The sequence below is a fragment of the Mammaliicoccus sp. P-M58 genome (genome assembly GCF_022386165.1).
GTDB classification, from domain to species: Bacteria; Bacillota; Bacilli; order Staphylococcales; family Staphylococcaceae; genus Mammaliicoccus; species Mammaliicoccus sciuri.
This window is the reverse complement of the sequence record NZ_JAJNJI010000016.1, coordinates 1-56,051: the sequence shown is the minus strand read 5'-3', so window position 1 is coordinate 56,051 and position 56,051 is coordinate 1. Positions and strand designations below refer to the sequence as shown.

General features: G+C 33.1%; 49 protein-coding genes. 19 read left to right on the top strand and 30 right to left on the bottom strand.

The genetic code is table 11. The features are described 5' to 3' along the window. The 3 genes from pls to LQ694_RS14365 all read right to left on the bottom strand — a co-directional run. A partial coding sequence (pls, locus tag LQ694_RS14375; protein ID WP_239772155.1) for a plasmin-sensitive LPXTG-anchored glycoprotein Pls occupies nucleotides 1-3,097 on the bottom strand: 3,097 nt, incomplete at its 3' end. Nucleotides 3,098-3,378: 281 nt separating this feature from the next. Next, on the bottom strand, nucleotides 3,379-4,821 hold the full coding sequence (locus LQ694_RS14370; RefSeq protein ID WP_058612616.1) for a 6-phospho-beta-glucosidase: 1,443 nt from the start codon (nucleotides 4,819-4,821) through the stop codon (nucleotides 3,379-3,381). Between the two features lie 13 nt (nucleotides 4,822-4,834). Next, complete coding sequence (locus tag LQ694_RS14365) at nucleotides 4,835-6,724, bottom strand: beta-glucoside-specific PTS transporter subunit IIABC (RefSeq protein ID WP_096791698.1); 1,890 nt, start codon at nucleotides 6,722-6,724, stop codon at nucleotides 4,835-4,837. A 154-nt stretch (nucleotides 6,725-6,878) separates the two neighbouring features. Between LQ694_RS14365 and LQ694_RS14360 the strand changes: the two genes are divergently transcribed. Continuing rightward, nucleotides 6,879-7,580: a GntR family transcriptional regulator gene (locus LQ694_RS14360; protein ID WP_096791697.1), complete on the top strand. Its 702-nt coding sequence runs from the start codon at nucleotides 6,879-6,881 to the stop codon at nucleotides 7,578-7,580. Nucleotides 7,581-7,621: 41 nt separating this feature from the next. Here the strand turns inward: LQ694_RS14360 and LQ694_RS14355 are convergent, their stop codons facing one another. Next, on the bottom strand, nucleotides 7,622-8,212 hold the full coding sequence (locus LQ694_RS14355; RefSeq protein WP_218697148.1) for a histidine phosphatase family protein: 591 nt from the start codon (nucleotides 8,210-8,212) through the stop codon (nucleotides 7,622-7,624). Nucleotides 8,213-8,384: 172 nt separating this feature from the next. Here LQ694_RS14355 and LQ694_RS14350 point away from each other — a divergent pair, with 172 nt between their 5' ends. The 10 genes from LQ694_RS14350 (at nucleotide 8,385) to LQ694_RS14305 (ending at nucleotide 18,800) form a co-directional block, all read left to right on the top strand. Then, on the top strand, nucleotides 8,385-9,020 hold the full coding sequence (locus tag LQ694_RS14350) for an FMN-dependent NADH-azoreductase (protein ID WP_049320611.1): 636 nt from the start codon (nucleotides 8,385-8,387) through the stop codon (nucleotides 9,018-9,020). Between the two features lie 348 nt (nucleotides 9,021-9,368). Further along, nucleotides 9,369-10,907: a bifunctional metallophosphatase/5'-nucleotidase gene (locus tag LQ694_RS14345; protein ID WP_218697147.1), complete on the top strand. Its 1,539-nt coding sequence runs from the start codon at nucleotides 9,369-9,371 to the stop codon at nucleotides 10,905-10,907. Between the two features lie 265 nt (nucleotides 10,908-11,172). Next, the gene (locus tag LQ694_RS14340) at nucleotides 11,173-12,129 is read left to right on the top strand and encodes a phosphate/phosphite/phosphonate ABC transporter substrate-binding protein (RefSeq protein ID WP_369919422.1); all 957 of its coding nucleotides are present in this window, start codon (nucleotides 11,173-11,175) and stop codon (nucleotides 12,127-12,129) included. A 70-nt stretch (nucleotides 12,130-12,199) separates the two neighbouring features. After that, nucleotides 12,200-12,973 (top strand): phosphonate ABC transporter ATP-binding protein, encoded by a 774-nt coding sequence (gene phnC / locus LQ694_RS14335; protein WP_239772153.1) that lies wholly within the window; start codon nucleotides 12,200-12,202, stop codon nucleotides 12,971-12,973. After that, nucleotides 12,974-13,771 (top strand): phosphonate ABC transporter, permease protein PhnE, encoded by a 798-nt coding sequence (phnE, locus tag LQ694_RS14330; protein WP_058612611.1) that lies wholly within the window; start codon nucleotides 12,974-12,976, stop codon nucleotides 13,769-13,771. Continuing rightward, the gene (gene phnE / locus LQ694_RS14325) at nucleotides 13,768-14,577 is read left to right on the top strand and encodes a phosphonate ABC transporter, permease protein PhnE (protein ID WP_037590241.1); all 810 of its coding nucleotides are present in this window, start codon (nucleotides 13,768-13,770) and stop codon (nucleotides 14,575-14,577) included. The genes phnE (LQ694_RS14330) and phnE (LQ694_RS14325) overlap by 4 nt, the downstream gene beginning before the upstream one ends. A gap of 214 nt (nucleotides 14,578-14,791) precedes the next feature. Continuing rightward, entirely contained in the window at nucleotides 14,792-15,640 is an 849-nt protein-coding gene (gene ahlS, locus LQ694_RS14320) for an AhlS family quorum-quenching N-acyl homoserine lactonase (RefSeq protein ID WP_065381592.1), read from the top strand. A gap of 25 nt (nucleotides 15,641-15,665) precedes the next feature. Then, complete coding sequence (locus LQ694_RS14315) at nucleotides 15,666-16,799, top strand: zinc-dependent alcohol dehydrogenase family protein (protein ID WP_096791694.1); 1,134 nt, start codon at nucleotides 15,666-15,668, stop codon at nucleotides 16,797-16,799. Between the two features lie 312 nt (nucleotides 16,800-17,111). Then, a complete protein-coding gene (kynU, locus tag LQ694_RS14310; protein ID WP_218697146.1) occupies nucleotides 17,112-18,395 on the top strand; it encodes a kynureninase in 1,284 nt (427 codons plus the stop codon). Between the two features lie 27 nt (nucleotides 18,396-18,422). Continuing rightward, entirely contained in the window at nucleotides 18,423-18,800 is a 378-nt protein-coding gene (locus LQ694_RS14305; protein WP_218697145.1) for a GtrA family protein, read from the top strand. Between the two features lie 51 nt (nucleotides 18,801-18,851). Here the strand turns inward: LQ694_RS14305 and lrgB are convergent, their stop codons facing one another. From lrgB to LQ694_RS14285, 4 genes are all read right to left on the bottom strand, one after another. After that, on the bottom strand, nucleotides 18,852-19,553 hold the full coding sequence (gene lrgB / locus LQ694_RS14300; protein ID WP_135016525.1) for an antiholin-like protein LrgB: 702 nt from the start codon (nucleotides 19,551-19,553) through the stop codon (nucleotides 18,852-18,854). Continuing rightward, entirely contained in the window at nucleotides 19,550-19,966 is a 417-nt protein-coding gene (gene lrgA / locus LQ694_RS14295) for an antiholin-like murein hydrolase modulator LrgA (RefSeq protein WP_037590236.1), read from the bottom strand. The genes lrgB and lrgA overlap by 4 nt, the downstream gene beginning before the upstream one ends. A 120-nt stretch (nucleotides 19,967-20,086) precedes the next feature. Continuing rightward, a complete protein-coding gene (locus LQ694_RS14290) occupies nucleotides 20,087-20,809 on the bottom strand; it encodes a response regulator transcription factor LytR (RefSeq protein WP_218697144.1) in 723 nt (240 codons plus the stop codon). Continuing rightward, entirely contained in the window at nucleotides 20,809-22,563 is a 1,755-nt protein-coding gene (locus LQ694_RS14285) for a sensor histidine kinase (RefSeq protein WP_207594641.1), read from the bottom strand. The genes LQ694_RS14290 and LQ694_RS14285 overlap by 1 nt, the downstream gene beginning before the upstream one ends. A gap of 132 nt (nucleotides 22,564-22,695) precedes the next feature. On the opposite strand from LQ694_RS14285, the gene LQ694_RS14280 reads away from it, so the two are divergent. Further along, nucleotides 22,696-23,478 (top strand): putative hydro-lyase, encoded by a 783-nt coding sequence (locus tag LQ694_RS14280; RefSeq protein WP_070373347.1) that lies wholly within the window; start codon nucleotides 22,696-22,698, stop codon nucleotides 23,476-23,478. Nucleotides 23,479-23,638: 160 nt separating this feature from the next. Here LQ694_RS14280 and kynA read toward each other — a convergent pair whose 3' ends face one another. From kynA to LQ694_RS14255, 5 genes are all read right to left on the bottom strand, one after another. Then, nucleotides 23,639-24,481, bottom strand: a complete 843-nt coding sequence (kynA, locus tag LQ694_RS14275) for a tryptophan 2,3-dioxygenase (RefSeq protein WP_058612603.1) — start codon at nucleotides 24,479-24,481, stop codon at nucleotides 23,639-23,641. 2 nt (nucleotides 24,482-24,483) lie between these two features. After that, nucleotides 24,484-25,104, bottom strand: coding sequence for a cyclase family protein (locus LQ694_RS14270; protein ID WP_096791687.1), 621 nt, complete (start codon nucleotides 25,102-25,104; stop codon nucleotides 24,484-24,486). A 126-nt stretch (nucleotides 25,105-25,230) separates the two neighbouring features. Further along, a complete protein-coding gene (locus LQ694_RS14265; RefSeq protein ID WP_065381586.1) occupies nucleotides 25,231-26,592 on the bottom strand; it encodes a gluconate:H+ symporter in 1,362 nt (453 codons plus the stop codon). Nucleotides 26,593-26,616: 24 nt separating this feature from the next. After that, a complete protein-coding gene (locus LQ694_RS14260; protein WP_096791686.1) occupies nucleotides 26,617-27,984 on the bottom strand; it encodes a four-carbon acid sugar kinase family protein in 1,368 nt (455 codons plus the stop codon). A gap of 9 nt (nucleotides 27,985-27,993) precedes the next feature. Beyond that, on the bottom strand, nucleotides 27,994-28,869 hold the full coding sequence (locus LQ694_RS14255; protein WP_218697143.1) for an NAD(P)-binding domain-containing protein: 876 nt from the start codon (nucleotides 28,867-28,869) through the stop codon (nucleotides 27,994-27,996). A 114-nt stretch (nucleotides 28,870-28,983) separates the two neighbouring features. On the opposite strand from LQ694_RS14255, the gene LQ694_RS14250 reads away from it, so the two are divergent. After that, nucleotides 28,984-29,586 (top strand): GntR family transcriptional regulator, encoded by a 603-nt coding sequence (locus tag LQ694_RS14250; RefSeq protein WP_058612598.1) that lies wholly within the window; start codon nucleotides 28,984-28,986, stop codon nucleotides 29,584-29,586. A 151-nt stretch (nucleotides 29,587-29,737) separates the two neighbouring features. Here LQ694_RS14250 and abc-f read toward each other — a convergent pair whose 3' ends face one another. Further along, nucleotides 29,738-31,351 carry a ribosomal protection-like ABC-F family protein gene (gene abc-f / locus LQ694_RS14245; RefSeq protein ID WP_096791684.1) on the bottom strand — a complete coding sequence of 538 codons (1,614 nt, stop codon included), beginning with the start codon at nucleotides 31,349-31,351 and terminating at the stop codon, nucleotides 29,738-29,740. Nucleotides 31,352-31,584: 233 nt separating this feature from the next. Beyond that, a complete protein-coding gene (gene isaB, locus LQ694_RS14240; protein WP_058612596.1) occupies nucleotides 31,585-32,097 on the bottom strand; it encodes an immunodominant staphylococcal antigen IsaB family protein in 513 nt (170 codons plus the stop codon). A gap of 614 nt (nucleotides 32,098-32,711) precedes the next feature. Between isaB and LQ694_RS14235 the strand changes: the two genes are divergently transcribed. Then, nucleotides 32,712-33,440, top strand: a complete 729-nt coding sequence (locus LQ694_RS14235; RefSeq protein WP_058612595.1) for a transglycosylase family protein — start codon at nucleotides 32,712-32,714, stop codon at nucleotides 33,438-33,440. An 82-nt stretch (nucleotides 33,441-33,522) separates the two neighbouring features. Here LQ694_RS14235 and LQ694_RS14230 read toward each other — a convergent pair whose 3' ends face one another. Continuing rightward, complete coding sequence (locus LQ694_RS14230) at nucleotides 33,523-34,083, bottom strand: RBBP9/YdeN family alpha/beta hydrolase (protein WP_196968477.1); 561 nt, start codon at nucleotides 34,081-34,083, stop codon at nucleotides 33,523-33,525. Nucleotides 34,084-34,101: 18 nt separating this feature from the next. Continuing rightward, nucleotides 34,102-34,464: a helix-turn-helix domain-containing protein gene (locus LQ694_RS14225; protein WP_049320630.1), complete on the bottom strand. Its 363-nt coding sequence runs from the start codon at nucleotides 34,462-34,464 to the stop codon at nucleotides 34,102-34,104. A gap of 266 nt (nucleotides 34,465-34,730) precedes the next feature. Here LQ694_RS14225 and LQ694_RS14220 point away from each other — a divergent pair, with 266 nt between their 5' ends. Continuing rightward, nucleotides 34,731-35,648 (top strand): nucleoside hydrolase, encoded by a 918-nt coding sequence (locus LQ694_RS14220; protein WP_058612593.1) that lies wholly within the window; start codon nucleotides 34,731-34,733, stop codon nucleotides 35,646-35,648. A gap of 825 nt (nucleotides 35,649-36,473) precedes the next feature. On the opposite strand, the gene LQ694_RS14215 is transcribed toward LQ694_RS14220, so the two are convergent. Further along, entirely contained in the window at nucleotides 36,474-37,856 is a 1,383-nt protein-coding gene (locus LQ694_RS14215) for an amino acid permease (protein WP_049320632.1), read from the bottom strand. 214 nt (nucleotides 37,857-38,070) lie between these two features. Next, on the bottom strand, nucleotides 38,071-39,261 hold the full coding sequence (locus LQ694_RS14210) for a CynX/NimT family MFS transporter (RefSeq protein WP_196968476.1): 1,191 nt from the start codon (nucleotides 39,259-39,261) through the stop codon (nucleotides 38,071-38,073). A 116-nt stretch (nucleotides 39,262-39,377) separates the two neighbouring features. Between LQ694_RS14210 and LQ694_RS14205 the strand changes: the two genes are divergently transcribed. Then, nucleotides 39,378-39,929: a helix-turn-helix domain-containing protein gene (locus LQ694_RS14205; protein ID WP_058612591.1), complete on the top strand. Its 552-nt coding sequence runs from the start codon at nucleotides 39,378-39,380 to the stop codon at nucleotides 39,927-39,929. A gap of 32 nt (nucleotides 39,930-39,961) precedes the next feature. Here the strand turns inward: LQ694_RS14205 and LQ694_RS14200 are convergent, their stop codons facing one another. From LQ694_RS14200 to LQ694_RS14190, 3 genes are all read right to left on the bottom strand, one after another. After that, the gene (locus LQ694_RS14200; RefSeq protein ID WP_218697142.1) at nucleotides 39,962-40,822 is read right to left on the bottom strand and encodes a fructosamine kinase family protein; all 861 of its coding nucleotides are present in this window, start codon (nucleotides 40,820-40,822) and stop codon (nucleotides 39,962-39,964) included. A 76-nt stretch (nucleotides 40,823-40,898) separates the two neighbouring features. Next, a complete protein-coding gene (locus LQ694_RS14195; RefSeq protein WP_058612589.1) occupies nucleotides 40,899-41,198 on the bottom strand; it encodes a winged helix-turn-helix transcriptional regulator in 300 nt (99 codons plus the stop codon). Nucleotides 41,199-41,243: 45 nt separating this feature from the next. Continuing rightward, nucleotides 41,244-42,158 carry an LCP family protein gene (locus tag LQ694_RS14190; protein WP_096791679.1) on the bottom strand — a complete coding sequence of 305 codons (915 nt, stop codon included), beginning with the start codon at nucleotides 42,156-42,158 and terminating at the stop codon, nucleotides 41,244-41,246. Nucleotides 42,159-42,321: 163 nt separating this feature from the next. Between LQ694_RS14190 and LQ694_RS14185 the strand changes: the two genes are divergently transcribed. The 3 genes from LQ694_RS14185 to LQ694_RS14175 are packed head-to-tail and all read left to right on the top strand — an operon-like array spanning nucleotide 42,322 to nucleotide 44,594. Next, nucleotides 42,322-42,897 (top strand): phosphatase PAP2 family protein, encoded by a 576-nt coding sequence (locus LQ694_RS14185; RefSeq protein ID WP_058612587.1) that lies wholly within the window; start codon nucleotides 42,322-42,324, stop codon nucleotides 42,895-42,897. Between the two features lie 50 nt (nucleotides 42,898-42,947). Next, entirely contained in the window at nucleotides 42,948-43,640 is a 693-nt protein-coding gene (locus tag LQ694_RS14180; RefSeq protein WP_196968474.1) for a GNAT family N-acetyltransferase, read from the top strand. 57 nt (nucleotides 43,641-43,697) lie between these two features. Continuing rightward, nucleotides 43,698-44,594: a VOC family protein gene (locus LQ694_RS14175; RefSeq protein WP_196968473.1), complete on the top strand. Its 897-nt coding sequence runs from the start codon at nucleotides 43,698-43,700 to the stop codon at nucleotides 44,592-44,594. Nucleotides 44,595-44,638: 44 nt separating this feature from the next. On the opposite strand, the gene tenA is transcribed toward LQ694_RS14175, so the two are convergent. From tenA to LQ694_RS14135, 8 genes are all read right to left on the bottom strand, one after another. Beyond that, on the bottom strand, nucleotides 44,639-45,316 hold the full coding sequence (gene tenA, locus LQ694_RS14170) for a thiaminase II (RefSeq protein WP_196968472.1): 678 nt from the start codon (nucleotides 45,314-45,316) through the stop codon (nucleotides 44,639-44,641). 257 nt (nucleotides 45,317-45,573) lie between these two features. Then, a complete protein-coding gene (locus LQ694_RS14165; RefSeq protein ID WP_196968493.1) occupies nucleotides 45,574-46,305 on the bottom strand; it encodes an epoxyqueuosine reductase QueH in 732 nt (243 codons plus the stop codon). A gap of 103 nt (nucleotides 46,306-46,408) precedes the next feature. After that, complete coding sequence (locus LQ694_RS14160) at nucleotides 46,409-48,325, bottom strand: PTS sucrose transporter subunit IIABC (protein WP_218697141.1); 1,917 nt, start codon at nucleotides 48,323-48,325, stop codon at nucleotides 46,409-46,411. Nucleotides 48,326-48,353: 28 nt separating this feature from the next. Continuing rightward, the gene (locus LQ694_RS14155) at nucleotides 48,354-50,030 is read right to left on the bottom strand and encodes an alpha-glucosidase (RefSeq protein WP_218697140.1); all 1,677 of its coding nucleotides are present in this window, start codon (nucleotides 50,028-50,030) and stop codon (nucleotides 48,354-48,356) included. Nucleotides 50,031-50,105: 75 nt separating this feature from the next. After that, complete coding sequence (locus tag LQ694_RS14150) at nucleotides 50,106-51,107, bottom strand: LacI family DNA-binding transcriptional regulator (protein WP_058612581.1); 1,002 nt, start codon at nucleotides 51,105-51,107, stop codon at nucleotides 50,106-50,108. A 121-nt stretch (nucleotides 51,108-51,228) separates the two neighbouring features. Next, complete coding sequence (locus tag LQ694_RS14145) at nucleotides 51,229-52,842, bottom strand: poly(glycerol-phosphate) alpha-glucosyltransferase (protein WP_218697138.1); 1,614 nt, start codon at nucleotides 52,840-52,842, stop codon at nucleotides 51,229-51,231. Nucleotides 52,843-52,915: 73 nt separating this feature from the next. After that, a complete protein-coding gene (locus tag LQ694_RS14140) occupies nucleotides 52,916-54,946 on the bottom strand; it encodes a Mur ligase family protein (RefSeq protein WP_231492984.1) in 2,031 nt (676 codons plus the stop codon). Nucleotides 54,947-55,083: 137 nt separating this feature from the next. Further along, nucleotides 55,084-56,051, bottom strand: a 968-nt coding sequence (locus tag LQ694_RS14135; RefSeq protein ID WP_239772151.1) for a fibronectin-binding protein FnbA, incomplete at its 5' end; no start/stop codon positions are given.

The following is a 56,051-nucleotide window of genomic DNA, read 5'->3' as shown; positions in this document are numbered from 1 at the left end:
CTGGATTGAATTCACGTTTCTTCTCAAATGGAATTTCTTCCTTAGTAACCTCTGGTTCGCCTGCTTTTGGACCATGTTTTGTGACATCGTCAACCGGTGGTGTTACCACTTCTCCTGTATCTGGGTTCTTAATTCCTGGTTTACCTGGTACTTCTTCTGTTTCACCTACTGGTAAATTTGGATCGAACTCATCACGATGTCCTGGTGGTACTGCTTCTCCACCATATTCTACAATTTCATTTGTTGGTGGTGTTGTAATTTCAGTTACTGGTTCTCCTTCACCAACTTTTTCTCCTGTTAATGGATTTTTCGTTGTTGGTGTCGTTGTTGTTTTCTCACCATTTTTACCTGGTTGTTTCACTTGTTCTGTACCTGGTGGTAAGTCCGGATTAAACTCTCGTTTTGTTTCAAACGGAATTGGATCTTTCGTCACAATTGGTTCACCTGGGACTGGACCATGTTTTGTCACACTGTCCACCGGCGGTGTCACGATTTCTCCTGTATTTGGATTTTTAACACCTGGTGTACCCGGAACTTCTTCTGTTTCACCTACTGGTAAGTTTGGATCAAATTCGTCTTGATGTCCTGGTGGTACTGCTTCTCCACCATATTCGATGATTTCATCTGTTGGTGGCGTCGTGATTTCTGTTGTTGGTTCACCTTCACCAACTTTTTCTCCTGTTAATGGATTTTTCGTTGTTGGTGTCGTTGTTGTTTTCTCACCATTCTTACCTGGTTGTTTCACTTGTTCTGTACCTGGTGGTAAGTCCGGATTAAACTCTCGTTTTGTTTCAAACGGAATTGGATCTTTCGTCACAATTGGTTCACCTGGTACTGGACCATGTTTTGTGACATCGTCTACTGGCGGTGTTACCACTTCTCCTGTATCTGGGTTCTTAATTCCTGGTTTACCTGGTACTTCTTCTGTACCGTCTACTGGTAAGCTTGGATCGAACTCATCTTTGTGACCTTGCGGTACTGCTTCAGGTGCAAAGTGTACAATCTCGTCTACTGGATTTTTTGTTACTTCTGTTGTTGGTTCACCACGTTCAACTACATCTCCTGTATCAGGGTCAACTTTAGTTGGTGTAGTTGTTGTTGTTTCTCCATCTTCACCTTTTTGTACGATAACATCAGGTGTTCCTGGTTTTAATGTTGGATCAAATTCACGAATAGTTTTATGAGGAATTGGTTCTTTCGTTACTTCCACATCATCAATTAAATCAGCTTGTGGCGTTGTAATTGTAACACCTTCAAGATTTGTTCTCATTATTCCATAAGAATATCTATTTTGCATATGACTTGAAGTGATTAAGAAATTATATTTTTGAGATTTATCGATTCCTAAATCAGCTGTAGTAGCTGTCCAAGTCTTACCAGCATATGTAGCTGTTACAGTACTTGTTGCTGCATCGTAATTTAACACTACATCATTTAATCTTTGGCCATGGTATTTTCCATCATTATGATTCGTTGTATTATCTGCATATTGAATTTTGTTCACTGGCTTGTCTTTAGAATTGAGCGCATTTGATCCTACTTGCTTTGTTAATCCACTTGCATCATTTTTTACAAATGTACCGTAACCAATTTTGACTCCACCGATTTGACTTAAATTATTTTTCTTATCTGCATCGATTTCATCAGCTTTACCATTAACATTATTGTATGACGTATCAATCTTAAACCCAGATGCATTTGCCATACCTTTATCTCTTAAAATACCACCTTGGTTTAAAAAGTCTTGGCCATTTCCTTGAGTAAAGATGAAGCCCCAACCATCTGCTCCTGTTGTATTACCTTGGTTATTGTTCGCTACTGGAACAGTAATTGTAAAGTCTTTATTGAAATCTATTTTATCTTTATATTCTAATGCACCTTTAGTTCCTGTATTCGGTTTATTAACAGGATTTATCGCTGTTAAAACTCCCTCTCCTGGAAACTCTTCTGGATATTCTCTATGGACGATATCCCCGTATTCATTAAAATTACCAGTTCCTTTTTTAGTAACTGAGTTTTGTGCAGCTGCTCTTAATGCTGTTGCTGAATTGTTAACATTTGTTGTTCTGGCATTGCTGCTTACTGAACGGAATGTTGCTCTTGGTTGTGCGTTTTCTTTGTTAGCTGTTTCTTTAAGTGCTTCGCTTAATGCTATATTTTTAATTTCTTTATTAGATAAATTTGAAATATCTTTTGGTAATACTTTTTCAATTTCAGCTTTTTCTTCTTCTGTAACATCAGATTTATTATATAAATCTTTAGCAACTGTATCTACAACTTGAGTTCTCTCAGTTTCTGCTGGTTGAGCATTTGAATTGCCCTTAGCATTAGTGTCTTCAAGTGCTGGTGCTTTTTCCGTTTCTACTTTGTTTGTTTCTTCAGATGTTGCTGCTTCTTTTGTTTCTGCTTTGTCTGTTTCTTCAGCTGTTGGCACTTCTTTTGTTTCTGCTTTGTCTGTTTCTTCAGCTGTTGGCGCTTCTTCTGTTTCTACTTTGTCTGTTTCTTCAGCTGTTGGCGCTTCTTCTGTTTCTACTTTGTTTGTTTCTTCAGCTTTCGGCGCTTCTTCTGTTGCTGCTTTGTCTGTTTCTTCAATTGATGGTGCTTCTTCTGTTGCTGCTTTGTCTGTTTCTTCAGCTGTTGGCGCTTCTTCTGTTTCTACTTTGTTTGTTTCTTCAGCTGTTGGCACTTCTTCTGTTTCTACTTTGTTTGCTTCTTCAGCAGTTGGTGCTTCTTCTGTTTCTACTTTGTTTGCTTCTTCAGTTGATGGTGCTTCTTCTGTTTGTTCTTCTTTAGTGACATCTTGTTCATTAGTTGCATTTTCTTCTGTGCTCTCTTGATCTACATTTTGTTTTTCTATTGATGTTTGTTTTTCTATAGTCTCTTCAGATTGTCCATCATCATTTAAATTATTTGACTGTGATTGTACAGAATTATTTTGTTGTTCATCCGCTTTTGCTTCTTCACCTATCCCGAAAAGTAAAGTAGCTCCCACTAAAATAGAAGCAGTTCCTACAGTAAATTTTCTAATAGAATACTTATTAAGCCTATTAGGGATAAAATCTAATTTTCCCTTACTTGCTTTCGGCTTTTTCTTCATTCTACATTCCTCCTATGCTATATCATTTTCTATTGATAAGTTTTTTAATTTATAGAGCACTTATCAAGTGTAATTATACTTTTCGAATTTAAATAAAACAATATTTAAATTCAAAAGAAAATATCAATAAATATATTTTGTGTTGTACAACGTTGTTTAATACAACATATATTTTTCTTATAAATTTAAGTAAGAACATATTTACAAAATTTCCTGTTTACAACATAAAAAAATCTCTTGTCATTTAATATGACAAGAGATTAATTCACTATAATATTTTATTATTTAAGTTCTTCACCGTTTGTATCGATGACATTTTTATACCAATAGAATGAGTTCTTCTTAGTACGTTTTAATGTTCCTTCACCAGCGTTATCACGATCTACGTGAATTAACCCATATCGTTTTTTCATTTCACCAGTTGTAAATGACACGATATCAATGACGCCCCATGGTGTATAACCCATTAGTTCAACGCCATCTTCATCAACCGCTTCTATTGACGCTTGAATATGTTCTCTCAAGTAATCGATTCTTTCTTGGTCATCTATCGTACCGTCTTCTTTAAATTCATCTGTTGTACCGAAGCCATTTTCAACGATAAATAATGGTAACTGATAGCGATTATACAAAGCATTTAAAGTATATCGTAAACCAATTGGATCTATTGCCCAACCCCATTGACTGACTTTAATATATGGATTCTCTACTGAATTTGGTAATCCACCATTCACAACATTGCCTTCAACACTTTGTTCTGCATCATGTTTAACGACTGTTGACATATAGTAACTGAAACCGATATAATCTACCGTACCATTTTTTAAGATTTCATCATCGCCTTCTTGCCACTTTATGTCGTAACCTTTTTTCTCGAACATTTTTAATGCATAACCTGGGTAATATCCTCTTACTTGAACATCTGGAAAGAAATATCTCAAACGACTTGCAACTTCCGCTTCTAAAATATCTTTAGGATTACATGAATATGGATATATAGGTACGTGAGAAATCATGTTTCCAATCACAAAGTTTGGATTAATTTCTTTACCTTTTGATACAGCAAGTGCACTTGCGATTAATTCGTTATGTGCAACTTGATATAGCACTTCTTCAGCATCATCTTCTTCTGTTAAAGTGACACCTGAATTCGTCCATAAGAAAATAGGATTACTTGTATCCATTTGGTTATTAATCTCGTTAAATGTCATCCAATATTTCACTTTATCTTTATAACGATTGAAGACAGTTTCAGCAAAATGCACGAAAAAGTCTACAACTTTACGATTTCTAAAACCACCATATTCTCTTGCTAAGTGTAATGGCATTTCAAAATGAGATAACGTTAATACAGGTTCAATGTTATATTTTAAAAGCTCATCTATCACATTATCATAGAACTTTAGACCTTCTTCATTCGGCTCTGTTTCATCACCATTTGGAAAAATACGTGTCCATGCGATTGATGTTCTTAAACATTTTAATCCCATTTCATTGAACAGACCAATATCTTCTTTATATCTATTATAAAAATCAATACCTTCATGGTTAGGATAGTATTTGTCAGCTTCAACCTTTTCAGTAATTTCACGTGCTTTACCATGCTCGCCAGCAGTCATCACATCGTGAACACTTAACCCTTTACCACCTTGATCATATCCACCTTCAAATTGATTAGCAGCTAAAGCGCCACCCCATAAAAAATCTTTGTTTAATTTAGCCATTTGAAACGCTCCTTTATTTTTTAATAATATTTAAAATAATATCGTCTTTATCTATTTTTGATTTTGTAGATGGTATTACTTCACTAAATTCTGCACTATTTGTCACTATAATTGGCGTTATTGTGTTATAACCTTGCTCTTCTAATGATGATTTATCAAATTCTATAAGTGGTGTTCCAGTTGAAATTGCGTCGCCTTCTGACACTAATACTTCGAATCCTTTACCATTAAGTTCTACTGTTTCTAAACCAATATGAATCAATATTTCTACTCCATCTAAAGTATTTATCCCAATTGCGTGTTTAGATGGTGCAATCATGCTAATCTTCCCATCAACAGGGCTACAGATCGTATTATGAGCTGGCTCAATTGCAATACCTTTTCCCATTAATCCTTCTGAGAATACAGGATCTGGAACATCTTCAAGTTGTACAAGATTTCCTACAACTGGTGCTTTAATATCTAGTTCTAGTTTTTCATTTTGAACGACTGTATTGGATTGATTTGCATCTGCATCTTCAACTTGTTCTGTCGTATCTTCACCATATCCAAAAATCTGAATTAATATGATAGGTAGAACAATCGCAATTGCAGTACCTATTAAAATTCCCCATATAGATGATGCATTATCAGCATTATAACCATTTACTATCGTTAATGGTCCCGGTAATCCAGCGTATGCATAATATTTCGGATTAAAGAAACTTGCAACAAACGCTCCTATTGCACCACTAATACATGCAATAATAAATGGTTTCTTAAATCTTAAGTTAACACCATAAATAGCTGGTTCTGTTATACCAAATATACCTGTTATACCAGCTGATGATGCTACTCTCTTTACTTCTTGAGTCTTCGCTTTAATGACCACCCCTACAACTGCTCCAACTTGCGCTATAACAGCAATTGTTTGATAAGCTTGGAATGAATCACTTCCATATTGTTCAAAGTTAGCAAGTACCACTGGTGTGATACCCCAATGTACGCCAAATATTACAAATACTTGCCATACACCACCTATAATTGCTCCGGCAAGCCAAGGCGCAATTTCTACCAACGAATTATAACCATTTGCAATACCATGTGCCGCTAGAGTTGAAATAGGACCAATTACTAACAATGTCACTGGTACCATAATAATTATTGAAAGAAATGGTACAAACAATGGTCTAACCACTTCATGTATCGTCTTATTAAGGAATTTTTCTAAGTAAGATAAAATCCAAACAAGAAGTAATGGCGGTAGTACAGATGATGTGTATGCTGTTTCAGTTAGTGGCATACCAAACAATCTCACCGTTTCTCCATCACCGATTCTATCAAGAATTGCTGAAAAATCAGGACTGACTAAAGCAGCCGAGCATGCAATAGCTATGTACATGTTTACGTTGAAATGTTTTGAAGCTGTTATTGCAATAAAAATAGGTAAAAATGTAAATGGTGCCCATGATATAAAGTTAAATACCTCATAAGTTCCCGTTTTAGCAAATGAAGGCACAATCAAATTTATTAAGATAAGTAAACCTTGTAATATACCTGCAGCAGCTAAAATATAAATAAATGGCGCAAATACTGCTGACATTGTGGCAATGATTCTATTTAGAACACTACCTTTTTCTTCAGGTGCTTCATTATTCTGCTGATCATTAGTGTTACCTAATAACTTTTCAAATGATTTATATACATCACTTACATTATTTCCAATAACAATTTGAAATTGACCATTATTTTCAACAACAGTCACAACACCTTCTATTTTCTTAACTTTTTCTTTAGCAGTTGGATCTGATCTTTTTAGTACGAGTCTTAGTCGTGTCGCACAATGAGTACTTTTAAGAACGTTATCTTCCCCGCCAATAACATCAAGAATTTCTTTAGCAATTCTTTCGTTCTTGTTTGACATAATTACACCTCAATTAATCTATATTCTATTTTGTATACACTTACATTATAATTATACCGATACAATTTGTAAAGATAGGTATATATTTAGTTGGTGTTATTAATTTAACAAGTGCTATAATATGAGTAATATCTATCATAAAGTGGGGATTAATATGCTTAAGTACGAGCTTATTGCTGAACGTATTGAGTCGCTTATCAATAATGGGCATTATGAAGCTGGGGATAAATTACCGAGTGTTGAAGTTTTAAGAAGTGAATTTAACGTGAGCAAGAGTACGATTATCAATGCTCTCAAAAATCTAGAAAAAACAGGTTTAATCTATCAAGCTAGAGGCAGTGGCATCTATGTTAGAAATCCAAAGAGAGATGGATTTGTTAACTTATTTACTGCTGATGGATTTTCAGATGAATTTAAAGGGCATGATGTAACGAGTAAAATCTTAAAAGTCGCAGAGATTCAACCTGAAGATGAAGTAAAACAACAATTAAAGTTAAAAGACAATGATTCTGTATATCTTGTAGATCGTATTAGATATCTTGATGGAGAAGTATTCTGTATTGAAACTTCTTATTTTAGTAAAAATGTTGTCTTATACATGAATGAAGAAATCGCCAATGGTTCTATCTTCCATTACATTGAAAATAACTTAAAAGTCAAAGTAGGATTCACTGATATATATTTCAATATTGGTAAACTAAATAAAAAAGATGCGACACACTTAGAATTAAATGAAGGTGATCCATCATTAGAATATGAACAAATATTCTACACAAGTACAGGTATTCCTTTCGACTACTCTAAAATCATATTCCATTATGAAAATTCTAGATTCTATATACCTTCAATTAAATAATAGAACGGGACAGGCATCATGAGCGATGGCTGTCCCTTTTTTTATGTCATTTCTGTTGGATTAATGGCTTTTATAAATTTAAATGTATTGTTTTCAAATTCAAATTCGAGTATGCAACAATTAGAGAATTTCACTTCTTTAACTTTTTCAAATGGTAACCATAGTTGTAAAAACATATATAATGCTCCCCCATGACTTACAGCTAAAATTGTCTTGGCTTCGTCTGTATTCATAATATCTGTTAACGTTTCATTCATTCTACTTTGTAGTTCTTCACTAGACTCACCGCCATAATCAACAAAGAATTCTCCATAAGAAGTTTCACCCGGCTTATGTGGTGGATTTAATGTCTCACTTTCAGCTTCATAAAGCCCAAAGTTCCATTCTTTCAATCCTTTTAATCTTATATATGGCCTTTCTGGACATATAATTTCAAGCGTATCACTTGCGCGTTCTTGTGTAGATGAGTATAACGATTCAAATGTAATATTCGATTCATCGAAATAATTTTTTGCCATACGTGCTTGTTCAATTCCTAATTGTGTTAAAGGTGAATCAGATGCACCTTGTATTTTTTTCTTCTCATTAAATAATGTTTGTCCGTGTCTCATTAAGTATAATTTCTTACTCAAAACCCATCATCCCTCTTATTCAAAATATCATTCATTACATTAATCCTACCATTATTAAAACTTAAGTGTAAAATAACATTTATTTTCATGAGTATTCCTATTGCTTTGCTTAAAAAATTAAGTATAATAATTATAGTTAGTTTAATTTTTATCACAGAGGAGAAATATTATTATGTCACAAGTATTATTTATTACAGCTCATCCACATGATGAAACTGTTTCTTTTTCAATGGCAACAGCTAAATCATTTATCGAAAGTTATAAAGCTTCAAACCCAAATGATGAAGTCGTTCATATCGATTTATACAATTCATACATTCCACAAATTGATGCAGATGTATTTGCTGGTTGGGGTAAATTACAATCAGGACAAGGCTTCGAAGAACTTTCAGAAGGCGAACAAGGTAAAGTACGTCGCTTAAACGAATTAAGTGATCAATTTGTTAATGCAGACAAATATGTATTCGTTACACCATTCTGGAACTTCTCATTCCCACCAGTTATGAAAGCTTACTTAGATTCAGTATCAGTAGCTGGCAAAACATTCAAATATACTGCTGAAGGTCCAGTTGGTTTATTACCAGATAAAAAAGCATTACACATTCAAGCACGCGGTGGATACTATAGTGAAGGTCCAGCAGCTGACTTAGAAATGGGCCACCGTTACATCGGACAAATGATGAACTTCTACGGAATTACTGACTTTGACGGTTTAATTGTTGAAGGTCATAATGCTAACCCAGAAAAAGCAGAAGAAATCAAAGCAGACGCAATCGAACGTGCAAAAGTATTAGGACAAACATTCTAATTTAATATTGTAATATTGAGCCTGAGTCATCGTGCGATGACTCAGGTTTTCATTTATCGGCCTGGTAATCTCATTTTCGGGTCGATATTTTTATTTATCGGTCCGTATTTTCCGTTTCTGGACCGGTAAATTTTTTTATCGGTCCATATTTCTGATTTCTGGACCGGTAATTATTTTTATCGGTCCATATTTCTCGTTTCTGGACCGGTAATTTTTCGTATCGGTCCAGATTCCGCACACATCCTCCCCAAATTTCCTTCTAATCCTAAAATATATTACATTTTATTCAAAAGTTTCGTTTATACTATATTTATTAAGGACTATTTTATGATTGGAGGCTTTTTCATAATGAAAGAGATTGTAATTTTAACGGTGAGTGATATTCATGGCTATATCTTCCCTACTGATTATCAGGAGGCCCATCAAGACTTACCTAAAGGGTTACTTAAAATTAATCAAATGATTCAAGATATCAAGCAAACTCATGAACATGTCATCGTAATGGACAATGGTGATTTTTTACAAGGTTCACCACTATGTTCATATTTGGCTTCGGAAACAAAATCAAGCAAGCCTTTAACGGATCTATACAACCAAATTGGTTTTGACTTTGGTGTTATTGGAAATCATGAATTTAACTATGGCTTACCTTATCTTTATAATGCGATTAAACCTTTAAACTACCCCGTTTTATCGGCAAATATTTTTAAAGATAGTCAACCTTTCACTGGTAATGATGTCGTTTATTTAGAAAAAGGCAAAACAACTTTCGGTATTATCGGTTTAACGACTCAATATATACCACATTGGGAGAAACCCGACACAATAGCTGAATTAAGTTTCCAATCTGCTGTTGAAACTGCGAAAGAACTGATACCAGAAGTGAGACGTAACGCCGACATTGTTGTCGTGTGCTATCACGGAGGATTTGAGCGTGATTTACATACTGGTGAAGAAACTGAATTACTGACTGGTGAAAATGAAGGCTATGATTTACTAACAGAATTAGAAGGTGTTGATGTATTGATAACCGGTCATCAACATAGAGAAATTGCAGAAGTCATTAATCAAACAGCAGTCATTCAACCCGGTGGTAAAGGAGATTGTCTCGGTAAAATCATATTGAAAATTGATGATGAAACAAACAAAGTGTTATCAGCAGATTCAGAATTATTATTTGTTAAAGACTATCAACCACAAATTTCAATTCCGCAAAATCTTACAAATTTAGAAAAAGAAATTAATGGCTGGTTAGATACTGAGATCTCACAACAATCTCAAACGATGTATGTCGACGATCATTTTAAAGCAAGAATAAAGCCACACCCACTGATTAACTTTATTAATTATGCTCAAATGAAGCTTAGTGGTGCTGACATTTCCGCTTCAGCCTTATTTGATAGTGGCGTTGGATTTGGACAAACTATTACGATGCGTGACGTTATAAATAATTACCCATTCCCTAATACTTTCTATGTACTAGATATTACTGGTAAAGATTTATTACTAGCCTTAGAAAGAACCGCTTCATACTTCGATATTGAACAAGATGAACTTGTTGTGAATAAAGCTTTCATTGAACCTAAACCACAACATTATAATTATGATATGTATGCAGGTATATCATATACATTCAATATTCAGAAGCCTATTGGCAATCGTGTAGAAAATGTTTTATTTAAAGGCAAACCTATAAAATTAGACAAACATTATTCTATAGTTCTTAATAATTATAGAGCAGTTGGTGGCGGTGATTTTAACATGTATAGTGCTGATAAAATTATCAAAGATATTCAAGTGGAAGGCGCTGAAATGCTGATTGATTTCTTAGAACAACACAGTATAGAAGATGTTCCAGAAGTGATGAATTTTGAAGTTAAATATTAACTAAACTATAAAAATATGTTGCATCAGACAAATCTTTAATATCCTTACAATCATTTAACAAAATTTTCTATTTTTATGTAAAAAAGCATAAGATATTGTGGTAATATTTTTATGTAAGTGGAGTCCATACAAATTTTGTCATTAAATAGAAAATATATGCATATTCATATTGTAATTTTACATATTCGAAGGGTATAATTAAATTTGTATCGAGATTTTATTTATTTGTAGTGATAATACATATTTGGAGGTTTAATTAATGGACATGAAAAAAAGTTTTAGTGTTGTAACCATACTTTTGTTGGGGGCAATGATTTTACTAGCTGCATGTGGCAACGGGAAATCAAGTATTGATTCAAAATCGTCAAGTGATGGGGATAGCAAAGGGGACAGCTATAAACCTAAAGAACTTACTATTCAATTCGTTCCATCTCAAAATGCTGACACATTAGAAGCAAAAGCAAAACCGTTAGAAAAATTATTATCAAAAGAATTAGATATTCCAGTAAAAGTTTCAGTTTCTACAAATTACAACACAATCGTTGAAGCAATGAAATCGAAAAAAGTAGACGTTGGTTTCTTACCACCTACTGCATACACATTAGCACATGATCAAAAAGCTGCTGATGTATTACTACAAGCACAACGTTATGGTGTTAATAAAGACGGATCTAATAATGACAAACTTGTTAAAAGTTATAAATCACAATTTGTTGTTAAAAAAGACTCTGGTATTAAATCTTTAAAAGATATGAAAGGTAAAAAAATTGCCTTACAAGATGTGACATCAACTGCAGGGTATACTTATCCAGTAGCTGAATTATTAAAAGAAGGCATCAATCCAATTAACGACATGAAAATTACAAATGTTAAAGGTCATGACCAAGCTATTATTGCATTATTAAATGGTGATGTAGATGTAGCTGTAACTTTCCAAGATGCTCGTAACATTGTTAAGAAAGACCAACCAAACGTTTTCAAAGATACTGAAGTCGTAGAATTAACTGAAGATATTCCAAACGATACAATTTCAGTAAGAAGCGATATGGATGACAAATTTAGAGATAAACTAAAAAAAGCTTTTAAAGATATCGCAAAAACTAAAGAAGGTCATAAAATTGTAAGTGAAGTTTATAGTCATGAAGGCTATGTTGATAGTAAAGACTCTGAATTCGATATCGTACGTGAATACGGTAAAAAAGTAAACGATAACGAAAAATAATGACGAGATTTAATATAAAAGCTCAGCTCCTAATATGAGCAGAGCTTTTATTTTTTTAAGGGGGATACATATGAGTCAAATAGAATTTAAAAACGTGAGCAAAATATATAAAAATGGTCACCAAGGCCTGAAAGATATCAATTTAAATATTGAAAAAGGCGACTTTGCAATAATTGTAGGTTTATCAGGTGCTGGTAAATCTACCCTACTACGTTCTATCAATCGTTTACATGATATTACTGAAGGCGATATTTTGATTGATGGTAAATCCATCTCTAAAGCATCAGGTAAAGAATTACTGATGATGCGCCGCAATATAGGTATGATTTTCCAACATTTCAATTTAGTAAAACGATCATCTGTAATCAGAAACGTGTTGAGTGGTAGAGTCGGATACCACCCTACTTGGAAAATGGTACTCGGTTTATTTCCGAAAGAAGATAAGATAAAAGCATTAGAATCATTAGATAGAGTGAATATACTAGAAAAAGCATATAACCGTTCTGATGAATTATCTGGTGGTCAACAACAACGTATTTCTATTGCACGTGCTTTATGCCAAGAATCGTCTATCATCCTTGCAGACGAACCTGTTGCGTCATTAGATCCACTTACAACGAAACAAGTTATGGATGACTTAAAGCGTATTAACGAAGAATTAGGTATTACGATTATCATCAACCTGCATTTCGTAGATTTAGCAAAAGAATACGGTACTAGAATTATTGGGCTACGTGCTGGTGAATTAGTTTATGATGGTCCTGCATCAGAAGCAACAGACGAAACATTTGCCGAAATTTATGGACGCCATATTAAAAATGACGAGAAGTTAGGGGTGCAGTAAATGGACTCTAACCAAGAACGCTTTGAACCTTACTTACGTCGTAAGACTTCTTTAAAAGTTGTTTTATCAATCATTATTGTCACTATTTTAGTCGTTTGGAGTTTCATGTTTACGAACTTTAGTATTGGTGATTTAATGTATGGTATTCCACAAATGGTCGAACTGTTCAAAAGTATGGTTCCACCAGATTTAAGTTATATTTCTAGTATCACTAAACCAATGCTAGATACCATTCGAATGGCAGTTGTAGGGACATTTATAGGTGGTCTACTTTCAATTCCTATTTCAATACTCTGTGCCCGAAATGTTATTCGTTCAAGTTGGATAACTTACCCTTGTAGATTTATCTTAAATATTGTAAGAACAATCCCTGACTTATTACTTGCTGCAGTATTCGTTGCAATTTTTGGTATCGGTCAAATTCCAGGGGTACTCGCAATCATCATTTTATCTATTAGTATCATATGTAAATTGATGTATGAATCATTAGAAAGTATTGATGATGGACCATTAGAAGCTATGACTGCAGTTGGTGCAAATAAATTAAAATGGATTACATATGCTATAATCCCACAAGCTATTGCGCCATATATGTCTTATGTATTATACGCATTCGAAATTAATATAAGAGCAGCAGCAGTATTAGGTTTAGTAGGTGCTGGTGGTATTGGTCTGTATTATGATCAAACATTAGGTCTTTTCCAATATCCTAAGACATTAACAATCATACTTGTAACACTCGTTATTGTTGTAATCATTGACTTAGTAAGTACGAAAGTGAGGGAAAAATTAATATGACACAAACTCATTATCAGTTAAAGCCAGAAAGACAACGTAAATCCATTATTTCTCGATGGATTACTAGTATCATTCTTGTCGTATTATTAATTTGGGCTTTTGTAGGATTACCCGCTTTCGAAATCAAATCACAGTCAGGAACAATTATGAAATCTATTGTAGATGGATTATTTCATCCTGATTGGAATTATGTATATATTCCTGAAGGTGAAGACCTTCTTAGAGGTTTATTAGAAACTTTTGCAATTGCTGTTATTAGTACATTTTTATCAGCTATTTTATTTATACCACTTGCATTTATTGCTGCTAAAAACATGGTTAAATTCAAACCTGTTTCTAGTATTAGTAAATTTATATTGAGTGTTATAAGAGTGTTTCCTGAAATTGTTATGGCCATTATCTTTATTAAGGCTGTAGGTCCAGGTTCATTTTCAGGTGTACTTGCACTAGGTATTCATTCTATAGGTATGATGGGTAAATTGTTCGCTGAAGATTTAGAGAATCTAGATTTAAGCCCAACAGAATCACTCGTAGCAAGTGGCGCAAATTCGATTAAGACACTTATGTTTGCAGTAGTACCACAAATACTACCTTCATACATATCATTAGTATTATATCGATTTGAGTTAAACTTAAGATCCGCTTCAATACTCGGTTTAATTGGAGCTGGCGGTATCGGTACACCATTAATATTTGCTTTGCAAACTCGAACTTGGGATCGTGTAGGCATTATATTAATAGGTTTAGTCATAATGGTAGCAGTAGTTGATTTTATATCAGGTAGTATTAGAAAGAAACTCGTTTAACAAAGATGAAGCGACCACGGAAATTTCGATTTCCGGGTCGCTATTTTTATTTATCGGCCTGGTAATCTTGTTTTCGGGTCGATAATTTATTTTATCGGTCCATATTCCAACCTCATCACCCTATTCAATCTCTTTTACATTTGTCTTTTTATTTGTTCTTGAAAACGATTACAACTATAATGTAATTATACACTAAAGATTGAGGTGATGATTTATGGTAAATGTAAATAATCAAGGAATAAAGCTTTATGTGCTCGACAATGGTCGTATGAGAATGGACAAGAATCTAATGATTGCTGGGTCTAATCAAGCTACTTTGGATAATCCTAATGCACCTAATGAAATGTTTGAATTCCCTATTTACACCGTATTTATTGATCATCCTGAAGCAAAGATTTTATTCGACACAGCTTGTAATCCTAACTCTATGGGGGAAAACGGTAGATGGATTAACCAAACTCAAAAAGCATTCCCTTATACTGCTGATGAATCTTGCTACTTACCTAATAGACTTGAACAAATTAATGTCGATCCAAGCGAGGTTGATTATGTAGTAGCTTCTCACCTTCATTTAGACCATGCGGGTTGTCTTGAATATTTTACAAACGCAACTGTAATTGTGCATGATGATGAACTTAATGGAACGATGCAGACTTATGCGCGTAACCAAAAAGCTGGTGCTTATATTTGGGCGGATATTGATGCTTGGATTAAAAATGATTTAACATGGAAAACGATTAAACCTTATGAAGATAATTTAGAAATTGTTAAAGGAGTTAAAGTACTGAATTTTGGTAGTGGTCATGCATGGGGCATGATTGGATTAGAAGTAGAAACTCAGGAACTCGGTACACTGATATTGGCTTCAGATGCTATTTACACAGCTGAAAGTATGGGAGACATTTTAAAGCCACCTGGTATTTTATATGATTCAATTGGTTGGGCAAGATCTGTTGAAAAGATTAAAAGACTCGCTAAAGAGAAAAACGCACAAATTTGGTTCGGCCATGATGGCAATCAATTTGAAGGCTTTAGAAAATCAACAGATGGATATTACGAATAATGTAATCATTTAGGAGTGAAAGCTAATGAAGACACGAGCAGCAGTATTGCACGAAATGGGTTTACCTAGTCCATATTCAGAAAGTAAACCATTAAAAATTGAAACACTTGAATTAAATAAACCGAATCAAAATGAAGTGCTCATTAAAATTGGAGCGGCAGGTTTATGTCATTCAGATTTATCTGTTATTAATGGAAGTAGACCACGCCCTACTCCTATGGCACTTGGACATGAAGCGGCAGGAGAAATCATTGAAATTGGAGACAACGTAACTAACTTTGAAGTTGGTGATCATGTTGTCTGTACATTTATTCCAAACTGTGGTCATTGTCTACCATGTAGTGAAGGTAGACCTGCACTATGTGAGAATGGCGCCGCTTCTAATGAGCAAGGAGAACTACTTGATGGTGGCATAAGACTACATAATGATGAAGATAATATGCATCATCACTTAGGCGTTTCTGGCTTTGCAGATTATGCTGTTGTTTCGCAACACTCTATCGTTAAAGTTGATAAAGACATTCCTTTTGAAAAAGTAGCCATATTTGGATGTGCTGTTATTACAGGTATAGGTGCAGTTATTAATACAGCACAAGTAAAACCTGGCAGCTCAGTTGCAGTTGTTGGATTAGGCGGTATCGGTTTGAATGCAATTTTAGGCGCTAAATTAGCTGGAGCAGGAGAAATCATTGCATTAGATATTAATCCAGGCAAATTTGAATTAGCTAAAAAACTCGGTGCAACTGCAACTTTTAATTCAGGAGACGATGATGTTGTTGAACAAGTTAAAGAATATGTAAAAGGCGGCGTTGAATATGCATTTGAAACTGCCGGTGTCGTGCCAGCAATGGAGGTTGCTTACAAAATCACTAAACGTGGTGGATCAACAGTAACAACAGGATTACCAGACCCTAAACATGAATTTTCATTTCCACAAGTTACTTTAGCAGCAGAAGAAAGAACCATTAAAGGTTCATATGTAGGTAGCTGTGTACCAATGAGAGATATCCCAAGATTTATCGCGCTTTATAAACAAGGTCGCTTAGATATTGATTCATTACTAACAGACACGTTGCCTCTAGATGAAATTAATGAAGGATTCGACCGACTAGCAAAAGGAGACGCCGCAAGATTAGTAGTCAAAATAAATAATGGATAACTGAGATACAAAATATGGACCGATAAATTTTCGTATCGGTCCATATTTTCCGTTTCTGGACCGGTAAATTTATTTATCTGTCCATATTTATCGTTTCTGGACCGGTATTTATTTTTATCGGTCCAGAAACTCCATTTTCGGGTCGCTATTTTATTTTATCGGCCTGAAAATCCCAATCCCACCCTCACACGTTCTGCCTACATCACCCTACAATATCCACCCATCACAAATATCATTATCTTTGTGACTTTTACATGGAAAGTATACAATTATATTTAAAGAATGATTCATTATTTATAAGGGGATGAACAAATGGATACTTCATTTAATACTACAAAAGAATTTGCCGAAGCTTTGGATAAAGCGGATGTGTTACATCATGTTCGTGATCGATTTTATATACAGCCTAACGAAATTTACATGGATGGGAATTCTTTAGGTCTTGCTTCTAAAGATGCTGAGGCATCATTGCTCAATGCGTTAGAAGATTGGAAAAAAGAAGGCATCAAAATTTGGAATATTGAAGACAGCAAATACTATCATTATTCGAAGCATATTGCTTCAAACATAGCGCCATTAATTGGTGCAAGTCCTGAAGAAGTTGTAGTTGTTGGTAGTACCACATCCAATATACATCAAGCTATCAGTACTTTTTACGAACCGACTAAAGATAAATACAAAATATTAGTTGATGACTTAAACTTCCCTACTGACCGTTATGCAGTAGATAGTCAAGTACGTCTAAAAGGATTAGATCCAAACGATGCAGTTAAAGTTGTTAAAAGTTCAGATGGTGTATTCATTGATGAAGATGCCATTATTGAAGCAATGACGGATGATGTTGCACTTATTCTATTGCCTACCGTACTGTATCGAAGTGCCCAAGTATTAGACATGGCAAAAATAACAATGGCTGCGAATGAACGTCAAATCATCATTGGATGGGACTTATGTCATGCAATCGGTGCGATTGAAATGGACTTAACCCAAATTGATGCAGACTTTGCTGTATGGTGTACATATAAATATTTATCAGGTGGACCTGGTTCAACTGCCGGCTTATATATCAATAAGAAACACTTTAATCGCAGTCCTGGTACGGCTGGTTGGTTTGGGAATAAAGACGAAACACAATTCCAACTTAATCATACATTTGAACATCAACGAGATGCTTCAGGTTGGCAAATTGGAACACCAAATATTCTATCTATGGCACCATTAGAAGGTGTACTTAACATTTTCAACGAAGTTGGTATGCATGCTATTAGAACGAAATCACTTCATATTACGTCATACTTAATGTATTTAATTGATGAAAAGTTAACCGACTATGGTTATTCAGTTGGAAACTTACGTGATGATTTTAAACGAGGTGGACATGTTTGTTTAGTGCATGATGAAGCATATAGAATCAGTTTAGCGTTGAAAGATAAAGGCGTCATTCCTGATTTTAGAGAGCCAAATGTTATTCGATTAGCACCTATTGCTTTATATACTTCATATGAAGAAGTCTATAAAGTCGTTGAGATTTTAGAAGAAATTGCACAAGATCATTTATACGAACAATATAGTACTAAACGTGGCCTGGTCGTATAATAAATTGCGTACTTAAGGAGTAGCTATATGTCCAAGAAACACGGTGAAATGATTCGATTTATACTTGTAGGTGGCATCAATACAGTTAATTATTACTGGATATATTTATTATTATTAAAAGTATTCGACATTCAATATATAGTGAGTCATATATTGAGTTTCATAATAAGCTTTACCATTTCATTTTATTTGAATTGTTATTTTGTTTATCGTGTTCAACCTACCGTGAAAAAATTCATTCAATTTCCTATTACACAAGTTGTAAATATGGGATTACAAACATTATTATTATTTGTGTTTGTACAGTTACTTCATGTAAACGAAACTTTTGCACCATTTATCGGATTAATTTTTACAATTCCTATAACGTTTATATTATCTAGATGGATTTTAGTAGATAAATAAAACGACAAGCGCCTGTAACATGTTTATGTTACGGGCGCTTGTCATTTTTTCCTATAATAAGAACATAACAAAGAATGGAACGACTGCTACGACTACGATACCAACAAGAACGAGTGAAATACTGGCCATTGATTCTTCTACTTCACCTAATTCTTTTGCTGCTGCGACACCGAGTGTGTGTCCACTTGTACCTAAGGCTAACCCTCTCGCAATCGGATTTGTAATATTAAAGAGTTTTAATAATTTATTACCTAATGCCATAATAATAACGGCGTTTAAAATCACGGCTAACGATGTGAGTTCTTTAATACCTGAAATACCTTCTGAAACTGGCAATGCAATTGCAGTTGTTGCTGCTTGTGGTAACATTGATGCGATAATATCATCACCAAATTGGAATGCTTTCGCTACAATATAAATAATAACAAGTGCTGCTACTGTTCCAACCGCAATACCACCCATGATATGATGCCAATGTTTTTTAAGTACTTCACGTTTTTTGTATAAAGGAATTGCGAAACAAATTGTTGCTGGTTCTAGGAAGAAATTAATAATATCTCCACCTATTTTGTAATTCTCATATGGTATGCCTGTCGCTTTTAAAAATACAATGCCACCAACCATACTGAAAAATAATGGCGCAAACAAGAAGAATCCATTTGTTTTTTTAAATAAATAAGTACCGACTAAGAATAATATTACAGATAGTCCGATACCGAAATATGGTGTATTAAGGCCTAAATGTTCCATCATGCATAATCACCTGCCACGCGTTTATTGTTAATTTCTTTCGTACGTTTAGCTGATTTTTCACTTGGTTTAATAATCATTTGTGAAAAGATACCCGTACAAACAAGTAATAAAATTGTAGAAATAATAATCAGTAATATGATAAGTATTGGACTCGTACTTAAAATTCCTAATGAGTTGATTACTGAAATACCCGCTGGAACGAATAAGAATCCAATATTATTCGTCAATGCTGTACCAACCGCTTCTACTTGTTCTAACTTGATAATACCTGTCGTCAATGCGATAAACATTAGCACTAAACCGATAACAGATGCCGGCATTGGTATAGGCATAAAGCTTTCTATGACATGTGAAATTAATAATACAATTGATATTGTTAATACTTGATGAAAGAAGTTATTGACTTTTTTCATTTTGACAACCTCCCGAAGTAATCTCTTAAGGTTATCTTAATATGAAAATCATTTTTTAAAGCGTTTTCAATGCGAAATGCAATAATTGGCCTCTAAGTTACAAAATTTATACTCTGAAAATTATACTAACCCTATTTCTGATTTAAACGACTTCATATATGATCGACTAACTTGTAATTTGATGTTCCTTGTCAACGTCACTTGATACGTCGAATTAAACCAATGTTCAACCGATTGTATATGCCATTTATTGATAATACTAGCACGATGAATACGAATAAATTTAGCGTGACTGAGCTTTTTCTCATAGAAACTGAGTGGCTCGTTTGTCGTATATTCATTGTCAGTCGTATTAATCGTCGTAATACCTTGGTTGACAGATATCGCAATAATATCACCCACATTCAATACATAAATACGATCATCAATTTCAATAGGTAAGACTTCATCATGATTGACCGGTTTCGGATCAACCGATTGTTGTGTCTCGATATTCGTAATTTTGTTAATCGCTTGTTCAATTCTTGATTTCTCAAATGGCTTCAAGATATAGTCTGTTGCTTCTAATTCAAATGCTTGTACAGCATATGTGTCATGCGCAGTCGCAAAGATAATATGCGGAACATGTTTCATTTTATTGATTTTCTTCGCTAAATCTAATCCACTTTCTTCCATCAAATTAATATCTAAAAATATAACATCAAATTCATGTGACAGTAGTTGTTCCAATGTTTCTTCAACATTCTCTGCTTCTTCAATTTGACTAAATGAACCAATTTGATTCAATAAATATTTCAGTTCATTACGTGCCAATGGTTCATCATCAACAATTAACGCATGCATTACATTTCCTCCTCTCGATATTTGTGTGGAATAATCGTACATACTTTCGTTCCTTTATCACTTGAATCGAATTGTAATTCTGCATGATTTCCAAATAATCCTGTTAATCTTCTATTTAAATTCTCTAACGCACTTCCAGTTCCAGACTGAGAGGCAACCGTTGTCTTACCTAAAATAGCAATTTTATCTTCATGTATACCTTGCCCGTTATCTCTTACACATAGTTGAATCGATTGATGATTACGACTCACTTTTACCCAAATTCGATTATCATCTTTTCTACTTGTAAAGGCATGTTTAATCGCATTCTCCACTAATATTTGTATAACAAAAGGTGGTACAAGTGCAGAATAATGTTCTTCGGGTATATCAAATTCAATTTTAAAGTGATCGGGATATCTCGCTTGTTCTAAAGCAATATAAGCACTTACTTGTTCTAATTCTTTTTCAATTGTAATCGTATTGTTTCTCGCACCTTGTAAATTCGAACGGAAGAAATGACTCAATTGTAATAGTAATTGACGTGCTTTCTCATGATCAATTCGAACCAATGCTGAAATTGTATTAATCGCATTAAAGAAGAAATGCGGATTAACTTGAGCTTGTAACGACTTAATTTCAGCATCTTGTAATAATTTTCGTTGTGTTTCAACAGCACCGAGTTCTAACTGACTAGAAAATATTTTAGCGAGCCCTTCAGCTAGTTGTTTCTCTACAAATGTTAAATCATGATGATCTGTAAAATACAACTTCAATGTTCCTACAATATCATCATGTACATATAACGGAATAACGATCGCCGCTTCAAGTGGACAGTTCGGATGTTGACACCCTATATCTTTACTAGAATAGACTTCTTTTTGTTGACCTGTTTCAATAACTGCTTTAGATAAATCAGTAATAATCGTCTTATCAGGTGTGTGATGATCACTAGCTACACCAACATGTGCCAATATATGCGTCTTATTTGTAATAGCAACAGCAGAAACTTTCATGAGATCTTTGATAACTTTTGCTGATTGATGTGCAGATGATTCTGTTAATCCTTCTTTAAAATAAGGCAATGTCTGATTGACGAGCTTTAATACATCATGCGTTTGGATTGCTCTCATTTGTTCTTCTTGTTTAACTGTCGAAATAATAATAGACATAAATATCGCAGTACCTAATCCATTAATGATAATCATCGGCAATGCAATAAGTTGAACAAGTTCCCATGCATCTGCTTTTTGAGATGAGAATATCAATATACAAATCATTTGAATAACTTCCGTAGATGCACCCACTAATGCACTTTGTTTCACGGATAAATAACTTTTTGACTTCATTGCTTGTGCACCAAAGTAACCAGCGACAAGCCCAATGACGATAGATGATATTAAATATGTATATGCATCTGCACCGCCAATATAAACTCTAAAAATACCTGATAGCACACCTACGAATAGACCTACAAATGGTCCACCTATCAACCCTGAAACACCTATAGTTAACACACGTGTATTCGCAAGTGATACTTCCGGACCGAGATGTAAATAAATCATACTCGATACAATTTCACCATTATGAATCGCGACACCTGTAAAATTAGATAGCAATGCAAATGATGAAAATACTATAATTAATCGCCATTTTACATACCATTTCTCACGTTCACCCATCATATTTTTGAAATACGTGGTATTCATTAATATGTATGCAACGAGTATAATTAAACCAACACGTTCTAATAATAAAACAAATAAATTTAACATATAAACACCTATCGTTTCTTTACTATTTTATACGTTCATACCAACAAATATTTTACCATATGATTGTTAGAAATCTCGGAATAATGTTTAAATGATATAATAAGAAGAACCATGCAGAAAGGGGATAATATCATGAATTTACAAACTGCATCACCAGAGGAAATTAGAGCGAGTATAAGACAAGGCGCATTAACACGACCAACTAGTGGGATGGCTAAAGGGTATATCCAAGCAAATGTCGTCATCTTGCCTTCTAAATATGCCTATGATTTTTTGAAATTTTGTTTTAAAAATCCGAAGACATGTCCATTACTTGATGTATCCGAAGTAGGATCACCGTCATTTAGTAAATATGGAAAAGAAGCGGATATTAGAACAGATGTTGGATTGTACAGACTTTATAAAGATGGCAAATTCGTACAAGAATACGAGGATATTAAAGCGTTGTATTCAGATGATATGGTCAGTTTCTTGATTGGATGTAGCTTTACATTTGAACATGCTTTGCTTGAAGCGGGCATTCCAGTACGTCATATAGAAGAAAATCATAACGTGCCGATGTACATAACAAATATACCCGCTGAACCAAGTGGTACTTTTAAAGGAAACATTACAGTGAGCATGCGACCTATGACGATGGCAGAAGCAATTAAAGCTACTGAAATCACAACACATTTCAAAGAAGTACACGGTACACCAATACATATTGGAAATCCAAGTGAAATCGGTATCGGAAACATTGAACAACCCGATTTCGGTGAAGCTGTAACAATTAAAGACGGAGAAGTTCCTGTATTCTGGGGATGCGGTGTAACACCACAGTCTGTCGCATTAGATGCCAAACCAGACATCATGATTACACACGCACCCGGACATATGTTTATAACAGATGTTAAAGATAGTGAAATGATTTAGAACTAGAAGGACTTTGAAAGCAGAAAGCTGAGGCAACAGTAATTGCCTCAGCTTCATTTTTGTTTCTGGACCGGTAATTTTTTTATCGGTCCAGAAATTCCATTTTCGGGTCGCTATTTTATTTTATCGGCCTGGAAATCTCTATACTTTCATTCTCAACTTATAATTCTGTACGCAATTCCCACAATTCTGGAAAGAAGTTCTGGTCAATAACGCGTTTTAAATAATTTACACCTGAACTTCCACCTGTTCCTGTTTTGAATCCTATTATTCTTTGTACGGTCTTCATATGTCTAAATCGCCACTGACTGTATCTATCTTCTACATCTGTTAATTTCTCAAGTAGTTCATACAATTCAAAGTAAGCATCTGATTGTAAATATATTGCTTTAAAAGCTTCTTTGACTGAATCATTCCGCATATAATTCTTTGTAACTTCCCTATTTAACACTTCTGAATCTATGTCAAATCCTGCTCTATGTACTGCTTTAATTGTTTCATCATAAATACTTGGTCGTTCTAGTTGTGTTTTCAACTGCTGATATATATTTGGATCTTTTTCATAAATTTTTAAAGCATGTGTTGTTTTATACCCTAAGCTATATTCAATCATTCTATTTTGAAAAGATTGAAATCCTGAAGAATTTCCTAAGTCATCTCTAAATTTCAAATAATCACTTGGTGTCATGGTTGATAATACTTCCCATACTTGAATGAGTTGTTTTTGTATATTACCTACACGAGCTAATTTTTTAAATGCTTGTTTATATTGATCAGATTTAATATCATCACTTGCAGAATTTAATTCATGAATAATCAAGTTCATCCACAGTTCTGATACTTGATGGACAATTATGAATAATTTCTCATCGTGCGCATCTGTTAATGTATGTTGTGCTGATAATACTTTATCTAAACCTAAATATTCACTATACGTCATGTCCTTCGAAAAATCCGTCTTCACACTTTCCCCTTTAAGTGATTCATCTTGAAATTCGCTCACAACTACTCCCCCTTTTTAGAAATGACCGCTCTTATTGGCGATCCGTCTGCACCTACTATATTTAAAGGTAATCCAATGAAGTTATAATAACCTTCTGAAACATTTTCTAATAATAGATTTTCAATATTAATGATGTCGTATTGATTAAATGCATGATGATTGTTTAAAGTTTTAGAGTCGATATCATCTACTGATGGCACGTCTATACCAAATACTTTAATCCCTATTGAAGATAAATATTGAATGGCATCTTCTGTTAAGACAGGTACTGACTCTGGGAACATTTCAGAATGCGCTTCTGATTTAGTCTTAATCATTATAATAGTCCCTTTAATATCATATTTCTTGAGTATTTCCTGGGTTATTAAAGTTTCATCCATAATTTCAATTAATGTTGCATCGCCAATTAAACGATTGACGTCAATTTCATGAATCTTGATACCTTCTTCATCAAAGTGATATGGCGCATCCATATGTGTGCCTATATGTGTGCTTGTTGAAATACTACCAATATTTACAGAACCCGTCTCTTCTTTAGTCGCTGAAAGTTTAAAATGAAAAGGCTCATCACCTGGCCAGTGTGCAATATTGTTCGTCAATTGTTGTGTAATATCAATCCACATAATCATGCTCCTTTATTAATGTAATCGCTACCATATTACCTTTTAATACAACTTTTGTACATTAATTTGTAATGCTGAAAAAAGTAAAGACCGGGACATTAGCCTATGTCCCAGCCTTTTTTAAAACTATACAATTAAATTGACGATTAATATTAATATCAATCCTAATACAGAAAGTACAGATTCTAGAAGTGTCCATGTTAAGAACGTTTCTTTAATTGTTAAACCAAAGTATTCTTTGAACATCCAGAATCCTGCGTCGTTCACATGTGAGCAGAATATACTACCTGCACCAATAGCAAGTACGACAAGTGAAATATTGACATCTGAAGCTTGTAATAATGGTAATACAATACCTACTGAAGATATTGCTGCTACTGTTGTTGAACCAAGTGCGACTCTTAATAAAGCAGCAGCTAACCATGCTAGAAATATTGGTGACATTTCTGTACCGTGGAATATTTCTGAAATTGTATCACCAACACCACCATCAATGAGGATTTGTTTAAATGTACCACCCCCACCGATAATTAAAAGTAACATTGCTATTGGTCCAATAGCTTCTTCAAATGATTTCATAATCGTTGCCATATTCTTAGATTGTTTAATACCCATTGAATATATCGCAAATAATACAGCTAATAACATTGCTGTAACAGATGAACCAAGTAAGTACACGATAGATTCAAACCAGTTTGTTGGTTCTTGATCATGACCAGTTATAAGTTGAACTACTGTAGCAAATAACATTAAGATAACTGGGAATAATGCTGTTAATAAACTGATACCAAAGTTAGGTAACTTTTCATTACTAAAATCATTAATTTTCCCAATACTTGCTGTGTTTCCTTTCTTTTCAAATGCTACAGGTGCTATAGCATAAGCAAATTTAGGGAAAATCCCACCTACTACGATTGCTAAAGGTACACCAATGATAAGACCATACATCAGTACTTCGCCAATATTGGCGTTAACCGCTTCTGATATCGCTACTGGACCTGGATGTGGCGGTAGGAATCCGTGCGTTACAGCAATTGAAGTCGCCATTGGAATACCAACTTGTAAATTAGAAATTTTCATTCTTTTAGCCAACGTAAACACTAAAGGAATTAATAACACAAATGCAACTTCTAAAAATAAAGATATCCCTATAATAAATGATGCAATTATCATTGCCCAAGTTACATATTTTTTACCAAACGTATTAATCAGTGTATCTGCAATTCTTGTTGCACCACCACCGTCAGATAATAACTTTCCTAAAATCGAACCTAATCCAAAAATAATCGCAATATGACCGAGTGTATCGCCCATACCTTTTTCAATGGTTTCCACAATTTTATCAAGTGGCATACCTAAAATAATACCTGTTAACATTGAAGTGATAATTAAAGCAACAAACGTATTTAATTTAAAGTACATAATAAGCGCTAATAAAATTAATACACCAATTACAACACTAACCAGTGGCCAGTACTCTCCCAACATTTAAATCCCTCTCTCTTTATATATTTAACGATTTAATTCATATACACTGCTTAAAGTTTCTTCATCTCCGACATTTCCTGGGAATATAACATAAGGTATATTTTGATATTTCGCTTCAGGACCTGTTAGCCATACTGGAACCCCTTGTGTAATTTGACCGATGACTTTTGCTTTTTCAATTTTTAATCCTTTTGTCGCAACATCGCTTGAAGTTATACCACCTTTAGCGATAATAAACTTCGGTTGTACATCTAAATTTGAAACGATCGATACTAAACTATTAGAAATAGCAGTAGAAATACTTAAATTATGTTGCAAATTCTCAGTTCTAATAACATCTCTTGACGTATAAATAACAACATCTTCACCGTTATCAATATATCTTTCAACGAGTTGTGTAATATCATCAACATAAGCTTGTAAATTGGATGACGCTATTTGCGTAACATCAAATTCTATTTCACTAATAAATGAATGGTCTAATAAATATTTCAGTTGATCTGATGACTTTTTAACATGTGAACCAACAACAATAATGCCACCATTATCATTTTCTTTATACGAATTTAAATTAATAATTTCTCCAGGTGTTTCACAAATTGCTTTAACAAAAGATGCCGCTGTTCTAAAGATAAAGCGTTTATCATGTTGTGCTAAAAATTCAGTCAAACAAGCTACAAAGAAATCCATATCCTCATCATTTACAGCATCTACAACGACTTGATCAAAGTCATTTAAATTTGAAAATACATTAAAAATCGTTTCTTTATCTCTTTGTCGTATGTTTTCTAATGTGATGTGATAAACTTCGTCAGATTGAGCTTCGGCATTACTTTTTTCGCTTATAAAGTCATTCATATGTTTAGACTTAAATCCAAATGTTGTATCTTGTGCAAATTCACTTTCAGATACTGGGATATATTGCTCGCCTTCTTTAAGGTAATGAACGCCTTCATATGTATATCTATTGCCTTCAAAGAAAGCTGGAATATAGAATACAGCATCAAAAGCTTGGTCACTAGATTCACTTAACACTTTTGGTTCTAAATAGAAATGACCTCTTAATGTCGAATCTCCTCTACTAATAATTAAATAAGGAATATCCAATTTATTAGCTACTTTTTGTATGTTAGCGCTTACCTCTTGGTGTAAAGAAATCGTCTCTTGCTCGTTTAACGCTCTAGAATTTGTCAAAATGTAAAACATATTATTGGATTGAAGAAATCCATCTTCAATCCATTCCTCAGTCCACTTCGTATATACAGGTAAATCTTTAACTGTTTGAGTGCCTGTAGGATCATCATCTAGTACGATAATTTTATATTTCAAATCTGCTAAATGCTTGTTTATATCATCATGCTTAAATTCATTTATTAATTCTTTTGTTAACATCATTATCACCTACATATTATTTATTTTTTCGAAGTATTGAATGATACCTGAATGGTCATTTAAACCATTGCCTTGTGCAACTTCTGATTTATAAATTTCTTTAATTTGATTAACAACTGGTAATGTTAATCCTGCTGTATCTGCTGTTGATGATACATTTTTTAAGTCTTTTAGATTAATGTTTAAAGTGCCACCTGGTTTATAATCTTGTTCAATCATTTTAGGGAATTTCGCTTCCATAACAGCTGAACCTGCTAAACCATTTTTGATTGCTTCATGCATTTCTGTCAGATCAATATCAAATTTCTTAGCAAGCACAACCGCTTCAGACAATGCTGCAATATTTGTATTCACGATAATTTGATTCGCCAATTTAACGACACTACCAGAACCAACATGACCAACTCTTACAACAGATCCAGCAATTGGACGAAGTACTTCTTTAATATCTTCTAATAAATCTTCGTCACATCCAACCATTACGGCTAATTCTCCTGTAATCGCAAGTGGTTCTCCTCCACTAACTGGTGCATCTAAATACTGAATATCTTTTTCTTCAAGTACTTTACTAATTTCTAATGATTCATTAGGTGTTAAAGAACTCATATCAATAACCATTTTGACATTAATTTCACTTTGGTTTAATACGGCCGTTTCACCACTGTATAAAACTGATTTAACAATAGCGCCATTAGGCAACATCGTAATCATCACTTCGGCATCTCTAGCCATTTCTTCAATAGATACAACTTTCGCACCTAATGCCTCTACCTCTTTTTCAGCTTCTTTATTTAAATCATTCACTAATACATCTTTATTAGCTTTGATTAAGTTTTTCACCATTGGCTTACCCATAATACCTAATCCAACAAATCCAATTTTCATTTTTATGCTCCTCTTCTGTAAACGTTTACAGGTATTGTATACCAAAATTTAATAAATGTATACATTTTATTTCAATTTTTTTTATAGTAAGATGAAGTTAACGAGGTGAGAACGATGGCAAATAAGGAATTATCCATATATCAAAAAATAAGAAATGACATTATAAATGGTGACTTAACGCAAAATGAAAAAATAACAGAAAGCAAACTTGCACAAAGATATCATGTTAGTAGAACACCGATAAGAGAAGCTATAAAACAACTAGAATTAGAATACTTCATAAGAGACGGTTATATTTATGTACCAACAGTAGAAGAATATCGAAATATCTTTGAAATGCGTATTTTAATAGAAACACACGCAATCAAAAAAGCGAGTATCGTATTCACTCAAGACGATATCGAAGAATTAAAAAGGTATGCAACAATTGGAGACGACAAAACAGAAGAAGAAATCATACAAATCAACGATCAATTCCATCAAAAAATCATGAGCGCCACAAAAAATAGTTTTATAATAGATACGTATAGTAAATTAAAAAGTTATATATACCTATTCAGCAAAACAGTTATCAATAAAAAGCGCCCAGGTCTTATAGAAGAACATCAAAAAATAGCAGAAATGCTAGAAAAAAGACAAACCGAAGCGGCAATAGAACTCATGAAAGAACACTTATTAAACGACTTAGAATTCAGTCTATACTATTTGAAATCATAGGAAGAAATAGTGTGGGGAGAAGGGTAATGTTGCGCTAACGATCTTGTTTTCCATTCTTGAGCGTTAGCGGGTGCAAATTCGGTACAAAACCAGCGCATAACCTACATATATATGAAAAGCGACGCCTATTTCGGGCGTCGCTTTATTTTTATCACGATAACTTCTCTTTTACGTAACCATAATTTCCTTCATATTTTGTTAGTTGTTTATCTTGTAGTAAATACGTTATATCAAATAGTTTATTTAAGAAATATCGATCATGTGATACGGCTATTACAGTACCTTCATATTCTAACAGTGCTTCTTCTATTGTTTCTTTTGAATCTATATCTAAATGGTTTGTTGGTTCATCAAGTATGAGCACGTTAAAGTCTTGGTTAACGATTTGTGCCCATCTTAATCTCATTTTTTCTCCACCACTTAAACTTTCAACTTTGTTAAATACATCTTCTCCATAGAACATAAATTGTGCGAGTATGTGTCTTGCTTGTCCTTCTGTTACATGCACGACATCTCTAAAGGTTTCTATGACTGTTTGATTTTCTATATTTTCAAATGTATGTTGAGATAAGTATCCTATTCTTAAGTTCGAAGCACAATGAACTTCTCCATCATCTGGTTCTACTTGATGCATCATCATTTTCAATAATGTACTTTTCCCAGTACCATTATTACCGATTATTGCTACGTGTTCTTTTCTTCTAATAAGTAAATCGATATCTTCAAATAGTATATCTTCATACATTTTAGATACTTTTTTGAATTCAATCACATCGTTTGAGACACGTTGTCCTTCTGTTAAGTTTACATTCATTTTTTTATTTTCTAGTACTGGCTTATCTAACCTCTTGATTCTATTTAATGCTTTTTCCATACTTTTCGCACGTTTATACATTGCTGCATTGGGTGGCTTTGCTTGACTTGCCCATAATCTTAATTGTTTAATGGAATCTTCCATTTTTTTAATTTTCTTCTGTTGTGTCTGATATGCTTCAAATTCACGTATAATGCGTGCCTCTTTTTCTTTAACAAAATAACTATAATTACCGTGATAAATGTGCAGATGTCCTTGATCGATTTCTAATATTTGATTGACTGTTTCATCTAAGAAGTATCGATCATGTGATACGATCATAACTGCACCATTATATTGTTTAATAAAATTTGCTAGCCAATCAATAGAGGAAATATCTAAATGATTGGTTGGTTCATCTAATAATAGTAGTTTAGGCTGTTGCAATAATATTTGAGCGAGTCCTACTTTAGTACGTTCTCCTCCAGAGAGATTCCCCCACGTTTGATTTAATAATTGTTCAATTTTCAATCCATGACTGACTCTTCTTATGAGTGTGTCTCGTTCATAGCCACCTATTTCTTCAAAAGTTTCTTGCAATGCGCCATATTGTTTTAATAAACGTTCTAAATCATCTGCATTATTCGCCATTTCATCTTCTAAAAATTTCATTTTTTGAGAGACGTGATTGATTTCTTTAAATACTTCTGATAAACATTCATAAATTTCTTTATCTGCTTCATACTGTGGCAACTGGTTTAAATATCCAATTGAAATGTTCTTTTGCCAGCTTATTTGCCCCTCTGTCGGCACTTCGATACCAGCCATCAATTTCAATAATGTACTCTTACCCTCACCATTTCTTCCAACTAGTCCTACGCAATCTCCTTCATTCAAGTCATATTTAATATCCTCAAAGATGAGATCGCCTGTGTAAGACTTTGATAGTTTAGACATATTAATAATATTCATTTTGCTTCCTCCAAAATCGGTCTATAAGGAAGCTGGTGTTAGACATTCCTCATAGCTATATTTTTCTTCAAAAAAGACATACTCCGCCAATTTTGGAAGAACATCCGCAAATTTGTTGCGTACGATTACGAAAAATCTGCAACTATGAGCTAAAAGAAACATCTATAACACCTCCGTTCGTTTAAGTTAGTTTCATTATATAGTTGTAAAAATAATAATTCAATGCCTTTATGCTATTTTAAATTCTCACCAATATTAACAGTTGTGACGTAATTATCATCTATTGTAAATATGATAAGATTGCCACCTACTAGGAATCTATATTCGTCTCCGTTACGAGTTTCTTCTATAGTATAATCATTTCCGTAAGCTTTAAGAATTTGTGATTTTGAAATGTGATGCTTTTTCACTGGGAATTTAGCACTTGCAGCATATTCTTCTTCATATTTTCCACCGAAATAGAATGTTTGATCATATGAAGTTCTATGCGTATAAATATTTCCTTCATAAGATTGTGGTTGAACAATTCTATAATTATTCATGGTAACGTTCTTATACACTAAAGCATTGATGAAAGCTGAATCTAAAATAAAACTACCGTCATGACCGGTGTAACCTTTATAAGTGTAATAAGGTGTTGTTGCTGCTTCAACCTCATGACTGTCTTGACCAGGAAAATCTACAATACCAAAAATTGTTCCGAAAGAAATTCCTGTTGCAATTGTTAATTTAGTTAATATATTCATTATCATCACTCCCTTTTAGTATAATTGTACACCTTAATATTACAATAATATTACAAAGTTATCAAAATCATTACACAAAGGGATTGTAGGTATGCCATCAGTAATATTACTGACAATTCAGTCTATTATAGACATAATCACTCTAAACATACGCGCACTAAATATAAAAGCATTATAAGAAACATTAAATTCAAACTATGAACTTTTCATAAATAAAAAATGATAGATTAATTTTACACATCTAAAATTTTACATTTTTATTCTCTGAACGTATTTCTTAGTACTTATATCAAATTTAAAATTTTATATAACTCCTTTCAAAACCGTCATGAAAGTATTTATGTTGATTATATAAAATCCGACTATTTTATCATCCAATTGTATACAATCGGTAAATATAAGTGTAATATTACAAAACATAACGCGCGTAATTCATTATTACATTATTTCTTCTACATTGTAATCTTTTGTTATTTGACTGTAATTTACAAAGCCTCTATATATGTTATTGTTGTCTTGTCCCAAATTTAAGGGAAGAATTTTTAACTAACAAAGAAATTATCATCTTAAAAAAGATACTATAAATAAAAAATTATTCGGAGGGTTTTAAAATTATGAAAAAAGCATTTTTAACTTCATCATTAGCAGTAGCAATCGGAGCAACAGGTGTTGCATCTACACAAGTAGCAGACGCAGCTGAACAGGACGTAAATAAAGAGCAATTAGCTCAATTAGCTCAATCTAATGCACCAGAACTTAATGAACATGCGATTCAAGAAGGCGCATATAACATTAACTTCACATTAGAAGGTTTCGAGTATAACTTCCAATCAGATGGTCAAAACTTTACTTGGGAATACCATGCAACTAATGCAGCTGACTCTGAAAGCACTCAAGCTCCTGTAGCTGAGCAACAACAACCAGTAGCTGAAGAAAACGTAGCTGAACAAACTCCAGCTCCAGCAGCAAACAACACAGCTAATGAACAAGCAACTCAAGAAGCACCTCAACAAGTAGAAGCACCAAAACAAGAAACACAACAAACTACTACACAAACAACTCAAACATCTACAACTTCATCTTCAGCTTCTGAAGGTTCAAGTGTAAATGTTAATGATCACTTAAAACTTATTGCTCAACGTGAATCTGGCGGAGACTTAAAAGCTGTTAACCCAACTTCAGGTGCAGCAGGTAAATACCAATTCTTACAAAGCACTTGGGATTCAGTTGCACCAGCAGAATATAAAGGTGTATCTCCAACAGAAGCTCCAGAATCAGTACAAGATGCAGCAGCTGTTAAATTATACAACACTGCAGGCGCTTCACAATGGGTAACTGCATAATATAAAAGCAGTATTAAAATTTTATTCAACACATTAATCCAACGCCCCTGGCAATAGCCAGGGGCGTTTTTTTGTATATATTTTATTTATTAAACATATCATTTACGATTTCAGCAACTTCGCGAAAATCAGTATAACCGTCTGAATCACAGAAATGACCTTCATGCTGAATGATAACTTCTTCAGATTGAAGTTTTTCTGCTAATCGCTCACTTAAATGACGTGGAACTAAACGGTCATTAGATGCTATGACACTTACAATGTTTGGGACTTGTTTAATAATCTTTTCAAAATCTACTTGCGTTTGATCCATATAAGCATCAATTTTATTTAAGTTAGGAATCTTTTCATAAAAGCCTGCTACAAGAACAAGTCCTTTAACATTCCATTCTCCTTCATATCTAGATAGATAATCTAATACCGTCACTACACCTAAGCTATGTGCAACAATTATATTATTTCCACTCGATACATCTACTTCACCTAATAAAGTCTTATTCCAATCTTCTAACACAGGATTTGATGAATTAGGAAAGTCTAATATTTTACTATCTATATCGTCAAATTGTTCTGTTAACCATTTAAACCAATGCTTTTTACTGTTTGCAGTATAGCCATGTGCTATATATAAATGTTTATCCATATTCATCACCTCTTCTGTTTATTGTACGAGCGCATTAATGATACCTATTATAATACCTCCGAACGGAAATACGAGCCACCAAAATCTTGATAAGAACTCCCAGCCATTCATCGGACGATCGTAATAATTTTGATTATGATTAGGTTCATTTCGATAAGTCTCAATAATAGTGTGCTTTAAATTTTTATCCCCTTTGATTATCTCATCTAAAGATACATCAAAGATATCACTCATTTGCACCAATATATCTATACCTGGATATACTTTACCGAGTTCCCATTTAGAAACACTTTGTCTTGTGACATGTAATTTGTTAGCGAGTTCTTCTTGAGACCATCCATTAATTTCTCTCTCTTCTTTAATTTTAGCTCCAATATTCATATCAACCAACTCCTTATGTTTACTATATAACGACTACTTTAAAATATCCCGATACTATAGTTTGCATGCGTAGCAACTTGAAGTTGCAAACGCATGATAATAACCTTTAACACCATTATATACTTTTTTTACAAAACTTCATTTATTTTTAAGAGAGTACTCTGCCTTCTGTCTTATTTTCAAAAAGGGTTAATAATCGTTCATTCCGTAATTATAATTGTACTTTGTTATACTATATATATCATACCGATAAAGGAGCGAACAACATGACAATCCCGATTATTATAGACACGGATCCTGGAATAGATGATATTATAGCGATTTCTGCAGCACTACATAGTAAAGAATTAGATGTTAGGTTAATCACAACTATTGGAGGTAATGTAGGCATTGAACACACAACTCAAAATGCATTAGATATTGTAAGTTACTTTCATTCAAATACGCCAGTTGCTAAAGGTGTAGACAAACCACTCATCAATACGCTTGAAACAGCAGAACATGTACATGGTCAAAATGGTATAGGAAATGCTCAAATCAATACTACTTTACATAATGATATACTAGAAGAACATGCTGTTATCGCAATGAGAGATACTATCTTGAATTCTGAAGAACCTATTACACTCGTACCAATTGGGCCACTAACAAATATAGGGCTGTTATTCTCACTATTTCCTGAAACTAAAAAGAACATTAAACAAATCGTGTTAATGGGTGGTGCAGCAGTTGGTGGAAATGCTACGCCAGTTGCAGAATTTAATATTTTTGTAGACCCACATGCAGCAAAAATTGTCTTCAATCAAGATATTCCAATCGTAATGTGTGGACTTGATGTAACGAGAGAAACTATGATTAATAAAGATGATTTAAATATCATTCAAACACAAGGAGACTTTGGAAAGGTCATTATAGATATGTTATCTTCATACAACGATGTAAATGCTGGTGAAGAACATGAACATATCATTCATGACTTATGTACAATTTTCTACTTATTATATCCAGAAATGTTTACAACTGAGCGTGCCAATGTATCTGTCATAACAGAAGGACAAGCAGCAGGATGTACATACACTGAATTTAGCGATGAAGGAAAAGTCGAAGTATGTATGCATGCACAAAATAAACAATTCCGAGAAAAATTTGTAGACTTTATTAAAGCCATACATCAAAATCAATAACCATACTTGTTTATATAAAATAATGAGACTGGAATGTGATGTTCCAGTCTCTTTCATATGGGAGATGTGAGGGAGATGAGCTCTATGTTGCTTGTTTAGGCAGTCTTGCAACATACGGAGCTTCTATGTTGCTTGTTTAGGCAGTCTTGCAACATACGGAGCTTCTATGTTGCTTGTTTGGGTAGTCTTGATAAATACAGAGCTCCTATTTATCTTGTTTGGTCAATCTTGATAAATACAAGGCTCCTATTTATCTTGTTTAGGCAGTCTTGATAAATACGAAGCGTCTATTTATCTTGTTTGGTCATTCTTGATAAATACGAAGCGTCTATTTATCTTGTTTGGTCATTCTTGATAAATACGAAGCTCCTATTTATCTTGTTTGGTCAATCTTGATAAATACAAGGCTCCTATTTATCTTGTTTGGGTAGTCTTGATAAATACGAGGCGCCTTTTTATCTTGTTTGGTCATTCTTGATAAATACAGAGCTCCTATTTATCTTGTTTAGGCAGTCTTGATAAATACAATGCCCTGAATATTGCTTGTCATGCCCCACTTGCAATATTCAGCCTCCCAACATTGCTAGTCACACCTCACTTGCAATATTCAGACCTCCAACATTGCTTGTCGCACCTCACTTGCAATATTCAGTCCTCCAACATTGCTTGTCGCACCTCACTTGCAATATTCAGTCCTCCAACATTGCTTGTCGCAACTCACTCACAAGTTCCCCTTATCTAAAATATTCACCCCCATCCGCATATGTCTGAAAATACGAAAAAGCGTCTAGAACATTTCTGTCCTAGACGCTTTATGTTAAAGGCTTAATATTCACCTTTATCTTCTTTATGATATCCTCTTAAGAAGTATACGATTGCCATTACGGATAAGAATACAATACCGATAATAACAGAAACACGTGTTTCTGAATTGAACAGCATACCGATTAATACTAAGATAAAGAATCCTAATGTTAAATAGTTAGAGTATGGTGCAAACGGCATCTTGAATGGATGATCTTTAATTTCATCAGAATGATGTCTTCTAAATTGAATATGACTAAATAAAATCATAAACCAAGGAACCATACCTGGTAGTATTGATGCACTGTATACATACACAAAGATATTTTCAGAACCATCAATTACTAATGGTAATACGATATTTAAAATAACACCTACAAAAATACCAATTGAAATGGCTAATACCGCAAAGAATGGTACCCCTGTTTTCATAACTTTTGTGAAAATACGAGGCATTTGTCCTTTTTGAGCTAATGTATAAACCATACGGCTTGAACTGAAAATACCTGAGTTACAACCTGACATTGCTGCTGTTATAACAACGAAGTTAATTAATCCTGCAGCAATCGTAATACCTACTTTTGCAAATGTTGCAACAAATGGACTACCTACGTTACCTAGTTGATCCCATGGATAAACTGTTACAATAACGAATATTGCACCTATGTAAAAGATTAAAATACGCCAAATTACACCATTAACGGCTTTTTTAATATTTTTCTGTGGATCTTTCGTTTCACCCGCTGTAATACCTATTAATTCAACACCTTGATATGAACCTACAACCATTGATAATGCAAAGAAGAAACCTACGATACCTTTAGGGAAGAATCCACCATGTTCTGTTAAGTTTCCTAATCCTATAGCATTCCCGCCATTTCCAAGTCCAAAGAAGATTAGACCGAAACCAGCTATAATCATTAAAATAATTGTTACAACTTTAATCATTGCAAACCAGAATTCAAATTCACCGAAAGCTTTAACTGAAGCTAAATTTGCTGCAGCTAAAGTTACAACTACAATTACCCCTGGTATCCACGTTGGTAAATCTGGCCACCAGTATTGCATATATTGTCCAACAGCGATTACTTCACTCATACCTACTACTATCCACTGGAATATGTTACTCCAAGCTGTTACATAACCAGCTACTGGATGTAAATAATCACTCGCATAGTTGGCGAATGATCCTGTAGTTGGATACAAATAAACTAATTCTCCCATTGCTCTCATTACTAAATACAAGAAAAGGCCTGCTACTAAATAAGCGAATATTGCAGATGGTCCCGACCATTTAATAGTGCTTGAAGCACCCATAAACAAACCAACACCTATTGTTCCACCAAGTGCAATCATCTGTACTTGACGTGAACTCAGACCCCTTTTTAAATGATTGTCTTCCATTCTTTCGTGTCACTCCTCATTACAAACTTTTCAGTTAAGATTTATCTATTTAATTTTATTCAAACTTCATGGGACAATTATACTATAAATAATCAGAAAATAAAGCACTACTAGAAAGCGTTTTCCTTTTTTTATAAAATTATATGTATTTTGTTCATAATATTGTAATTTATTTATAAATAATAAATAGAAATAAAGAAAACGAGACATTAAATTAATGTCTCGCTCCTAAAGTTTGTTCTATTGTAATATTTCTACCAGCACGTGATCCTATTATCATAATGATAATGGATGTAACAAGCAATATGCCAAACGATGTATTCCAACTATTTGTAGCATCATGCAGTATACCAAATAGTAATGGACCAATCGCAGCAAATAAATACCCTACTGACTGTGACATACCTGATAATTTGGCTGCTGTTAAACCATTTTCTGTTCTTAATCCAAAGAATGTATTAACAAGTCCAAATGCTAAACCGCTCGCAACACCAATCAATATAATACCTAAAAATGCCCAGTTAGGTTGTAACATTAACATTAGTATACCTAATACAAAGAGTAACCCAGTCACAAAAGTAATCAGAACTTGGTTCTTCATTTTTTCAGCAAATATGGGTGTGACAAAAGTTAGTGGAATAATAGCTAATTGAAGAATGGATAAATAAATCCCTGCTTCATTAATTGGTGTACCATGACTTAATAAAAATTCAGGTAACCAATTTATCAATGAATAAAATATCATTGACTGACCACCCATTAATAACGTAATTTGCCATGACAATGGTGATTTCCAAACATTTATATTTGTCGTGGTTTGAGAACTATTAACCGTATCATGTTTATTTAACTGGAATGACCATGTAATAATACCTATAAACGTTACAATACCTATTAAACTGATTGCTATGTTGTAGTTAAAATGTTTAACAAGTGGTGCTGTAACATATGATGAAACACTTCCAAATATATTCATCACAACTGTGTAATAACCTGTCATGATTCCTATACGTAAAGGGAAGTTCATTTTAATAATACCTGGCGTTAACACATTTCCAAACGCAATACCTACACCTATTAATATCGTACCGACATATAACCAAGACACGCCTGTAATCGCTCTTAAAGCAATACCTACACATATTAATATAAGTGCTCCAAAAACTGTACGCTCTAATCCGAATTTGTGGCTAATTTTAGCAGCGAATAGTGAAATAACCGCAAATGAAAGTAACGGAATAATCGTAATTAAACTGACAGATGTATTGGATAAATTTAAAGTATCTTTAATTGAAGGTAGCGCAATCCCTACTGAAGTAATAGGTGCTCTTAAACTTGCTCCAATTAATAAGATGCCAATAAATAATATTAAACTTTGTTTTTTATTTCTATTTATATGATCCATCTTTTTATTATCTCCCTAAAGTGAATTTCTGTTATACTGTTCTTAACGTTCGTTATAAAGAACACACTATATTGTACAACGCGTTCGTTATAAAGTAAATAGGAGTGTTTATATTTATGAAAGATATCCATACAATTGTTGCACATAATTTATCACAGTACCGAACATCGCAACAATTAAGCCTAAGTACAGTATCTAAATTGACAGGCGTTAGTAAAACAATGCTCAATCAAATTGAGAATGGACAATCTAATCCTACCATTACAACTTTATGGAAAATAGCAAATGGCTTACATTTACCTATTTCAGATTTAATTTCTAACAAAGAAGATAACATTAATTGCGTGTCTAAATCAGACATCACACCTATATATAACGATAATCAATCCGTTACAATATATCCATATTTTCCATTTAATATAGATAAAAATTTTGAAATGTTTAATATGATTTTACACAGTGGAGCCAAAATGATATCAGAAGGACATCACAATGGATCTGAAGAATATATCATTGTTCATAGTGGCACACTTGAAGTCGATATCAATGGCGTTAAACACACAATCCGAGAAGATGACGCCATACGATTCGAATCCGACGTGACACATACTTATCGCAATATTGGTAAAGATGAGGTTCATTTAACAGCAACTATACAATATAAATAAAGGATTGGGATAAAAATTTATCCCAATCCTTTTTACTTATCATTCAATATGTCATCCATTGTTCTCTGTACGCTACCTGCATACATTGAACCAAACTTCACTAAGTGCACCATTAATAAGTATAGTTCATAAAATTTAATTCTTTCATTTGCACCCTTACTTAATGGTAATGCTTCATCATAAGCTTTATAAAAGGCTTCCGTAAAACCACCAAAGACTTTAGTAGCACCTAAATCAAATTCACGATCTCCGTATAATGGAGAAGGATCAAATAATGCAGGTTCCCCGTTAAATAAGAACATATAATTGCCTGCCCACAAGTCTCCATGTAGTAATGAAGGTTTGCTTTTATGTTCTGTTAAGGCTTCAATAATAACTGTACGTACTTGTTCAAATTGTTGAAGTTCGTCCTTAGACCAAAGTCCTCGTCTTACAATTTCGTCTCTCAGTTGGTCTAAACGTTGCTCGACAAATATATTAATCCATGTATCTTTCCAACCATTTTCGAACGTAATATCACTACCATGATACGGTAAATGAAATCCAAATTTACCATCTTGTTGATAATGACTATGCAATTTCGCTACGAGTTTACCGAGTTCACTTTGACTACCTCGGCGACCTTCTTCAAGATAACTCAGTATTAAATACGCATCTCCATTAATTTGACCGTAACCTTTAACAACAGGTGCCGTAACACCCGCTTCTTCAAATGCTTCTAAACCAGCAATTTCCGCAGCGTAAAAATCTTCACTTCTATTATGTTGAACAAGTAGAAAATCCGTTCCACTTTGTCTTTCAATTCTATATGCTTCATTCACATCTCCACCACTAACTGGTATGAGTTCTTTAATATCATCTATAGGTAATTGTGATTGCCAATCTTTATTCATGACGATCCCTCCTATGTGTTATTGTATTAAAAATTAATCAAACTTCAAAACAACAGCAATTTTATTATTATGTACCCTACTCAAAGTTTAATGATTCAAACTTATAAATCATCTGCAAAATCAACTCGCCATCTTTCGTAAGATGATAATAGATATTCGGGGGCATAATCTCTTCAGTTCTAATATTTATAAGATTATTTTGCTTCAACAATTCTAGAGATGCTTTAATAATTTGATCATCCACTTTATCAAACGCTGAAAGTAATGCTTTTTCTTCTCTTTCACAATCACTCATATAATTTAATAACTGAATACCGTAATTTTGTATAAGATGATTTATATTTTGTTTGATTTTCATTTCATTAATTGAAGTCAATTAAATAGCCCCATTTCATATTAAGTATATTGAAACATCAATATGCTAGCTTTTTAAATTATTTTTATACGTTTTGACAATTTGTTGTTTCGCATCTTTATCTGCTTCGAAATACCAAATACCATCATTCTCTATTTGATTCACACCATCGATAGATATCTTTTCAAAATGTTCTGTTGCACTTTTATAGTCAGTAATTAGTTTTCTTGTGTCATTTAAATTAAAGCTTGTTGTAATGTTATCTTGAGCAACATTCATCAACTCGTTGAAATTATTGACATTTAAATTATTTTTAAGCTTTTTACTTGTTGCTTCTATTATAATACGTTGTCTTTCTTGTCTTCCTTCATCATCTCCAGCGCCTTCTTCTTTACGGCTACGTACAAAGTCTAATGCTTCTTGACCATTTAATTTCACTTTCTCTCCAGCTTTAAATTTTGTACCGTTAAATGTAAAGGATTTATTACTTTTAACATTTACGCCATCTAGGGCATCGATTGTCTTTTTAAAGCCATCCATATCTACTGTTATATACCCATCTATCGGTATATTGAATTCATTTTTTAATGTTTGTACCGCTGTTTTTGATCCACCGTATGCATATGCATGTGCAACTTTATCATGATTACTATAACCAGGAATATTTACTGCCATATCACGTGGAACACTAACGAGTTTAGTTGTTTTAGTTTTCGGATTGATTGAAGCTAACATAATTGAATCTGTGCGTTCACCTATATTTTCTGATTCTCTTTCTTTGTTAGAATCTACACCAAAAATCGCGATAGAAATCGGCTTATTGTTTTTAATTTTTTCTTTCACATGTTTTGTATCTTGTTTATTAATCGGTTGATAAACTTTGTTATTTATATTAATCGCTTTTACTGTTACAAATATACCAGCAATTAAGACGAGAGCTGCAATTATAATTGTTACTTTACCTTTTCTTGTTAGCTTCATAGTCACACTCCTATTTTTTATTTATACTTACCATGATAGCACTTTTAAGTAGATTACTAAATGATATTTAGGTAGTCCTAAAGTCCTATTGTCTAAAATTATTTTTATATTTACAATAGAAAATAAAGTCTAAATATTTACGTTCAAAGGAGCTTTACGCACAATGAAGAAAGATTCCAAGCTCATTATTTGTTATGCTATTTTATTAATTTTAATCGTGTCATTGATTTTTACAAATTATATAAATCCTATTGATCAGTATGTCTATCAATTTATACAAACTCAAACATTAGCATTTAGATTACATAATTACTTATCGATTATTTCATTTTTATTTTCACCTTTACATAGTGGTATATTAATATGTGTATTATTAATTGGATTATACTTTTATAATAGAAGAAATTTGCTACAGTATTTCATCTTCTCTTTCTCATCACTATTTATAGGAACAGCGTTAAAGTATATTATTCAACGACCAAGACCATCTGATTTAATTGATGGATACAGCTTTCCAAGCATGCATACACTAACGTTATTTGTAGCTATTTTTCTAATACTTGCGTTATACAATCATGTAACGGTCAAATGGATTACTGCTATATTAATTTTATCTATGATGTGTTCAAGAATTTATTTAAGTGCACACTTCTTTTCTGATACTGTCGCAAGTCTAATCATTGTTCATTTAGTTTACTTAAGCGTTACTAAATTTATGCATCAGTCCTCGCGCTTGTAAATTTCACCTTCTTTATTTTATGCTATGATAAAAATAAAGGAGGATTTTTTATGAGATATAATACTTTTAATCAACCAATTGGTGATGAAATCGAATCATTTAAAGAACCAAATATGCCTAGTATTGATATGCTTGAAGGTAAGTACAGTAAACTTGAACATTTAAATGAAAGTCATATCGATCAGTTATTTCCTTTATTATGTTCATCAGAAAATGATGCAAACTGGACTTATTTACCTCATGAACCGATTCATGAAAAAGCTTCATTTACTCAATTAATCGAAGAAAGAATCATTTCTAAAGATCCTTATTTCTTTGCGATTGTCGACAAAGAAACACATCAAGCATTAGGAATAATGTCACTTTTAAGAATTAATCCTAAAGCTTCAACGATAGAAGTTGGCCACATTCATTATTCATCACTACTAAAAAGAACGCGAATTGCTACTGAAGTACAATATTTACTTGCTAAATACGTTTTTGAAACTTTAAAATATAGACGCTATGAATGGAAATGTGATAGTTATAATGCACCTTCAAAACACGCTGCCGAAAGACTTGGTTTCAAATATGAAGGTACTTTTCGACAAGCACTCGTATATAAAGGAAGAAACCGCGATACAAATTGGTTCTCTATCATAGATAAAGAATGGCCATCTATCAAAAAACAATATGAAGAATGGCTAGATGAAAGTAATTTTAACCATGATGGTACACAAATCAATAAACTCTCAATGAACTAAATGTTTATATTTATCACGATGGGTATAATAAATAAAAAGGATTGAGGAGATGAAGAAATGAATAATCAAAGAATAGTTCCGCATTTATGGTTCGATAATGAAGCACAAGAAGCCGTCGATTATTATATGCAAACTTTTCCAGAATCAGAAATCATTTCAGATGTAACGTTTACAGATACACCATCCGGAGATGCAAAACAGCTCACTTTTAATATTTTTGGTTATAAATTTATGGCAATCAATGCAGGTCCTTATTTCACAAAAAATCCTTCCATATCATTTACAGTTCTTTTCAATCAATCTGAAGCAGCATTGTTCGACAAAGTTTGGACTGCACTTGCACACAACGGGAAAATTATGATGGAACTTGATACTTATGACTTTAGTGAAAAATATGGTTGGTTGGAAGATCAGTTTGGTGTTTCATGGCAACTCCTCATCACAGATCAACCATTCGACGATCGTATTAGACCATCATTTATGTTCATTAATGAAAATGTAGGTAGAGCTGAAGAAGCGATTAACTACTATACAAGCGTATTTAAAAATAGTGGTGATATTAGTAAATTTTATTATCCAGAAGGCATGGAACCAGACAAGCCAGATACACTCGCTCATGCCGAATTCAAATTAGAAGACCAATATTTTGTCGCACTTGATAGCGCACATAAACACGAATTCAACTTAAATGAAGGTATTTCGTTAATGCTATTTTTAGAAGACCAACAAGAAATTGATTATTATTGGGATAAATTATCTGCTGTACCAGAAGCAGAACAATGCGGATGGGTTAAAGATCAATTCGGTGTCTCTTGGCAAATTGTCCCTAAAATCATGGACCAAATGGCAGAAGAAGGTACACCAGAACAAATCAGTAACGTTACAAAAGCATTCCTTAAAATGAAGAAATTCGATGTAGAAACTTTAATAAAAGTCTATGAAGGCAATTTATAGTATAAAAAAGACAGAAGCAATGTGTATGCTTCTGTCTTTTTTATTTATTTTATCGGTACTGGCCATGTTTCTAAATGTTCAGCCATATCCCAGAACATATATTCATAGTAACTCGTTTTAACAATAATATCTTCTAAGCGTTGTAATTCTATTTCAGTCTTACCTTCTGCAACTTGATCCATCAACTGTATACAATCTTCTTTGTACTGACTAAATTCGTCTGAAGCATACATATTGATCCATTCTCCATATAAAGGATGGTCTGATGCTCCTTCAATTTCAACTAATTTTAACCCTATATAATTATAACTCCAAGTACATGTCAAAATAGCTGCAATAACATTCTCTATACCACCTTGTTGTGCCATATTCAACATATAACTCGTATAGCCAACAGTCGTTTGAGCAGGTTCTGTCTCTTCTAATTCCGCTTCTGTAATACCAAATTGCTTAGCATAACCTCGATGTAATGACATTTCAGTATTTAATGTACCATTCGCTAAATCAGCATAAGTCGCCATCATTTTTAAGTCAGTTGATTTAGCTGCACCGATTGAAAATAGTCTTGCATATTCTATTAAATATATATAATCTTGTTTCAACCAATGTTTAAATTTCTCTTGATTTAACGTGCCATCACCTAATCCTATAATAAAAGGATGTTCCATATAAGATTGCCATATGGGTTCAACTCTATTGAATACTCTATCTGTAAATTTCATTTATAAATCCTCCTTAATAATAAAAACGTCTGGGACATAATATAGATACCCAGACTTATTATATATATTGGCAGTAGATGACTGAACCCGAATTGCACTTGTACCAAGCTTTTTCAACTCTAGTCATCCTTGCCGGGGCGGGACTACGAAATCTTTTTATATAAATTAGATTTCTGTCCCGCTCCCCAGTGGTTTAAAATTATTTAATTTCTATACTCTTTCAACATATCTGTTTTATCAGGGGATTGCAAATAAAATTACATGCAGCTTTTATTACATGATTCTAAATAAGCTTTAGCCTGTTTATTCACTTCTTTAAAATCTATACCTTGCTTCATAGCTGCAAACACACAACCACAATAGCATTGTCTAAAAATTTCATACTCATTGCACATTTTAATCGATCTTTCATACCCCTTGTTCTTCTTAAAATCACTCGGTAAATAATAAACATGATATAAATCTTGAACATCCATACCGAGTTCGTTAATCAATTGTGCATTTTTCTTTGGTGACAACGTTAACGCACTCGCGAAATAATCATATCCAAGATCAGCTGCCGCTTCTGCAACGAGTTCTAAACGCATTTCGAAACAAGCCGTACATCTTAGCCCATCTTCATTTTCATCAGCTAAATCTTTACTTTTAACCATTTTCATAAATTTATGAGGTTCATAAGCCGCTTCAATATATTTCACATTAGAATTTGTACGTTCATTAAACTGTTCTACAAACCTTTCTTGAACTCTCGCTCTACGTTCATATTCACTTTTCGGATGAATATTTGGATTTGCAAAATAAATCGCAACATCTGCATATTGTGTTAATAACTCTAACGTATAAGTACTACAAGGTGCACAACAACTATGAATTAAAATAGAAGGTCTTGTTTCAGAACGTTCCCATTCAGAAATCATTTTACGCATAACCTTATCATAGTTAATCTTTTGATTTTTCATCTTAGCAATAATACCATCAGCTGAAATCACCATATACCTAACCATTCCTTTATACAAAAATTGTCATTTTTACAATATTTTATAACATTCAAAAGGTGATAGCAATATGATGATTACAGATAGTGTAGTGATTTTAATAAATGACTTTTGCAATATTATCTTCACTTTGAGATTGACCAGTCTTTAATAATTTTAGTTCATTAACCTTCTCATTACTATTTGTTATAACTGTTAAAATTGTTGTTTGCTTTCCTAATTCAAGTATTCGGTTAATATCCATTTTCGCTATTAATTGCCCTTCTTGTACAATATCTCCTTCTTTAACTAAAACATTAAAGACGTCTTCTTTTATTTCTACTGTATCAATACCCATGTGTACGAGTATTTCCAAGTTATCTTCAGTTTCAAATCCTATAGCATGTTTCGAATCTGAAATAAGCGTAACTTTAGCGTTCACGGGTGCATATACTTCATCAGTATTTGGAATGATACCAAATCCTTCTCCCATCATACGTTGAGAAAAAACTGGATCATCCACGTCAGCTAATGAAAGAATCTCTCCATTTGTCACTGCTTTTAAATTGATTGCTTTTAATTCATGCTTATCCGTTAAATTGTCAGAGACTTTTTCATCATTCAAATCAATATCGGACATTGATGATTTAGGAATACCAAATAATTGTGTAATAATAAATCCTAATACAAATGTAGCTACCCCAACGATAATATATGTCAGTAATTGACTAAAGTCATATATATACATTAATGGTGAGAGTATCACTGCTAAACCATATGAATTCGCCTGAATATTTAGTAAAGCCAACACACTGCCACCTAGCGCTGAACATAATAACATGATACTTAATGGTTTTATACCTGAACGTAATACAACACCAAATAGTGCAGGTTCACTAACACCTAACAATTGAGTAATCGTTGCACTAATGCCGGCAGTTTTAAATGAGGATTTTTGACTTCTTAAAGATAAAGCCAAACATACACCAGCGTTTGAAAAACCATACATTGCTGCTAATGTAATTAATGGGTTAAATCCTGTTGATGCCAGCAATGATGTTTCAACAATAATAAACATGTGATGTAACCCTGTCATAACTGCTAATGGATAAATAAACCCAATTAACAATCCACCGAGACCTAATGGTAAATGTATAAATGACTTAACAACTGTAATGCCTACTGATTCTATACCATGAACAATCGGACCCATGATAAATAATGAAAATATCATCATAAGTAAAATAACGAAAAATGGTGTGAAAATTAAATCTAATGCATTTGGCATTATTTTTCTTAATCTTTTTTCTAACTTCGCACCTACTAAACCTGTGAATAGTGCAGTTAGAATACTTCCTTGATAACCAACAATCGGAATAAATCCAGCAACCATTATCGGCTTAGCATCTCCCCCTGCGACATCATAAGCATTTGGTAAAGCTGGAGATACTAACATTAAACCAATCAAAAATCCTATGACAGGTGTCCCTCCAAATGTCCTAAAAGCACTCCAAGCGATAAATGCAGGCAAGAATGCAAATGCGGTATCCGTTAACATTGTTATAAGCGTTTGAATATAATTTGGAATCATTTCTGGTGTAGCACCAAATACACCTAATACCGATTCATTAAATACAACGCCTTTTAAACCAAGGAACAAACCAGTAGCACCCAGTACTGGAATGATTGGAATAAATACGTCAGCTAATAGTCTAATTGCACGTTGAATGTTTCCTTGGTTTTGATTTTTCATTGTTTCTTTACTAACTTCATCAAATTGATGTACATTCGTCATTTCATCATAAACATTATTAACAATTCCCGTACCTAATATAATTTGATATTGACCACCTGTATAAAATACACCTTTCACTTCATCAATTTCTTCGATGGCATCATCATCGATAGATTCTCTATCATGAACAGATAAACGTAATCTCGTAGCACAATGTGTAACACTTTCGATATTTTCAATACCAATAACCTTAACAATCTGTTCAGAAATATTTTTATATTTATTGTTATCTTTCCCCATATAATCTCACCTTTGCTTAATATTAAATTTATAATTCAATCATTATTGCTTCGTAAGGTTTTAATAATAACTTTCGATCGTTTCTATCTACTTTTTCATAGTTTTGCATTAGAACTTCAAAACGATCATTTTCAATTTCTATTTGATCCTCTTTATTTGATAAATTTATTATGACTTGTATTGTATGTGTTTCGTTGTGTCGATAATAACTGATAATATTTTCAGAAACATGATTAACTTCCTCAAATGTCCCATAAATTAATACTTCTTTGTACTTAGAATGATTTCGCAATTCGATCATATATTTATAAAAATTAAATAATGACTGGTTATTTTCCACTTCATCTTTAGCATTAACACATGGGAAATTGGTAGTTAAACCTATCCATGGTGTACCATTTGTAAATCCAGTATTCTCAGTATTATCCCAAGGAAAAGGTGTTCGTGTGTTATCTCTACTTCTTAAATTTACGAAATTTAATGCTTCTGTTTCACTAAAGCCTTCTTCAATACTTCTATAGTAGTTATCAATACTAGATATATCATTAAATTCTTTTATAGACTTACGTTTAAAGTTCGTCATGCCCAATTCTTGCCCTTGATAGATAAATGGTGTACCTCTTAAGAAGAAATACATCATCGCTAATGCACTGCCACCAATATAATTCTGATATTTCTCATCTGTTATATACTTAGATAATGCACGAGGTTGGTCATGATTTTCTATAAAATTGGCACTCCATCCTACTTTTTGTATTTCTTTTTGACTATTAAACAATAGTTCTTTAAATTCTTGAGTCGTCCAATTCGTTCTTTTAAACCAATCGCTGCCAGATTCAACATCAATATCAGCATATTTAAAATCAAATATCATAGAAAAATAACCATTTTCACCTATAAAATCTGAAAGCTCATCGTACTTCACTCCAGGGGCTTCTCCGACTGTGACACAATCGTATTTATTAAATGTGTTTTCCTTTAATTCATTTAGAAAAATATCAATTCCAGGTTGATTTCTAGTTCCATGTTTACAAGTGACCAATCCATCACTTCCATCAGGTTGATAAGATTCAAACTGTTGATCTTTTTTTAAGAACGTTATAGAATCCACTCTAAATCCTGCTAACCCTTTATCTAACCATGTATTAATCATGTTATATATTTCGTTACGTAATCTCGGATTTTCAAAGTTCAAATCTGGTTGTTTTTTATCAAAAACATGCATATAATATTTATCTTCATTTTGTAACTTTTCCCAAACACTTCCTCCGAAAATAGAACGCCAATTATTTGGTTCTTTATTTTCAACGCCATCTTTGAATATATAATAATCTCTATAAGGACTATTTGGATTCTTCAAAGCTTCTTTAAACCATCGATGTTCATCTGAAGTATGATTAATGACAAGATCAAGCATAACTTTTATACCTAAAGCTTGTGCTCTTTCTAATAATTCATCTAAATCTTCCATACTTCCAAATTCAGGATTAATCCCTAAATAATCAGATATATCATATCCATTATCAACCATTGGAGATTTGTAAATTGGACAAATCCATATCATTGTTATACCCAAATCTTTTAAATACTCTAATTTACTCGTAATACCTTTAATATCACCGATACCGTCTCCATTAGCATCATAAAAACTTCTCGGATATATTTGATATATGATTTCCTTTTGCCACCATTTTCTATCTTTCATTAGTGTTTCCTCCTTATGGTATCGATACCATATTTTCGATATAGTAAGTGAGACAGCTATATGTGTCTCACTTATTTATGTAGAACTTCTCTCAATAATATTTAATTCTAATGCATCTTGATTTACTGTATATTCTTTCTCATTCAAATAACTCATCAATAAATTTGTTGATTCATAACCTATACCTTCTATCGGTTGCGAGACAGTCGTCAGTGGTATACTTAACATTTCAGATAGTGGCTGATTGTCATAACCCATTATTGCAATATCTCCAGGAACATTAATATTATGCTCTAGTAAATATTTAATCATCCCAGCAGCTACTTCATCACTTCCTGAAAATACCGCTGATGGCCACTTAGATTTTTCATTATCAACAATATCCTTTGCTACTTTATAACCATCTTCTATTGTATGAACATTTTTATAAATCCATTCCATTTTCAGATCTATTTGATTATCTTCTAATGCTTTAATAAAACCTCTGTTTCTCGATGAACCGTGCTTAGTCTTATCAAAAGCACCACCCGTACAATATGCAATATGACGGTAACCTTGATTAATCAAAAATTGTATAGCTTGATAAGTAGCTTTCTCCTGATCAGTCCAAACAACAGGTAAATTTGAATCGATTAAAGACTTATCACCTGTTAATACAATTGGTCCATATTGTTTATATTGTGAAATGACACTTAAATCATTTTCAATAGAAGCCATTATAATACCATCAATATGTTTTTGCTTTAACATATCAAGTAGTCTTAATTCTTCATCCTTATCATCATAAGTCTGCATAATCAGGAGATGATAATTCGTTTTTTTTACAACTTTTTCTATCGCGTCTATCAGATATGCAAAATACGGATTTGTAATACGAGAAACAATAACGCCAATAGTAAAAGATCGATTAGACCTTAATTGAGTTGCTGCAGAATTAGGCGTATAATCCAGTTCTTTCATAGCTGCCTTAATCTTATCTTTTTTATCTTCCGATATATATGGATGATTATTTAAATAACGTGAGACAGTTGTAACAGATAATCCAGCATGCCTTGCAACATCTTTTATTGTCGCCATTGTGATACACCTACTTTTGTGAAATCGATTTCATATAAATCATAAATCTGTTTATTTGTTTTGTCAATAATAAAAAAAGAAGCAGATAATCTGCTCCTTTATATAAATCACTTATTTACTTTTATCCTTTAAAAACTTTCTGATATTGTACATATCCAGATAAGTAATGTTCAATGTCATCAATTCTTACTCTATAGCCATGGTGTTTAATAAAGAATGAATGAAGTATCCTTGAAGGATTCTTAAAATACATCGCAACTTCTGGATAGAAAAACCCTGTTCTTTGATAATCTGCACGTTTATGAATGGTAGCTATAAATTTCTTTTCATCTAAATGTTGTTCTACTAAAGATTCATAACCTGATTCTTTAGCATATTCAACTAAGTGATATGTAGTCATCAACATTTCTAAGAATGTTGGGAAAGTTGTTTCTCTTTGGTACATATAATCTAAATAGCTAGACACATTCTGTATACCGAATTTAAAATATTTTTCTTGTGGATCGATTTGTACAAGTTCATTCGTACAATAACCTAACCAATGATCGTGATACTTCCAATAATCTTTTTGAATAAAACGTTCAAATAGATTTTTAACGATATTTAACCATTTTTCATTATGATCTATTTGGTATAACCTTAATAAAGCTAATGCCGCTTCTCCGTCGTAATATATAATTCTATATTGTTCCTTTACAGTTAATTCAGGGTAGTTAATAACATGTACTGTTTTAGCATCTTCGCCTATCATCGTTTCAATACCACGTGCCACTTTTTGTGCAGCTTCAAGATATTCTTTTTTATTTGGATTATGTTTTAAATATTCACAAATTGCGAATATAAACGCTGCATTCTGACCTAATTTAATTTCATTTACATTTTTAGTATCGTCAAATATATGACCTAAGCCATCTGTTTCATATAAATAATGATTGATTAAATAATCTATAGCTTTTTCTGCAATTGTGATATCTTCATTTAAATATGTTAAGCCTTCTATTAAAGCATATGTTGATGATGAATGTCTTAAGTTATTGTAAAATGCTATGTTTTTATCGAAATGTGGAAAATACCCGTAATGGTACTTGCCATCTTCACCAATTTCATTACTTAAATAATGTGTACTATGTTCAATCATCATATCGATTTCATTACTTAAGTTGTCTATTTCTCTTAGACCTTTTGTGTAACCTCGCTCATCAAGAGCATACACATCATTATCCTCTATAATATAACCTTTTGCATAAAATTTTCGTACACTTTCACCTTCATATTGTTGATGACTATAACGTACTTTAATACCTTTATACTTTTTCAAATAATTATTAATATTGTCTTCAGATAAAATGAATGATTTTTTATCTTTTGATGGTCTAACAAAAGCATTTGCATTAATTTCATCAGATAAAAAAGCATATTCCCAATTGTCATCTAATGCTATTCCGTAATCAATATAGTTTCTTCTTGTATTGATTAAATCGTCTTTTAATATATCAAAATCTATCACTTCTTCTTCTATAACAAAATCAATCTTTACCCAATTAGCGCTCTTTCCAGTTTTCTTTCGAAATTCTTGCGCTAACTTCAAAATATTTCTTTTAATATTATTTTGAGTCTTAAAAACTCTTACGATTGCCTTTTGGTACTGATTGCCTATACTTACAAAGCTAACATCATGTTTAGGATATGTTTTATGCATCTCAAGAATTCTATCTATATCTTTACTTAAATTCATATTTAATCCCCCATTATTTGTGCTTTTATACTATTATAGCAATTCTATTCAATAACCTTTAAATATTTTTATATTATTTATCACTGCTGTCTGAAGTATAAATTAACGTATAATCACCTTTATTAATAATTCCGTGTTTGTATTGATCTCCGAAAACAAATTTATGATCGTTACTTAATAAAATATCTTTATGTTTAATATATAAGTTGTATAAATCATAAACAGTGAAGGATTGTCTTTCTTTTTTTCTATACCTACCTGTTAAATTAACGACTGCAGATTTTGACAAATTATAATTATGAACAAATTCATTTATAACCTTCAATCTATGCTTTTCTTTATCAAATAATAAATCTGACAGTTGATAAATTAGTGAAGGATGAGGAGAATCTGACATCGCATTAATAACATCATTCTCTGAAAATGATGCACCTTCTATGTAACGCCCTTTATTAGTTGGCCATTTTTTTAATTGTACATTTTTATTCTCAATATTTTTACCTTTTGCATAGATGTAATAAAGTACTGGCGCTATTCCACTTATTGTTGAAGAATTTTCAGCATTGTATGTTTCGACTATTTGATCAGTTTTATTTGAAATTTTTAGATATGCGTATTGATTGAACTTCTTACCTGTAGGATAATCATTCTCTGACAAATCTGCTTTAAATTTTTTAAGTTCTATAGGTAACTTTTGAGCAATTTTAGGAAACTGAGTATCAGTAACTGATGATTTTAGTAAAATCAATGAATCTTTGTTAGCCATGTATAATAAATCTTTCAACAATAAATCAGGATCGTTATACCACGTTATATTTTTATTCTTTGTATTATTTACAATTACTCTCGTTTCATCGTCTAAACATAATACATAATCTGCTTTCGACTCTTCGATATATGTAATTAACTTTTTATGAATTTCTTTTGATTGAGCACCTAAGTCACTTATTTTACCAATAGCTATTATTTTATTACCTGAGAAATACTTACATTGACTGTTAAAAGCTTCAATTGCATTAATCATTGCTGGTAATGAGGCATTGTGTGTATCATCAATCAAAGTAATTGTATTATTCTGTGATTCTACCTCTTTTATTTCGAGTACTTTTTTGAATGATTTAAATTCTTTTAAATGGTTTAAACAACTTGATAAATCTACTTTTAAATTCATTAAACACAGAACTACTGCTAATGAATTTTCAATCATTCCTAAACTTAAAGTTGATAATTCATAATTAATGTTCTCTTCTTTAACTTTTAATTTAATATCTGCGTAACCTTTCTTAATTGAGTATCCTAAAATTTCTATAGTTCCTTTTTTCTGCTCCAAATCATAAGTCATGATATTATCTGTTGCTTTCTGTGCATTTTCTATTAAAATATCTGAATGCATTGTACCTTGATTAATGATTGCTATACCTGAATCCTTCAATCCATAAAAGATTCTACTTTTAAAGGTTGCTATATCAACCTCACTACCTATAGTCGATAAATGCGCAGAACCTATTCCCGTTACAATAGCTATATCTGGTTTTAATATTAATGAAAAATTGCCTCTATTATTTAAAGCATTTAACGAAACTTCAAATATTGCAAAATCAGGATTACTTGCTAATTTGCACATTTGCAATAAAACAGCACTTCTCGTATTACTATTAGCTCTATTTTCTAATACTTTATAATTTTTCAAAGCTTGCGCAACCATAAGCCTTGTAGAACTTTTACCCATTGATCCTGTAATAGCTACAATCGGATTCTTATAATTTTCTCTTATTGTTACAGCCAAAGTTTTGAGTGCTTCAATACTATTTTCAACTATGATTTGAGGAATTTTGAAATTGAGTCCCTCTATGTATTCTTCGGTTATGATAAGACCGATATTTTTAATGTTTTTATTAATTTGTTTATTCCCATCTGTTAATTTACTTTTTCTTCCAAGAAACTTTGACCAAGAATTTGAACTAATTGAAAAGAAAGCTGTTTCTGTATTATTTAAATGGATAGCTTGATATTCAAAATTAGTAATAATTTGTTCTTCTTTACCTGAAGGATCTAGTATAGGTGAATTAAGAATATTAGAAATTTCTTTTATTGTGTATTTCATTAAATAAACACCCCTAAATATTAATAGATAATAGCAATCATAGATTTAGATTATATGTAACTATAAATTCAATTGTTATAAAAATTGAGGCCAGGACAAACTATGTTGTCCTAGCCACAATCAAGATTCAGCAATCATTATTCTTTCTTTTTATTTCTTCTTCTGAATAAGATAATCGATCCCAATCCTGCTAATAATGTTGCAAATAAAGTACCATTGTTAGATTTTTCTTCTCCCGTATCCGGTAATTTATCATCATTTTTCTCGTTATCAGTAACTTGACTTTCTGAGTCAGTACTTGTAACAGAAGTAGAAACATTACTATTAGCCGAATTAACATTTCTTAGATCTTGGCTATATTCATTATTGTTTGTAGCTAAACCAGAATCTCCATCTAAGTCACTAACACCAACTAAGTTATCATTTGCATCGGAATCATAACCAATGCCATTGTCATTATCGACATTGGAAGTTTCGTTTGGATCAATGTCCGCATTCGCACCTAATTCGCTATCTACGTCGGCATCGGCGTCCGCATCCGCATCGGCATCTGCGTCTGCATCGGCATCAGCATCAGCATCGGCGTCTGCGTCAGAATCGGCGTCTGCGTCAGAATCCGCATCTGCATCTGCATCTGCGTCAGAATCTGCGTCGGCATCCGCATCAGCATCGGCATCAGCGTCTGCATCTGCATCGGCATCGGCGTCGGCATCTGCATCGGCGTCGGCATCTGCATCAGCGTCTGCGTCAGCATCAGCGTCAGAATCCGCATCAGCATCCGCGTCAGAATCCGCATCAGCATCAGCGTCTGCGTCAGCATCAGCGTCAGCATCTGCATCTGCATCTGCGTCGGCATCGGCATCCGCGTCAGAATCCGCATCAGCATCAGCGTCAGAATCCGCATCAGCATCTGCGTCGGCGTCGGCATCTGCGTCAGCATCTGCGTCGGCATCAGCGTCTGCATCGGCGTCCGCATCCGCATCGGCATCTGCGTCTGCATCGGCATCAGCATCCGCATCGGCGTCTGCGTCAGAATCGGCGTCTGCGTCAGAATCCGCATCTGCATCTGCATCTGCGTCAGAATCTGCGTCGGCATCCGCATCAG

Bases quoted from the DNA above. Each gene is read 5' to 3' on its own strand.
- LQ694_RS14215 (WP_049320632.1), bottom strand. From the start codon at position 37,856: ATGGAAGACAATCATTTAAAAAGGGGTCTGAGTTCACGTCAAGTACAG.
- kynU (WP_218697146.1), top strand. From the start codon at position 17,112: ATGGATACTTCATTTAATACTACAAAAGAATTTGCCGAAGCTTTGGAT.
- LQ694_RS14260 (WP_096791686.1), bottom strand. From the start codon at position 27,984: ATGTTAACAAAAGAATTAATAAATGAATTTAAGCATGATGATATAAAC.
- LQ694_RS14230 (WP_196968477.1), bottom strand. From the start codon at position 34,083: ATGGATAAACATTTATATATAGCACATGGCTATACTGCAAACAGTAAA.
- LQ694_RS14345 (WP_218697147.1), top strand. From the start codon at position 9,369: ATGAAAGAGATTGTAATTTTAACGGTGAGTGATATTCATGGCTATATC.
- LQ694_RS14200 (WP_218697142.1), bottom strand. From the start codon at position 40,822: ATGAATAAAGATTGGCAATCACAATTACCTATAGATGATATTAAAGAA.
- LQ694_RS14315 (WP_096791694.1), top strand. From the start codon at position 15,666: ATGAAGACACGAGCAGCAGTATTGCACGAAATGGGTTTACCTAGTCCA.
- LQ694_RS14140 (WP_231492984.1), bottom strand. From the start codon at position 54,946: ATGAAATACACAATAAAAGAAATTTCTAATATTCTTAATTCACCTATA.
- LQ694_RS14370 (WP_058612616.1), bottom strand. From the start codon at position 4,821: ATGGCTAAATTAAACAAAGATTTTTTATGGGGTGGCGCTTTAGCTGCT.
- lrgB (WP_135016525.1), bottom strand. From the start codon at position 19,553: ATGATGGAACATTTAGGCCTTAATACACCATATTTCGGTATCGGACTA.
- LQ694_RS14365 (WP_096791698.1), bottom strand. From the start codon at position 6,724: ATGTCAAACAAGAACGAAAGAATTGCTAAAGAAATTCTTGATGTTATT.
- LQ694_RS14270 (WP_096791687.1), bottom strand. From the start codon at position 25,104: ATGTGGATTGATATTACACAACAATTGACGAACAATATTGCACACTGG.
- LQ694_RS14145 (WP_218697138.1), bottom strand. From the start codon at position 52,842: ATGAATTTAAGTAAAGATATAGATAGAATTCTTGAGATGCATAAAACA.
- lrgA (WP_037590236.1), bottom strand. From the start codon at position 19,966: ATGAAAAAAGTCAATAACTTCTTTCATCAAGTATTAACAATATCAATT.
- LQ694_RS14265 (WP_065381586.1), bottom strand. From the start codon at position 26,592: ATGTTGGGAGAGTACTGGCCACTGGTTAGTGTTGTAATTGGTGTATTA.
- LQ694_RS14190 (WP_096791679.1), bottom strand. From the start codon at position 42,158: ATGAAGCTAACAAGAAAAGGTAAAGTAACAATTATAATTGCAGCTCTC.
- LQ694_RS14305 (WP_218697145.1), top strand. From the start codon at position 18,423: ATGTCCAAGAAACACGGTGAAATGATTCGATTTATACTTGTAGGTGGC.
- LQ694_RS14150 (WP_058612581.1), bottom strand. From the start codon at position 51,107: ATGGCGACAATAAAAGATGTTGCAAGGCATGCTGGATTATCTGTTACA.
- LQ694_RS14235 (WP_058612595.1), top strand. From the start codon at position 32,712: ATGAAAAAAGCATTTTTAACTTCATCATTAGCAGTAGCAATCGGAGCA.
- LQ694_RS14280 (WP_070373347.1), top strand. From the start codon at position 22,696: ATGAATTTACAAACTGCATCACCAGAGGAAATTAGAGCGAGTATAAGA.
- phnC (WP_239772153.1), top strand. From the start codon at position 12,200: ATGAGTCAAATAGAATTTAAAAACGTGAGCAAAATATATAAAAATGGT.
- LQ694_RS14220 (WP_058612593.1), top strand. From the start codon at position 34,731: ATGACAATCCCGATTATTATAGACACGGATCCTGGAATAGATGATATT.
- LQ694_RS14185 (WP_058612587.1), top strand. From the start codon at position 42,322: ATGAAGAAAGATTCCAAGCTCATTATTTGTTATGCTATTTTATTAATT.
- phnE (WP_037590241.1), top strand. From the start codon at position 13,768: ATGACACAAACTCATTATCAGTTAAAGCCAGAAAGACAACGTAAATCC.
- abc-f (WP_096791684.1), bottom strand. From the start codon at position 31,351: ATGAATATTATTAATATGTCTAAACTATCAAAGTCTTACACAGGCGAT.
- LQ694_RS14340 (WP_369919422.1), top strand. From the start codon at position 11,173: ATGAAAAAAAGTTTTAGTGTTGTAACCATACTTTTGTTGGGGGCAATG.
- LQ694_RS14160 (WP_218697141.1), bottom strand. From the start codon at position 48,325: ATGGGGAAAGATAACAATAAATATAAAAATATTTCTGAACAGATTGTT.
- phnE (WP_058612611.1), top strand. From the start codon at position 12,974: ATGGACTCTAACCAAGAACGCTTTGAACCTTACTTACGTCGTAAGACT.
- LQ694_RS14180 (WP_196968474.1), top strand. From the start codon at position 42,948: ATGAGATATAATACTTTTAATCAACCAATTGGTGATGAAATCGAATCA.
- ahlS (WP_065381592.1), top strand. From the start codon at position 14,792: ATGGTAAATGTAAATAATCAAGGAATAAAGCTTTATGTGCTCGACAAT.
- LQ694_RS14210 (WP_196968476.1), bottom strand. From the start codon at position 39,261: ATGGATCATATAAATAGAAATAAAAAACAAAGTTTAATATTATTTATT.
- LQ694_RS14205 (WP_058612591.1), top strand. From the start codon at position 39,378: ATGAAAGATATCCATACAATTGTTGCACATAATTTATCACAGTACCGA.
- LQ694_RS14255 (WP_218697143.1), bottom strand. From the start codon at position 28,869: ATGAAAATTGGATTTGTTGGATTAGGTATTATGGGTAAGCCAATGGTG.
- LQ694_RS14285 (WP_207594641.1), bottom strand. From the start codon at position 22,563: ATGTTAAATTTATTTGTTTTATTATTAGAACGTGTTGGTTTAATTATA.
- LQ694_RS14225 (WP_049320630.1), bottom strand. From the start codon at position 34,464: ATGAATATTGGAGCTAAAATTAAAGAAGAGAGAGAAATTAATGGATGG.
- LQ694_RS14155 (WP_218697140.1), bottom strand. From the start codon at position 50,030: ATGAAAGATAGAAAATGGTGGCAAAAGGAAATCATATATCAAATATAT.
- LQ694_RS14175 (WP_196968473.1), top strand. From the start codon at position 43,698: ATGAATAATCAAAGAATAGTTCCGCATTTATGGTTCGATAATGAAGCA.
- tenA (WP_196968472.1), bottom strand. From the start codon at position 45,316: ATGAAATTTACAGATAGAGTATTCAATAGAGTTGAACCCATATGGCAA.
- LQ694_RS14250 (WP_058612598.1), top strand. From the start codon at position 28,984: ATGGCAAATAAGGAATTATCCATATATCAAAAAATAAGAAATGACATT.
- isaB (WP_058612596.1), bottom strand. From the start codon at position 32,097: ATGAATATATTAACTAAATTAACAATTGCAACAGGAATTTCTTTCGGA.
- LQ694_RS14360 (WP_096791697.1), top strand. From the start codon at position 6,879: ATGCTTAAGTACGAGCTTATTGCTGAACGTATTGAGTCGCTTATCAAT.
- LQ694_RS14350 (WP_049320611.1), top strand. From the start codon at position 8,385: ATGTCACAAGTATTATTTATTACAGCTCATCCACATGATGAAACTGTT.
- LQ694_RS14290 (WP_218697144.1), bottom strand. From the start codon at position 20,809: ATGCATGCGTTAATTGTTGATGATGAACCATTGGCACGTAATGAACTG.